The sequence below is a fragment of the Pseudomonas sp. NPDC087346 genome, from assembly GCF_044744235.1.
Classification (GTDB): Bacteria; Pseudomonadota; Gammaproteobacteria; order Pseudomonadales; family Pseudomonadaceae; genus Aquipseudomonas.
In genome coordinates, this window is record NZ_JBIUXX010000009.1 from 21,221 (window position 1) to 78,891 (window position 57,671).

49 protein-coding genes and 1 pseudogene (1 of these 50 cut by a window edge) are annotated in these 57,671 nt (G+C 57.3%); 27 read left to right on the plus strand and 23 right to left on the minus strand.

Going from position 1 to position 57,671, the window contains the following annotated elements; translation table 11 throughout:
- From lysS to ACIOZM_RS07680, 9 genes are all read right to left on the minus strand, one after another.
- Positions 1-1,281: lysine--tRNA ligase (gene lysS / locus ACIOZM_RS07640; protein ID WP_401211479.1), on the minus strand; the 1,281-nt coding region annotated here is incomplete at its 3' end.
- A 114-nt stretch (positions 1,282-1,395) separates the two neighbouring features.
- A protein-coding gene (prfB, locus tag ACIOZM_RS07645) for a peptide chain release factor 2 (protein ID WP_401211482.1) occupies positions 1,396-2,491 on the minus strand; the annotation gives its coding sequence in 2 pieces (ribosomal slippage) (positions 1,396-2,418 and positions 2,420-2,491; 1,095 coding nt in all).
- 217 nt (positions 2,492-2,708) lie between these two features.
- Positions 2,709-3,710 (minus strand): diguanylate cyclase domain-containing protein, encoded by a 1,002-nt coding sequence (locus tag ACIOZM_RS07650; protein ID WP_401211485.1) that lies wholly within the window; start codon positions 3,708-3,710, stop codon positions 2,709-2,711.
- Between the two features lie 48 nt (positions 3,711-3,758).
- The gene (locus ACIOZM_RS07655; RefSeq protein ID WP_401211488.1) at positions 3,759-4,769 is read right to left on the minus strand and encodes a chemotaxis response regulator protein-glutamate methylesterase; all 1,011 of its coding nucleotides are present in this window, start codon (positions 4,767-4,769) and stop codon (positions 3,759-3,761) included.
- Positions 4,766-7,054, minus strand: coding sequence for a hybrid sensor histidine kinase/response regulator (locus ACIOZM_RS07660; protein WP_401211491.1), 2,289 nt, complete (start codon positions 7,052-7,054; stop codon positions 4,766-4,768). Before ACIOZM_RS07660 ends, ACIOZM_RS07655 begins: the two co-directional genes overlap by 4 nt.
- The gene (locus ACIOZM_RS07665; protein ID WP_401211494.1) at positions 7,051-7,734 is read right to left on the minus strand and encodes a chemotaxis protein CheW; all 684 of its coding nucleotides are present in this window, start codon (positions 7,732-7,734) and stop codon (positions 7,051-7,053) included. The genes ACIOZM_RS07660 and ACIOZM_RS07665 overlap by 4 nt, the downstream gene beginning before the upstream one ends.
- A complete protein-coding gene (locus ACIOZM_RS07670; RefSeq protein WP_401211497.1) occupies positions 7,731-9,002 on the minus strand; it encodes a CheR family methyltransferase in 1,272 nt (423 codons plus the stop codon). The genes ACIOZM_RS07665 and ACIOZM_RS07670 overlap by 4 nt, the downstream gene beginning before the upstream one ends.
- Positions 8,999-9,535 carry a chemotaxis protein CheW gene (locus ACIOZM_RS07675; RefSeq protein ID WP_401211499.1) on the minus strand — a complete coding sequence of 179 codons (537 nt, stop codon included), beginning with the start codon at positions 9,533-9,535 and terminating at the stop codon, positions 8,999-9,001. Before ACIOZM_RS07675 ends, ACIOZM_RS07670 begins: the two co-directional genes overlap by 4 nt.
- The gene (locus tag ACIOZM_RS07680; protein ID WP_401211916.1) at positions 9,535-11,097 is read right to left on the minus strand and encodes a methyl-accepting chemotaxis protein; all 1,563 of its coding nucleotides are present in this window, start codon (positions 11,095-11,097) and stop codon (positions 9,535-9,537) included. The genes ACIOZM_RS07675 and ACIOZM_RS07680 overlap by 1 nt, the downstream gene beginning before the upstream one ends.
- A gap of 584 nt (positions 11,098-11,681) precedes the next feature.
- On the opposite strand from ACIOZM_RS07680, the gene ACIOZM_RS07685 reads away from it, so the two are divergent.
- The 15 genes from ACIOZM_RS07685 to ACIOZM_RS07755 all read left to right on the plus strand — a co-directional run bounded on the left by ACIOZM_RS07685 (position 11,682) and on the right by ACIOZM_RS07755 (position 27,277).
- Positions 11,682-12,197 (plus strand): Hcp family type VI secretion system effector, encoded by a 516-nt coding sequence (locus ACIOZM_RS07685; RefSeq protein ID WP_401211501.1) that lies wholly within the window; start codon positions 11,682-11,684, stop codon positions 12,195-12,197.
- A 91-nt stretch (positions 12,198-12,288) separates the two neighbouring features.
- A complete protein-coding gene (tssI, locus tag ACIOZM_RS07690) occupies positions 12,289-14,577 on the plus strand; it encodes a type VI secretion system tip protein TssI/VgrG (RefSeq protein WP_401211504.1) in 2,289 nt (762 codons plus the stop codon).
- A gap of 557 nt (positions 14,578-15,134) precedes the next feature.
- Entirely contained in the window at positions 15,135-15,497 is a 363-nt protein-coding gene (locus ACIOZM_RS07695; protein WP_401211507.1) for a hypothetical protein, read from the plus strand.
- A gap of 24 nt (positions 15,498-15,521) precedes the next feature.
- Entirely contained in the window at positions 15,522-16,262 is a 741-nt protein-coding gene (locus ACIOZM_RS07700; protein WP_401211513.1) for a DUF4123 domain-containing protein, read from the plus strand.
- Positions 16,259-21,208 (plus strand): RHS repeat-associated core domain-containing protein, encoded by a 4,950-nt coding sequence (locus tag ACIOZM_RS07705; RefSeq protein WP_401211516.1) that lies wholly within the window; start codon positions 16,259-16,261, stop codon positions 21,206-21,208. The genes ACIOZM_RS07700 and ACIOZM_RS07705 overlap by 4 nt, the downstream gene beginning before the upstream one ends.
- 9 nt (positions 21,209-21,217) lie before the next feature.
- On the plus strand, positions 21,218-21,481 hold the full coding sequence (locus tag ACIOZM_RS07710) for a hypothetical protein (protein ID WP_401211519.1): 264 nt from the start codon (positions 21,218-21,220) through the stop codon (positions 21,479-21,481).
- Positions 21,482-21,549: 68 nt separating this feature from the next.
- Entirely contained in the window at positions 21,550-22,215 is a 666-nt protein-coding gene (locus ACIOZM_RS07715; RefSeq protein ID WP_401211522.1) for a hypothetical protein, read from the plus strand.
- Positions 22,216-23,037: 822 nt separating this feature from the next.
- The gene (locus tag ACIOZM_RS07720) at positions 23,038-23,508 is read left to right on the plus strand and encodes a hypothetical protein (RefSeq protein WP_401211525.1); all 471 of its coding nucleotides are present in this window, start codon (positions 23,038-23,040) and stop codon (positions 23,506-23,508) included.
- Between the two features lie 159 nt (positions 23,509-23,667).
- Positions 23,668-24,159 (plus strand): SMI1/KNR4 family protein, encoded by a 492-nt coding sequence (locus tag ACIOZM_RS07725; RefSeq protein WP_401211527.1) that lies wholly within the window; start codon positions 23,668-23,670, stop codon positions 24,157-24,159.
- Between the two features lie 155 nt (positions 24,160-24,314).
- A complete protein-coding gene (locus ACIOZM_RS07730) occupies positions 24,315-24,728 on the plus strand; it encodes an SMI1/KNR4 family protein (RefSeq protein WP_401211919.1) in 414 nt (137 codons plus the stop codon).
- A gap of 51 nt (positions 24,729-24,779) precedes the next feature.
- Positions 24,780-25,154 carry a hypothetical protein gene (locus ACIOZM_RS07735; protein ID WP_401211530.1) on the plus strand — a complete coding sequence of 125 codons (375 nt, stop codon included), beginning with the start codon at positions 24,780-24,782 and terminating at the stop codon, positions 25,152-25,154.
- 206 nt (positions 25,155-25,360) lie between these two features.
- Positions 25,361-25,657, plus strand: coding sequence for a hypothetical protein (locus ACIOZM_RS07740; protein WP_401211532.1), 297 nt, complete (start codon positions 25,361-25,363; stop codon positions 25,655-25,657).
- Between the two features lie 28 nt (positions 25,658-25,685).
- Entirely contained in the window at positions 25,686-26,150 is a 465-nt protein-coding gene (locus ACIOZM_RS07745; RefSeq protein WP_401211534.1) for an SMI1/KNR4 family protein, read from the plus strand.
- 116 nt (positions 26,151-26,266) lie between these two features.
- Positions 26,267-26,617: a hypothetical protein gene (locus tag ACIOZM_RS07750; protein WP_401211922.1), complete on the plus strand. Its 351-nt coding sequence runs from the start codon at positions 26,267-26,269 to the stop codon at positions 26,615-26,617.
- 162 nt (positions 26,618-26,779) lie between these two features.
- Positions 26,780-27,277 (plus strand): hypothetical protein, encoded by a 498-nt coding sequence (locus ACIOZM_RS07755; protein WP_401211537.1) that lies wholly within the window; start codon positions 26,780-26,782, stop codon positions 27,275-27,277.
- Positions 27,278-27,353: 76 nt separating this feature from the next.
- On the opposite strand, the pseudogene ACIOZM_RS07760 reads toward ACIOZM_RS07755, so the two are convergent.
- Positions 27,354-28,042 (minus strand): annotated as a pseudogene (locus ACIOZM_RS07760) (VanW family protein); the annotation flags it as partial.
- Positions 28,043-28,250: 208 nt separating this feature from the next.
- Here ACIOZM_RS07760 and ACIOZM_RS07765 point away from each other — a divergent pair.
- Positions 28,251-29,075, plus strand: coding sequence for a glycosyltransferase (locus ACIOZM_RS07765; RefSeq protein WP_401211925.1), 825 nt, complete (start codon positions 28,251-28,253; stop codon positions 29,073-29,075).
- Between the two features lie 341 nt (positions 29,076-29,416).
- On the opposite strand, the gene ACIOZM_RS07770 is transcribed toward ACIOZM_RS07765, so the two are convergent.
- The 6 genes from ACIOZM_RS07770 to ACIOZM_RS07795 form a co-directional block, all read right to left on the minus strand.
- On the minus strand, positions 29,417-30,001 hold the full coding sequence (locus ACIOZM_RS07770; RefSeq protein ID WP_401211540.1) for a hypothetical protein: 585 nt from the start codon (positions 29,999-30,001) through the stop codon (positions 29,417-29,419).
- Positions 30,002-30,085: 84 nt separating this feature from the next.
- Positions 30,086-30,268: a hypothetical protein gene (locus ACIOZM_RS07775; RefSeq protein WP_401211542.1), complete on the minus strand. Its 183-nt coding sequence runs from the start codon at positions 30,266-30,268 to the stop codon at positions 30,086-30,088.
- A gap of 11 nt (positions 30,269-30,279) precedes the next feature.
- Entirely contained in the window at positions 30,280-30,522 is a 243-nt protein-coding gene (locus ACIOZM_RS07780; RefSeq protein ID WP_401211544.1) for a hypothetical protein, read from the minus strand.
- Positions 30,523-30,669: 147 nt separating this feature from the next.
- Positions 30,670-31,737: a lipocalin-like domain-containing protein gene (locus ACIOZM_RS07785; RefSeq protein ID WP_401211547.1), complete on the minus strand. Its 1,068-nt coding sequence runs from the start codon at positions 31,735-31,737 to the stop codon at positions 30,670-30,672.
- The gene (locus tag ACIOZM_RS07790) at positions 31,727-34,198 is read right to left on the minus strand and encodes an ABC transporter permease (RefSeq protein ID WP_401211550.1); all 2,472 of its coding nucleotides are present in this window, start codon (positions 34,196-34,198) and stop codon (positions 31,727-31,729) included. Before ACIOZM_RS07790 ends, ACIOZM_RS07785 begins: the two co-directional genes overlap by 11 nt.
- The gene (locus ACIOZM_RS07795) at positions 34,195-34,848 is read right to left on the minus strand and encodes an ABC transporter ATP-binding protein (RefSeq protein ID WP_401211553.1); all 654 of its coding nucleotides are present in this window, start codon (positions 34,846-34,848) and stop codon (positions 34,195-34,197) included. Before ACIOZM_RS07795 ends, ACIOZM_RS07790 begins: the two co-directional genes overlap by 4 nt.
- A 139-nt stretch (positions 34,849-34,987) precedes the next feature.
- Here ACIOZM_RS07795 and ACIOZM_RS07800 point away from each other — a divergent pair, with 139 nt between their 5' ends.
- Positions 34,988-36,961 (plus strand): alkyl/aryl-sulfatase, encoded by a 1,974-nt coding sequence (locus tag ACIOZM_RS07800; protein ID WP_401211555.1) that lies wholly within the window; start codon positions 34,988-34,990, stop codon positions 36,959-36,961.
- A gap of 109 nt (positions 36,962-37,070) precedes the next feature.
- On the opposite strand, the gene ACIOZM_RS07805 is transcribed toward ACIOZM_RS07800, so the two are convergent.
- From ACIOZM_RS07805 to ACIOZM_RS07825, 5 genes are all read right to left on the minus strand, one after another.
- The gene (locus ACIOZM_RS07805) at positions 37,071-38,459 is read right to left on the minus strand and encodes a DUF1254 domain-containing protein (RefSeq protein ID WP_401211556.1); all 1,389 of its coding nucleotides are present in this window, start codon (positions 38,457-38,459) and stop codon (positions 37,071-37,073) included.
- Positions 38,456-39,805, minus strand: a complete 1,350-nt coding sequence (locus ACIOZM_RS07810) for a DUF1254 domain-containing protein (RefSeq protein ID WP_401211559.1) — start codon at positions 39,803-39,805, stop codon at positions 38,456-38,458. The genes ACIOZM_RS07805 and ACIOZM_RS07810 overlap by 4 nt, the downstream gene beginning before the upstream one ends.
- A gap of 162 nt (positions 39,806-39,967) precedes the next feature.
- The gene (locus tag ACIOZM_RS07815; protein WP_401211561.1) at positions 39,968-41,305 is read right to left on the minus strand and encodes a DUF1329 domain-containing protein; all 1,338 of its coding nucleotides are present in this window, start codon (positions 41,303-41,305) and stop codon (positions 39,968-39,970) included.
- 11 nt (positions 41,306-41,316) lie between these two features.
- Complete coding sequence (locus ACIOZM_RS07820; protein ID WP_401211564.1) at positions 41,317-43,143, minus strand: DUF1302 domain-containing protein; 1,827 nt, start codon at positions 43,141-43,143, stop codon at positions 41,317-41,319.
- Positions 43,144-43,241: 98 nt separating this feature from the next.
- Positions 43,242-44,084 (minus strand): AraC family transcriptional regulator ligand-binding domain-containing protein, encoded by an 843-nt coding sequence (locus tag ACIOZM_RS07825; protein WP_401211566.1) that lies wholly within the window; start codon positions 44,082-44,084, stop codon positions 43,242-43,244.
- Positions 44,085-44,180: 96 nt separating this feature from the next.
- Here ACIOZM_RS07825 and ACIOZM_RS07830 point away from each other — a divergent pair, with 96 nt between their 5' ends.
- Entirely contained in the window at positions 44,181-45,098 is a 918-nt protein-coding gene (locus ACIOZM_RS07830; protein WP_401211569.1) for a LysR family transcriptional regulator, read from the plus strand.
- Positions 45,099-45,227: 129 nt separating this feature from the next.
- Here the strand turns inward: ACIOZM_RS07830 and ACIOZM_RS07835 are convergent, their stop codons facing one another.
- The gene (locus ACIOZM_RS07835) at positions 45,228-46,160 is read right to left on the minus strand and encodes a LysR family transcriptional regulator (RefSeq protein WP_401211571.1); all 933 of its coding nucleotides are present in this window, start codon (positions 46,158-46,160) and stop codon (positions 45,228-45,230) included.
- Between the two features lie 71 nt (positions 46,161-46,231).
- On the opposite strand from ACIOZM_RS07835, the gene ACIOZM_RS07840 reads away from it, so the two are divergent.
- Positions 46,232-47,251 (plus strand): helix-turn-helix domain-containing protein, encoded by a 1,020-nt coding sequence (locus ACIOZM_RS07840; RefSeq protein ID WP_401211573.1) that lies wholly within the window; start codon positions 46,232-46,234, stop codon positions 47,249-47,251.
- Between the two features lie 124 nt (positions 47,252-47,375).
- Here ACIOZM_RS07840 and ACIOZM_RS07845 read toward each other — a convergent pair whose 3' ends face one another.
- The gene (locus tag ACIOZM_RS07845) at positions 47,376-49,073 is read right to left on the minus strand and encodes a sulfatase-like hydrolase/transferase (protein ID WP_401211576.1); all 1,698 of its coding nucleotides are present in this window, start codon (positions 49,071-49,073) and stop codon (positions 47,376-47,378) included.
- Positions 49,074-49,464: 391 nt separating this feature from the next.
- Here ACIOZM_RS07845 and ACIOZM_RS07850 point away from each other — a divergent pair, with 391 nt between their 5' ends.
- The 8 genes in view from ACIOZM_RS07850 to ACIOZM_RS07885 are tightly spaced (at most 21 nt apart) and all read left to right on the plus strand, a layout consistent with a single transcriptional unit that may run on beyond the window.
- Positions 49,465-50,817, plus strand: coding sequence for a UDP-glucose dehydrogenase family protein (locus tag ACIOZM_RS07850; protein ID WP_401211578.1), 1,353 nt, complete (start codon positions 49,465-49,467; stop codon positions 50,815-50,817).
- Entirely contained in the window at positions 50,814-51,851 is a 1,038-nt protein-coding gene (locus ACIOZM_RS07855; RefSeq protein WP_401211581.1) for an NAD-dependent epimerase, read from the plus strand. Before ACIOZM_RS07850 ends, ACIOZM_RS07855 begins: the two co-directional genes overlap by 4 nt.
- Positions 51,852-51,869: 18 nt before the next feature.
- The gene (locus ACIOZM_RS07860; RefSeq protein ID WP_401211583.1) at positions 51,870-52,616 is read left to right on the plus strand and encodes a sugar transferase; all 747 of its coding nucleotides are present in this window, start codon (positions 51,870-51,872) and stop codon (positions 52,614-52,616) included.
- Positions 52,616-53,263, plus strand: a complete 648-nt coding sequence (locus ACIOZM_RS07865) for a CpsD/CapB family tyrosine-protein kinase (protein WP_401211586.1) — start codon at positions 52,616-52,618, stop codon at positions 53,261-53,263. The genes ACIOZM_RS07860 and ACIOZM_RS07865 overlap by 1 nt, the downstream gene beginning before the upstream one ends.
- Before the next feature lie 21 nt (positions 53,264-53,284).
- Positions 53,285-54,313 (plus strand): polysaccharide biosynthesis/export family protein, encoded by a 1,029-nt coding sequence (locus tag ACIOZM_RS07870; RefSeq protein ID WP_401211589.1) that lies wholly within the window; start codon positions 53,285-53,287, stop codon positions 54,311-54,313.
- A gap of 21 nt (positions 54,314-54,334) precedes the next feature.
- A complete protein-coding gene (locus ACIOZM_RS07875) occupies positions 54,335-55,927 on the plus strand; it encodes a GumC family protein (protein ID WP_401211592.1) in 1,593 nt (530 codons plus the stop codon).
- A complete protein-coding gene (locus ACIOZM_RS07880) occupies positions 55,924-57,015 on the plus strand; it encodes a glycosyltransferase family 4 protein (RefSeq protein ID WP_401211595.1) in 1,092 nt (363 codons plus the stop codon). Before ACIOZM_RS07875 ends, ACIOZM_RS07880 begins: the two co-directional genes overlap by 4 nt.
- On the plus strand, positions 57,012-57,671 hold the beginning of the coding sequence (locus tag ACIOZM_RS07885; RefSeq protein ID WP_401211597.1) for an O-antigen ligase family protein. Its footprint extends 711 nt past the window's final position; only the first 660 of its 1,371 coding nucleotides appear in the window; its start codon is at positions 57,012-57,014; the stop codon falls past the right edge of the window. Before ACIOZM_RS07880 ends, ACIOZM_RS07885 begins: the two co-directional genes overlap by 4 nt.

Below are 57,671 nucleotides of genomic sequence, written 5' to 3' on the forward strand. Positions count from 1 at the left end.
GTCGTTCAACTCGGAGTAGGCGTTGGCGATTTCACGACCACCGATGAACAGCTCGAAACGGTCGGTGACGTTCGGGTTGTCGTCGTTGCGACGGGCCAGCGGCGACACTTCGAACGGGTACTGAGTGATGAAGTGCGGCTGCTCGAGTTTGTGCTCGACCAGTTCTTCGAAAATCATCACCTGCAGCTTGCCCAGACCTTCGAAGCCCAGCACCTTGGCGCCGGCCTTCTTGGCGATGGCGCGAGCCTTGTCGATGTCGTTCAGATCATCGGCGGTCAGCTCAGGGTTGTACTTGAGGATCGAGTCGAACACCGACAGGCGCACGAATGGCTCGCCGAAGTGGAAGACTTTTTCGCCGTACGGTACGTCAGTGCTGCCCAGAACCAGCTGCGCCAGTTCACGGAACAGTTCTTCGGTCAGGTCCATGTTGTCTTCGTAGTCGGCGTAAGCCTGGTAGAACTCCAACATGGTGAATTCAGGGTTGTGACGAGTCGAAACGCCTTCGTTACGGAAGTTGCGGTTGATCTCGAACACTTTCTCGAAGCCGCCGACAACCAGACGCTTGAGGTACAGCTCAGGCGCGATACGCAGGAACATTTCCATGTCCAGCGCGTTGTGGTGGGTTTCGAATGGCTTGGCTGCGGCGCCGCCCGGAATGGTCTGCAGCATCGGCGTTTCGACTTCGAGGAAGTCACGTGCCATCAGGAAGCTGCGGATGTGCGCGATCACTTGCGAACGCACGCGGAAGGTCTGGCGCACTTCTTCGTTGACGATCAGGTCAACGTAACGCTGACGGTAGCGCTGTTCGGTGTCGGTCAGGCCGTGGTGCTTGTCCGGCAGCGGACGCAGCGACTTGGTCAACAGACGCACGTTGGTCATTTCAACGTACAGGTCGCCCTTGCCGGAACGCGCCAGGGTACCTTCCGCGGCAATGATGTCGCCCATGTCCCAGGTTTTCACCGCGGCCAGGGTGTCTTCGGACAGGGTTTTACGGTTGACGTAAACCTGAATGCGGCCGGTCATGTCCTGGATCACCATGAACGAGCCACGGTTGAGCATGATGCGACCGGCAACCTTGACCGGGATTGCAGCCTCTGCCAGCTCTTCCTTGGTCTTGTCGGCGTACTTCTTCTGCAGATCTTCGCAGTAGTTTTCGCGACGGAAGTCGTTCGGGAAGGCATTGCCCTTGGCGCGCTCGGCAGCAAGCTTTTCCTTGCGCAGGGCGATCAGGGAGTTTTCTTCCTGTTGCAGGGCTTGCGGGTCGAGTTGTTGGTCGCTCATGTCTTTAGATATTCCATCAGGTTCGTTGCCCCCGGGCCTTGCGGCCCGGGGATCGCCAGCAGGCTGGCTCCTACAGGGATCGAGTTGAATCAGTCGATCCTGTGTTGCGTCTTTTTACAGCCCCGATTTCAGGCTTGCTTCCAGGTATTCGTCGATGTCGCCATCGAGCACCTTGTCGCAGTCGCTGCGTTCGATGTTAGTGCGCAGATCCTTGATCCGCGACGCATCGAGCACGTAAGAGCGGATCTGGTGACCCCAGCCGATGTCGGACTTGGTGTCTTCCAGCGCTTGCGACGCGGCGTTGCGCTTCTGCATTTCCTGCTCGTACAACTTGGCCCGCAGCATTTTCATGGCGGTGTCTTTGTTGGCGTGCTGGGAACGTTCGTTCTGGCAACTGACCACGGTGTTGGTCGGTACGTGGGTGATACGTACGGCCGAGTCGGTGGTGTTTACGTGCTGACCACCGGCACCGGAGGAACGATATGTGTCGATCCGCAGGTCTGCCGGGTTGATTTCGATTTCCACCTTGTCATCGATCTCGGGCGAGACGAAAACCGCGGAGAACGAGGTGTGGCGACGGTTGCCGGAGTCGAACGGGCTCTTGCGCACCAGACGGTGGACGCCGATTTCGGTACGCAGCCAGCCAAAGGCGTATTCGCCCTTGATGTGCACGGTAGCGCCCTTGATGCCAGCGACTTCACCAGCCGACAGCTCCATGATGGTCGCTTCGAATCCGCGTTTGTCAGCCCAGCGCAGGTACATGCGCAGCAGGATGTTGGCCCAGTCCTGGGCTTCGGTGCCGCCGGAACCGGCCTGGATGTCCAGGTAGGCGTTGTTCGGGTCCATTTCATGGCTGAACATGCGGCGGAATTCGAGCTTGGCCAGATTGGCCTCGAGACGGGCCAGCTCGGCGACGACATCGCCCACTGCGCCTTCGTCGTTCTCTTCGACGGCCATGTCCAGCAGGTCACGGCAATCGGCCAGACCAGCGTTCAACTCGTCGAGCGTATCGACGATCAGCGCCAGCGCAGAGCGCTCGCGGCCCAGTTCTTGGGCGTATTCAGGTTTGTTCCAGACGCTCGGATCTTCAAGCTCGCGATTGACTTCGGTCAGACGCTCATGCTTTTGATCGTAGTCAAAGATACCCCCGAATAGTTTCGGAGCGCTCGGACAGGTCCTTGATGGTGTTCAGGATCGGGTTGATTTCCATGACGGGCAGCACTCGTTGGCGAACTTTTGAAAGCCGGCGAGTATAACGTAATCAAGCTGTCACGGCAGCCCGTCTGGCGGCTGTCGGGGTTAATCGCTTGACACAGACCTGCACCATTCAACTGTAGGAGTGAGCCTGCTCGCGATTAGGGTGTGTCAGACAACAAAGATGTTGAATGTCAGATCGAATCGCGAGCAGGCTCACTCCTACAGGGTGTCTACTCGATACCCACCTGGTTGCGACCATTGTTTTTGGCCAGATACAGGCCTCGATCCGCCGCCGAAATCAGCAAGCGGCAATCGCTGCCCGTCTGCGGCACCATGGTCGCCAGGCCGATGCTGATGGTCAGACTCGCCCCGTCACCCGGTGAATTGTGCGGAATCTTCAGCGCCGCCACGGTCTGGCGCAGTTTCTCCGCCACCAGCCGAGCGCCGCCCGGCGAGGTGTTCGGCAGCACCAGCGCGAATTCCTCACCGCCGTAACGGGCAGGCAAGTCCGATGGCCGGGCACTGGCGTCGCGGATTGCGGTAGCGACCTTGCGCAGCGCCTCATCACCTTCGACGTGGCCGAAGGTATCGTTGTAGGACTTGAAGTAATCGACGTCGATCATCAGCAGTGACAATTGGCTCTGATCACGCAACGAACGGCGCCACTCCAGCTCCAGGTACTCGTCGAAGTGACGGCGGTTTGACAGCCCGGTCAGGCCATCGGAGTTCATCAACCGTTGCAGCACCAGATTGGTGTCGAGCAACTGCTGCTGACTGACGCGCAGCGCGCGATAAGCCGCATCGCGTTGCAGCAAGGTCATGTAGGAGCGCGAGTGATAACGGATGCGCGCCACCAGTTCGATGGTGTCCGGCAGTTTCACCAAATAATCATTGGCCCCCGCAGAAAACGCCGCGCTCTTGATCAGCGGGTCTTCCTTGGTCGACAGCACGATGATCGGAATGTCCTTGGTCGCCGGATGATTGCGATATTCGCGCACCAGACTCAGGCCATCGAGACCGGGCATCACCAGATCCTGCAGGATCACCGTCGGCTTGATCCGCACCGCGTGAGCCACAGCCTGATGCGGGTCGGAGCAGAAATGGAAGTCGATGTTTTCTTCATTCGACAGCCCACGGCGCACGGCTTCGCCAATCATCGCCTGATCGTCCACCAACAACACCATAGCGGCGTTTTCGTCGGTTTTAATGTCGTCGATCTGTAAGTCATTCATGGGCGGTCACCTGAGTACTGCGGGGGCCAGGATTGCGGATAAAACTGTTCATTTGGGGAAAATCTCCAGCAATCGTGGCGCTATCTTTTCCAGTGGGCGAATTTCTACGGCTGCATCAATCGCCGCTGCGGCTTTGGGCATGCCATACACCGCACTGCTTTGCTGATCCTGCGCGATGGTCAGATAACCCTGTTGGCGCATGAGCTTAAGCCCTTGCGCCCCGTCGCGTCCCATCCCGGTCAATAAAACCCCTACCGCGTCACCATTCCAGTAATTGGCGACACTCTCGAAAAACACATCAATCGAGGGTCGGTAGATCTCGTTGACCGGTTCGGCGGTGTAGGCCAGCGTGCCGTTCTTCAGTAATCGAATGTGGTGATTGGTCCCGGCCAGCAGCACCTTGCCGCTTTGCGGCGGCTCACCTTCGCAGGCCAGACGCACATCGAGGCCGCTGGCGCTGGCCAGCCATTCGGCCATGCCGGCGGCGAACACCTGATCCACATGCTGCACCAGCACAATCGCCGGGGAAAAATCCCGTGGCAAGCCCTTGAGCAGCACTTCAAGCGCCGCCGGGCCGCCAGCGGACGAGCCGATGGCCACCAGCCGCTGACACGAACCCGAACTGCGCGGCGACGCCGGCGCGGCACGCGAACGGCTGGGTTTCTCGCCGATCAGCCAGCCGATATTAAGAATCTTGCGCAGCAACGGCGCCGCCGCTTCCTGAGCATTGCCAGCGCCAATGGCCGGAGTATCAACCACATCCAGCGCGCCATGGCCCATCGCTTCGAAGACCCGATGCACGTTCTGCTGGCGGTCGACCGTAACGATGACGATGGCGCACGGGCTCTCGGCCATGATCCGTCGCGTGGCTTCGACGCCGTCCATCACCGGCATGATCAGGTCCATCAGGATCAGATCCGGGGTGTTCTCTGCGCACATGCGCACCGCTTCGGCACCGTTGCCGGCGACCCAGACCACTTGATGCGCCGGCTCGAATGCCAGCGCCCGGCGCAGGGCTTCCACCGCCATGGGCATATCATTGACGATAGCAATCTTCATGCCCGCGCTCCTCCGATGAGCTCGACCACAGCATCGAGCAGGGCGTCGTCATGAAAACTGGCCTTGGCTAAATAATAGTCGGCGCCAGCGTCCAGTCCACGACGCCGATCCTCTTCGCGATCCTTGTACGAAACGACCATTACCGGCAGCGATTGCAGACGGTTGTCGCGGCGCAACAGCGTGACCAGTTCAATGCCATCCATACGCGGCATATCGATGTCGGTGATCAGCAAGTCGAAGTTCTCCGAACGCAAGGCGTTCCAGCCATCCATACCGTCCACCGCGACGGCCACGTCATAACCGCGATTGAGCAACAGTTTGCGTTGCAACTCGCGCACGGTCAGCGAGTCATCAACCACCAGAATCCGCTTGCGCACAGCTTCCACAGCCGTATGACCGTTGCGGGCAATCCGTTCAAGACGTCCGGTATTGAGCAGTTTATCCACCGAGCGCAGCATGTCTTCGACATCGACAATCAGCACCACCGAACCATCGTCGAGCAAGGCTCCGGCGGAAATGTCCTGCACTTTGCCCAGACGCTCGTCCAACGGCAATACCACTAAAGTTCGCTCGCCAATGAAGCGCTCGACCGCCACACCGTAGATCGCATCGCGCTCACGGATCACCACGACTTTCAGGGTCTCACCGCTGTTCTGGCTCGCCGGACGCAGCAACAACTGACTGGCCGCGACCAGCCCGACATGCCGGCCCTCGTGCCAGAAATGCTGACGCCCCTCGACTTGCACGATGTCCTGCGGCTCCAGATCGCACATGCGCTCGATGTGCGCCAACGGAAACGCGTAAGCCTCGTCGCCGACTTCCACCACCAGACTGCGCACCACCGACAGGGTCAGCGGCACTTCCAAATGGAAGCGGCTGCCCTCGCCCGCTGCTTGCTCCAGCACCACTGCACCACGTAACTGGCGGACCATGTGCTGCACCGCGTCGAGCCCGACGCCACGGCCGGAGACTTCGGTGACTGTGTCGCGCAGGCTGAAACCGGGCAGAAACAGGAACGTCAGCAGCTCTTCTTCGCTCAACTGCGACGCCGTTTCGGCTGGGGATAACTGGCGTTCGACGATGCTGCGGCGGACCTTTTCCAGATCGACGCCGTTGCCGTCATCGCTCAGTTCCAGCACCAGCAGACCGGCCTGATGCGAGGCTCGCAGACGGATCAGACCTTCTTCGGGCTTGCCCTGGAGCAAGCGTTGCTCCGGGGTTTCGATACCGTGATCGACCGCGTTGCGCAGCAGATGGGTCAGCGGCGCTTCGAGTTTTTCCAGAACGTCGCGATCGACCTGAGTCTTTTCGCCTTCAATCTCCAGTCGTACCTGTTTGCCGAGACTGCGGCCGAGGTCGCGGACCATGCGTACCTGTCCGGTCAGCACATCGGCAAATGGCCGCATGCGACAGGCCAGCGCGGTGTCGTACAGCACCTGCGCACGCTGGCTCGCTTGCCAGGCAAACTCATCGAGTTCGGCGGTTTTCTCCGTGAGCATCTGCTGCGATTCGGAGAGCAAACGCCGCGCATCCTCCAGTGCCTCCAGCGCTTCGAGGCCGAGTGCGTGCTCCTTGAGATGGACGTTGAGACTTTCCAGCGCCCGCAGGCCGTTGTTCTGCATGCGCTTGAGGCGCTGCATGGTCGCCAGATGCGGTTTGAGGCGCTGGGTTTCGACCAGTGATTTGCTCGACAGATCGAGCAGACTGTTCAAGCGTTCGGCGGTGACGCGCAGTACCCGCTCGCCCCCCTCGGTGGTGCGTTTGTTCTTGCGCGAGGCGGGATCGGCGATCTCCACCGGCAGCTCGACTGGCGCCACTGGCGGGGTCAGTTCGACCATGGGCGGCGCTTCGAGCTGCAACTCAGCCATCGGCGCTGACACCGAAACTGGCGCCGCCGAAGGATCAAGCAGCCGCGCCATCAATTGCACATAGGCTTCGATGTCCGCCGGTTGCGGGCCGTTGGCCGGCGTGGCGATGCGCATCAGCAGATCGGTGCCCTGCAACAACGCATCGATGTGCTCGGGACGCAGAAACAACCGGCCTTCCTGCGCACTGACCAGACAATCTTCCATCACGTGCGCGACGCTGACGCCACTGTCGATCCCGACGATCCGCGCCGCACCTTTGAGGGAGTGCGCGGCGCGCATGCACGACTCAAGGTAATCGGCCTGGGTCGGATTGCGCTCCAGCGCCAGCAGCCCGGTGCTGAGCACTTGGGTCTGGGCCTCAGCTTCAAGGCTGAACAGCTCAAGCAGGGACGCGTCGCGCATTTGCTCGGGGGTCATGTGAGGCTCCGGGTCACGGCGGACAGCAACTGTTCTTCATCCAGCCAACGCAGGCTGCGGCCGCGAAATGGCAACACGCCTCGGGTGTATTTGGCGCTGGCCTGCGCGCCGGAGCGCGATGCGGCGTCGAGGATTCGCTCATCAATGGCATGAATCCCGTCAACTTCATCCACCGGCACCACCACCGGGCCACCGTGGGCGGCGATGATCAGCATGCGCGGCATGATCCGCGCGCCCGTGGCCGGCGCAACATTGCCGTCCAGATCGAGCAGCTCGACCAGTGACAGGCACGCCACCAGCGCCCCGCGCACATTGGCCACGCCGAGCAAGGCGCGCGAACGCTGATGCGGCAGCGAGTGAATCGCCTGCAACGGCGCCACCTCCACCAGACTGCGCGTCGCCAGCCCCAGCCACTCTTCGCCGAGACGGAACATCAGCAATGAACGGGTTTTGACGTCGGTTTCAATCGCCGTGGCGACTGGATCGCGCTCGTCCTGCTGCAACGCATAACGGTCGAGCAGGCGCGTGGCGGCGGCGGAATACACCGAACAATTACGGCAATGAATATGGTCTTCGAGCAGCGGACAAGACTTGTCGCCGTGGATGCCGATGCGGTTCCAGCAATCGTCGATGGCCTGTGCGTCGTCATGGGTGACGTTCAAGGTGTCGGACGGGATCATCGTTTACGCTCACTGTCGGCGGTGCGTGTGCTGCGGGCGGCACGCTCCTGCAATCGTCTGGCACCGGCGCTGTCACCCTGGGCTTGCAGCAACGCAGCCAGATGCATCAGCGCTTCGGGGTGTTGCGGTTCGAGGTACAAGGCTTTGCGGTAATGACTTTGCGCTTCGAGGGTCAGGCCGGCGACATCGCTGAGCAGGCCGAGCCAGTAAAACACCTGCGCCACCGGTTCATGGCTGCGCAAATACTGTTCACACGCAACGCGGGCCTCGGCACTTTTTCCTTCGTTGGCCAGCGCCGCGATATTCGCCAGCAAGGTCGTGGCATCCGGGTTCGGGCTTTTGCTGGTCACCGGCATTGGCGTCACGCCAGCAAACGGTCGATTGCGCAGCACTGGCGGCGGTGTGACGCGCACCGGTTGGCGCACGGGCAGCGGCACTGGTGCCGGCGTCGGTAACGGCTCGGGATGCGGTTCGCTGTGGCGACTGAAGGCGAATGACTGCGGAATACCAATCGAACGCATGCCCAGACGCCCGAGCAGACTGCCCTCGGCCGGGCCGATAAACAGCACGCCGTCTTCATGGGTCAGGCGTTTGAGCACTTCGAAAACCTGCTTCTGGGTCGGCTGGTCGAAATAGATCAGCAGGTTGCGACAGAACACGAAATCAAACGCTGGCTCACTGGCCAACAGTGCTGGATCGAGCACGTTGCCGACCTGCAAGCGCACCTGTTCGCGCACGTTGTCGTTGACCCGATGACCATCCTGCTCGGCGATGAAATGCCGCTCGCGATAGTCCAGTTCCTGCCCGCGAAACGAATTCTTGCCGTACAAACCGCGTCGGGCTTTTTCCACCGACAGCGGGCTGACGTCCATGCCATCAACCTTGAACTGATGGGGCTTGAGCCCGGCATCGAGCAGTGCCATGGCGATCGAATAAGGTTCTTCACCGGTGGAGCACGGCAGGCTGAGGATGCGCAGCGCACGCATGTTGTTCAGCTCGCCCAAGCGCTTGCGCGCCAGTTTGCCGAGCGTGGCAAAGGATTCCGGATAACGGAAAAACCAGGTTTCCGGGACGATCACCGCTTCGATCAGCGCCTGTTGCTCGTCCCGCGAGCCCTGCAGCAAATACCAATATTCGTCAGCATGCGCCGCTTGCGAAAGCGTCGTGCGTTGGCGCACTGCGCGCTCGATGATCGCCGGCCCCACCGACGTGACATCGAGGCCGATGCGTTCTTTGAGGAAGTCGAAAAATCGTTGGTCGCCGCTCATGGCAGCTCCTCAAGCCGCGCCGGGTCCAGTACTGGCGTCGGGAACAGCAAGACCCGCACCGACTCATCGAGCAAGTCGTTGACCCGCACCCATTGCACCAGCCCCTGTGCATCTTCGCGCACCGGACCGAGGTAAGGCGTCTGGCGGTTGTCGAGCCCGTACGGTTTGAAATCCAGCGGATCGCAACGCAGGGTATCGGTCGCCTGTTCAAGGATCAGTCCGAGCCATTGCGCCGCCTGGCTCTCGTCCGGCTGGTAATGCACCAGCACCAGTCGCGTGCTGGTGCGCGCCTGAGCCGGTACGCCGAAGGTCAGCGCACTGAGGTCAATCACCGGCACCACTTTGCCGCGATAGGCAAACACCCCGGCGACCCATTCCGGCGCCCGGGCAATCGGCTTCAACGGCAGACGCGGCAGCACCTCGGCGACTTCGGTCGCACGCAAGGCGTAACGCTCGTTGCCGATGCGAAACAGCAGGAACAACGCCTGCTTCACCACCGGAGCAGCGCCGCGTTTGGCGGTGATTTCGCTCATCAGACTTTGAATCGCGAAACGCCGCTGCGCAGCCCGACGGCCACCTGGCTCAGTTCATCGATGGCGAAACTGGCCTGACGCAACGACTCGACGGTCTGGCTGCTGGCGTCGCCCAATTGCACCAGTGCGTGATTGATCTGCTCGGCGCCCGTGGCCTGGGCCTGCATGCCTTCGTTGACCATCAACACCCGTGGTGCCAGCGCCTGCACCTGATGGATGATCTGCGACAGCTGCTCACCGACCTGCTGCACTTCAGTCATGCCACGGCGCACTTCTTCGGAGAACTTGTCCATGCCCATCACCCCGGCAGACACCGCCGACTGGATCTCTCGGACCATTTGCTCGATGTCATAAGTGGCGACCGCAGTCTGATCCGCCAGACGCCGCACTTCAGTGGCAACCACCGCAAAACCGCGACCGTATTCGCCGGCCTTCTCCGCTTCAATCGCGGCGTTCAGCGACAGCAGGTTGGTCTGGTCGGCAACCTTGACGATGGTCACCACCACCTGGTTGATGTTGCCGGCCTTCTCATTGAGGATCGCCAGTTTGGCGTTGACCAGATCCGCCGCGCCCATCACCGAATGCATGGTGTCTTCCATGCGCGCCAGGCCTTGCTGGCCGGAGCCGGCGAGTACCGAAGCCTGATCGGCAGCGGTGGAGACTTCGGTCATGGTGCGCACCAGATCCCGCGAAGTCGCGGCGATCTCGCGGGAGGTCGCGCCGATTTCAGTGGTGGTGGCGGCGGTTTCGGTGGCGGTGGCTTGCTGCTGTTTGGAAGTCGCGGCGATCTCGGTCACCGAGGTGGTCACCTGCACCGAGGAGCGTTGGGCCTGCGAGACCAGCGAGGTCAGCTCGGCCATCATGTCGTTGAAGCCGGTTTCCACGGCGCCGAATTCGTCCTTGCGATCAAGGTTGAGACGCGAACTGAGGTCGCCGGTGCGCATGGTTTCGAGGATCTGCACGATGCGGTTCATCGGCGCCATGATTGCGCGCATCAACAGCAGACCGCAGGCGCCGGCTGCCAGAATGGCTATAAGCAGGGAAATACCCATGCTGACTTTCGCCGCCGCCACCGCATCGTCGATGTTGTTCATGGCTTCGTCGGCAACGGCTTTGTTTTCACGAATGATGTCGTTGAGTTTCATCCGGCCAGCGGTCCACGCCGGGGTCAGCTTGTCGTTGAACAGCTGAGCGGCCTGCTCGTCCTGATCGCGCTGATGCAGGTCCAGCACAGCCGCCTGAACCTTGTTGTAGTCCAGCACGTCCTGCTGAAACAGAGCGAATTCGCTCTTGTCCTGATCCGTGGTCACTGTCGCGAGATAGTTGCCCATCTGCTCTTTCAGGCGCGCCTCGAACGACTTGAAGTCCGCCGCGTCTTCGGCGCTGATTCCCTGCCCGCGTTTCAGGCCAAGCAACTCTTGCGTCTGCAAATAACTGTCGACCCAGGCACTGCGGATCATCGAGCTGTAATACACGCCGGGCACCGCGTCTTGCCGCACGCTTTGCTCACCGGCCTCGATCTTCAACAACCGCGAATACGAGACGACGACCATCAGCAACATGATGGCGATAATCACCGCAAAGCTCGCCAAAATGCGTTGGCGCAACGTCCAGTTCTTCACAGTGAGTCCTCGTGCCTAGTCGAAATGCGGGGAGTATAGCCGAGGGCGGTGTTTCATTTATAAGACGCTTTACCGCCCCCTCGCCTTCCAGTGTCAAACCCGGATCGGCTCTGGCTAGGGACTTTCCAGCAAGCACGGTGCCACTGACCAGTGACGGATCAGCAGAAAAGGGCGATGGATCGGTCATTTCGCAGCTGACCAATTCTAACCAGTGATGGCCATGCGCCTTAGTGCGCAACTTCTTGCGCACTTGTTTTCGAAATTTCACTAACGACTTGGCTACAGCCCTTGGCTACCTTGGGCTGTAGCCGAGTGCGCAACTTCTTGCGCAGTACTGCGCAAGAAGTTGCGCACTTTCCGCTTTAAATCGCGGTGAATTTTCCTGCAAGCAGCGATCCAGAGCAATCTGCTCCCCGGCTCACGGGGACTTGAGAAAACCTGGCACGCTCCTTGATAACTGTCTGGCCCCCACCGGGCGATTTCGCCTCCGGGCCCTTAAATTATTCCGCAAGGAGAGCACCCTCATGGCAACACCAGCGTACATGTCCGTTACTGGCGAGAAACAAGGCCTGATCACTGCCGGCGCATTCACCGCCGACTCCGTTGGCAACACTTACCAGGAAGGCCACGAAGACCAGGTTATGGTTCAGGCTTTCAGCCACGACGTGATCATCCCGCGTGACCCACAATCGGGTCAGCCAACCGGTCAGCGCGTTCACAAACCAGTTGTGATCACCAAGGTCTACGACAAGGCTTCGCCTCTGCTGCAAGCTGCTCTGACTTCGGGCGAGCGCATGAGCGAAATCGTTATCCAGTGGTACCGTACTTCTGCTCAAGGTACTCAAGAGCACTACTACACCACCAAACTGGAAGACGCGATCATCGTCGCCATCAACAACAAAATGCACAACTGCCAGGACCCGGGCAACTCGCACTTCACTCACCTGGAAGAAGTGCAGTTCACCTACCGCAAAATCACCTGGACCCACGAAGTATCCGGCACTTCAGGTTCCGATGACTGGCGTCTTCCAGTCGCTTGATTGCGGCTGATCGTTACAAGCATCGGCCAGCTCTGCTGGTCGATGTTGTTTTCGCAATTACGGATATTTGTGACAGCACGAGGAACAACGGATGTTCGCGCCGGCCAATGAAACCCACTTTGCCCTGACCATCGAAGGTCTTTCCGCTGACTTTCAGGTTTTCACCCTGACCGGTCGGGAAGCCATCAGCCAGCCTTTTGTATTCGAGGTAGAGCTGGTCAGTGAACAGCCGTCGCTGGACCTCGAAACCCTGCTGCACAAACCGGCCTTCCTGCAACTGTCGCCCGACGGCAGCGGCATTCATGGCCAGATCTATCGCGCCGCGCAAGGCGATTCCGGCAAACGCCTGACGTGCTACTCCGTGACCCTGCGCCCGCAACTGGCGTATCTGGCGCACCGCTTCAACCAGCGCATTTTCCAGAACCTCACGGTGCCAAAAATCATCGGCATGGTTCTCGAAGAGCACGGTATCCAGAGCAACGCCTACCAATTCAAGACCGGTTCGATCTATCCCGAGCGCGTTTATTGCGTGCAATACGATGAATCGGACCTGCATTTCATCCAGCGTTTGTGCGAGGAAGAAGGTATCCATTACCACTTCCAGCACAGCGCTACTGGTCACCTGTTGCTGTTCGGCGATGACCAGACCGTCTTCCCGAAACTCGCTCCCGTGGCCTATCAACAAGACTCCGGCATGGTCGCCAGCGACCCGGTGATCAAGCGCTTCGACCTGCGCCTGGAAACCCGCACCAGCCGCACCACGCGCCGCGATTACGATTTCGAAAAACCGCGCATCACCCTCGAAAGCGAAAACCGTGGCGATGCCCTGCCCGACCTCGAGGACTACGATTATCCGGGCCGTTTCATCGACCGTGAACGCGGCAAACATCTGGCCAAACGCGCCCTCGAACGTCACCGCAGCGACTTCCAGCTCGCCGAAGGCAAGAGCGATCAGCCGTTGCTGGTCAGCGGCCATTTCCTCGCCCTGACCCAACACCCGAAAGCCAAGTGGAACGACCTCTGGCTGCTCACCGAAGTCCTGCACGAAGGCAAACAGCCGCAAGTGCTCGAAGAGTCGGTCACCAGCGACACCACCGCGCTCAAAGACGATTTCCATCAGGGCTACCGCAACCGCTTTCAGGCCACCCCGTGGGACGTGCCGAACCGCCCACCGCTGCGCCATCCGAAATCACGCATCCTCGGCAGCCAGAGCGCCGTGGTCACCGGCCCGAAAGGCGAAGAAATCCACTGCGACCAGTACGGCCGCGTCAAAGTCCAGTTCCACTGGGACCGCGAAGGCCAGGCCGACGACAAAACCAGCTGCTGGCTACGCGTTTCCAGTGCCTGGGCCGGAGCCCAATACGGCGGCATCGCCATCCCGCGCATCGGCATGGAAGTGCTGGTGACCTTCCTTGAAGGCGACCCCGACCAACCGCTGATCAGCGGCTGCCTGTACCACAAGGAAAACACCGTTCCGTACGCGCTGCCGGCGAACAAGACCCGCACCACGTTCAAGACCCTCAGTTCCATGGGTGGCGGCGGTTTCAACGAACTGCGCATTGAAGACAAGAAAGGTCAGGAGCAGATTTTTCTGCATGCGCAGCGGGATTGGGACGAGAACATCGAGCATGACCAGAAGATTCGGGTCGGTAATGAACGTCACGATACGGTCGAGAAGAACAGCTACAGCGAATTCAAGGCTGAAGAGCACCACACGGTTTACGAGGATCGTAAGGTTGAGGCGCAGGCCAACGATCACCTGACGGTAGGCGTCAACCAGCACATCAAAATCGGCACCGGCCAGTTCATCGATGCAGGCCAGGAAATCCACCTGAGCAGCGGCATGAAAGTGGTGATGGAAGCCGGCGCCGAACTGACGCTGGTGGGGGGCGGCAGCTTCATCAAAATCGATGCCGGCGGCGTGACCATGAGCGGGCCGGCGATCAAGATGAACTCCGGCGGAGGCCCCGGCAGCGGCACACCTGCTGCCCCGCTGATGCCTGGCGTACTGAAACAGGCCGACGCCGACAACGCCGGCGCAGTGCTCACGCCAGCACAGATCAACACCCTGAAACGCAATGCGCCGTTCTGTGAGGAATGCGAGAGGTGTAAGGGAGGTGTATGCGGCATAGCGGAAACCAACACCCATGATTTGGTTTTTGTTCTTAACGACGACGTCACCGGCAAACCCAAATCAGGAATTCCCTATCAGATAAAGCTGGAATCTGGAGGTATTTTCAATGGCGTCACCGACAGTAAAGGTATGACCCAGAAAGTAGCGTCCAACAAACCGGAAAAAGCCACCATCGAGGCCCCCTATTATGGCGACAGTTCAAGCGACACTAACTCCGACTGCGGATCAGACGCCTGTAGCTGTTAGCGTTTCAGCTGATGAGCCCAGCGGCGCACAATGGGTAGGAAGATTCCTTGGTAGCGCCAGTCTTACCGCCCTTGCATCTCCTTTTCGCGAAGCAGTTACCAGTTTTCTAGACGCGCTAAGAGTCGCTGGTTCGACGGTACATATTTCTGCCACCTACCGACCTCCTGAGCGAGCCTATCTAATGCATTGGTCGTGGAAAATCGTTAAGCAAAGCTTCGATCCACGACAAGTTCCCAGTTACCCGGGAGGCGTAATAAACATCAAATGGGCACACACTTCCGAATCCGGAGCCTTTGATCAACAAGCCTCCACGCAGGGAGCACGGGCGATGGTAAATGGTTATGGAATCAGCGGACTCAATGTCGCTCCAGCACTTGCCTCTAGACACACACAAAAATTGGCAATTGACATGAACATCAGTTGGACAGGGACACTCGCGGTCAATAATGCCTCTGGAACATCCGTTTCAATAAGTTCAGCACCTAAAACCGGTATGAACAGCGACCTTCATGCCGTAGGCGCTACGTATGGCGTGATCAAATTTGTAGGCGGAAATAGTGACAAACCTCACTGGTCAAATGACGGGCACTAAAATGAACACAGTCTCGCCCTATCTTTTTCTTCTCGCGCTGATGTTTCCGCTTGTCTCCTGTTCGGCGGAAAACAAAAGTACCGTTCCTGACGACGTCTCAACGTACGTAAAAAACAGGGATAACTGCGACTCACTGCGCGGAGATATTCCCGAGCCCGATCCTGCGGACCCTGAAAACCTCAATCGGGTAGTCAGCGATATCAACAAATACTGCAAAGGCACCGATCAGCAGCTAAAGCAGTTGAAAGAGAAGTACTCGGGTAACGAGAGTGTTCTACAAAAGCTCTCGAATTACGAAGAAGGCATTGAAGCAGATATGAGTTTTTAGATTCACTCATCAAGGACGACTGTTGTGACATCTGAAAAAATCACTGCTCAAACCTGGCTATCCGAACGTCCCTTGAAGGCTGATGAACGTCTCTATCTGGTCATCAGCGCAGCAAGCGATGCCGAGCCGCTGAAACCGTTCTACCAGCAAGATAACGCAGCACAACTGCTGCCGATCTGGGGCGGAACACCGTATGCCGACTGGCAGCCGGTCATGCCCTACCTTGCCGAGATCAAACCTCAGGCCGGATTTCTGCAATGGGTTGCCGAAACCGATGCGCAGGACTGGGGCTGGCTGGCGGTATCCCGATCCGAACCGAACGAAGTGTTCGAGCATCTGCGCAGCCTGACGCAGGTGAAAATGCCGGATGGGACGGAGGTGTTTTTCCGCTTCTGGGATGGGCGGCATATCTATCCGATCCTTGAAGGGCTGGGCGCCACGGCCGGGGAAATCCTGCCTGTGTTTGAGCGATATCTTATCAATGGCCAAACGCTGGAGGTTGGGCCAAGGGTCGTGCCGAAGGCGAAGGATTGGCCGTGGTGGGAAATCCCCCAGAAGCTGTTGGACGAACTCGCCAAAAAAGACCACACCACCGTCGTCGACAACCTGCTGCAGTGGCTGGAAGAAGACTGTCCAGAACTGTATTTCGAATTTCCCGAAGCCAACTTGCGCAGAAAGGTTGAGCGCTTCGTACGTCAAAACGCCAATACCGAAGATATGGCAGAGCGCCTTGCCGCCCAGCTGACAAAGGAAGTCACGTCATGAATACCCCGATTGGTACCTTGGTTCTGCGCGTGCTGGACGCCAAAACGCCTGACGTGAGCCTGATCCTCAAAGACTTCAAAAACTGTCTGAGCGATTACAAGGACTGGGCCGATGGTTTCTGGACTGGCTGGGCGCTGGATGTCGATCAGACTTTCAAGGTCGGCAACGAAGTCAGCGTGACCAAACGCAAGACCAAAACCGGTGCCGTCGAGACCTATGCGACTTGCCCACTGGTGGGTGATTTCACGCTGATTCACATGTTCGAATCGGCGCGCTTCGTGCCCATCGGTAACACCCCGGTGAAGCTGGAGCTGGTCACCAAAGGGACGTTCTACGACGACGTCACCGGCCCGGTCATCGAAACGATGATTGGCCCCAGCGGCATCAAAGTGATCGACGGCTGCAAGAAAGGTCAGACCTATCGGATCACCTTTTTCCCTAATGTCTCCCAAAGCGACGTCAAGGCGTTGTATGACTCCTACCAAGGGCTGATCGGCAAACTCGACGGTTGGCTGCAAAGCGAATGGTCGAGCAAGTTCCAGCCGCAATGGGCCAGTTACTCGGCGGCGGATCGTGCCGGGCGTTCGGTCATCTTGCTCAAGCGCGCCCTCGACGGTTTCGAAGCGGCGCTGCTGCGGCTATGGGACGACATCAAAAGCCTGTTCGACCTGCTTGCCAATCCAAAGAAAAACTACGAAAAACTCAGCAAGTTTCTTTCGGATATCGAGATCGACAAACTCTATGCCGCCTCCAAGGAGTCGATCGCTTCGGGGTTGTTGATTCTCAGCGACGAGCCGCTGATGTTCATCTACGTCTCGGCGATTGTGGCGTGGGTCGGCATGCTGCCACCGCAGGTGGTTGTCGATGTCATGACGGCCATCGCGTCGGAGTTCCTGATCAACGTGGTCGTGGGTATCTGCCTCACGGGCGGTGCCGGGATCGCGGTCAGGGCGGGCACGAAAGTCCTGTCGACGGTCAAGTCCGGTGAGGCGATCAAGTACCTTGACGACCTGGCCTCAACCCTCATGACCCTGAGCGGCAAGCACAGCCTGCCCGCACATGCGGAAATATCGAAACCGGTGATCGCCAGCGCGAAAAACGTTCCGATGAAAGCGACTAAAACAGCAGCGATAAAAATCGATGAAGCTGTTGCAGAAGCTCCAAAACCTAAGGTGGTCAAACCTGACTCACGCAGCCAAGTGCCCCAGCAACCAGCGAAGAGTCAGTTGCCGAAAACTGCGGACACGCCAAAACAAGAGGTCAAGGACGCCTCTTCGTTTCCTCGGAGCAAGAAGCACAATCAAGGCAAGCTTGAGCCCAAGGAAAAAGTCGACAACGCACCCGCGCAGTCAAAGAACCCCGACGACAAGAGCGCCAGTTGCGCGAAAAAAACCTGCACCAACGGCTGCCCGGTGTCGATGGTCACTGGCGAAGAGTTGTTGACAATCACCGATGGCGAGCTGGCCGGGGTGTTGCCGTTCAGCTGGACTCGCCTCTACCGCACCAGCGCCGCCGAAATCGACTGTGGTCTCGGTTACGGCTGGAGCCACGCACTCGCCCAGCGAGTGGAAATCAATGGCGAAGAAGTCGTCTGGACTGACCACGAAAACCGGGTTACCACCTTTCCATTACCCAGTGTGCAGCGCCCGGCCATCACCAATAGCCTCTCGGAAGCGGCGATCTTTCTGGGTGACGATCCATCCGAACTGATCCTGACGCAGGCTGGTGAACGCAAGCAGTTCTACCACTTCCGATTTGACCGTAAAGGCGCGACGCTGATCGCCATCAGCGACAACTACGACAATCGTCTGCACATCACTCGCGATATTCATGGCCGGATCAAACGCGTGGACAACGGCGCTGGCCGCGCCCTTCTCGTGCGTTACGACCGTAAACACATCGTCTCTATCGACTATCAACAGTTCATCCCGGCAGACAACCTCGAAGATGCCTGGAGCACCATCCAGACGCTGGTCAGCTACGAATACGACACGCAGAGACGCCTGATCAAAGCGACTAACGCGGCAGGCGAAGCGGAGCGTTACGCCTACAACGAGCAGAACGTCATTCTCGAACGGCAACTGGCCGGTGGCGCGAGTTTCTATTGGGAATGGGAAAAGGAAGGCAAGTCCGCACGCTGCATCCACCACTGGGCCAGCTTCTCGCAGATGGATGCGCACTACGCGTGGGATGACAAAGGCAGTGTCACCGTCACCAACGCTGATGGCAGCGAAGAAATCTACACCCACGATGACAAGGCTCGGCTGGTCGCCAAAGTCGATCCGGATGGCGCAGAACATCTAAAAGCCTACGACGACAACGGCCGATTGGTCGCCGAAAAAGACCCAATGGGCGCGGTGACGGAATACCAGTACAACGAAGCTGGCCGATTGGTCGCCGTGTTGCCACCGGAGGATGAACCGACCACCTACGAATACCGCCACGGCTACGTCCGCGTGGTGAACCGTGGCCAGGCCAAATGGATTTACTGGCGCAACGATCAGGGCGATATCACCGAGCAAGTCGACCCGGACGGCAACTCGACCTTCTACAACTACGACCGTCAGGGCCGGCTGATGGAAATCAGCCACCCCGACGGCAGCCGCCATCAACTGAGCTGGAACAACCTCGGCCAATTGCTGGAAGAACGCCTGCCCGACGGTGGTCAGCGCAAATACCGCTACGACGCACTTGGTCGGCAAATCACCCGTCAGGCGGAAACTGGCGCCATCACTCAATACCAGTGGGATGCGGCCAATCGTCTGGCGCAGATCACCCTGCCCGGCGGCGCCACTCGCGCATTTACTTACAATCCGTACGGCCGCGTCACTGCCGAGCGCGACGAACTCGGACGCATCACCCGATACGAGTACGCCGACAACCTGCACCTGGTCAGCCGTCGTATCAACCCCGACGGCAGTCAACTGCGCTATCGCTACGACAATGCACGCCTGCTGCTCACCGAGATCGAAAACGAACGTGGCGAGCATTACCACCTCGACTATTACTCCAACGGTCTGATCCAACAGGAAACCGGCTTCGATGGCCGGCGCACCGCGTACGAATACGACCTCAACGGCAAATTGCTGAAGAAAACCGAGTTCGGCGACGATGCCAGCGAACTGATCACCGAATACCAGCGCGACGCCGCTGGTCGTTTGCTGGTGAAAACCCTGCCCGATGGCGAGGAAGTTCACTTCAGCTACGACGCCCTCGGCCGACTGGTCAATGTCGACGACGGCCACTGGCCGCTCGCTTACGAATACGACCTGCAAGACCGCCTCGTCACCGAACACCAAGGCTGGGGCACCACGCGTTACGAATACGACAACGTCGGCCAACTCATGCACTGCCGCCTCCCGGACGGCAGCACGCTCGACTATCGCCATCAACCCGGTGGCCAACTCAGCAGCATCGACCTCAACGGTTCGCGCCTGACCAGCCACCAGTTCAGCGCCGGTCGTGAACAACAGCGCCAGCAAGGCCTGCTGCTCAGCCAATACCAGTACGACGAACAAGGTCGGCTGCAAGCGCACAGCGTTGGTCAACGCGAGAAAAACCTGTTCCAGCGCCGCTACAACTACGACGCCAATGGCAACCTCGCCGGCATCGACGACAGTCGCAAAGGCAATCGCAGCTATCACTACGACCCACTCGATCGCCTGATCAGCGTGCGCGGCGCAACACCAGAGAGCTTCGCCCACGACCCCGCTGGCAACCTGCTCGGACAAGGCAACGCCCCTGCCGCCAACCTTGCCAACGTCAAAGGCAACCGTTTGTTGATGCAGGGCGACCGGCATTACGACTACGACGCCTACGGCAACCAGATCCGCGAAAGCCGTGGCACCGGGCAGAAACTGATCACAGAGTACCGCTACGACTGCCAACATCGCCTGATCGGCGCCAGCCTGCCGGGTGGCAGCACCGCAAGCTACAAATACGACGCCTTCGGTCGGCGCATCGAAAAAACCGTCGACGGCCAGACCACAGAATTCCTCTGGCAAGGCGAACGCCTGATCGCCGAAAGCGCAGACAACCGCTATCGCACCTACATCTACGAACCCGGCACCTTCCGCCCACTGGCCATGCTCGACGGCGAAGGCCCGCTGAAAGCGACACCGTTCTACTACCAACTCGACCACCTCGGCACCCCGCAGGAACTCACCGACTACAGCGGCGACATCATGTGGTCCGCCAAATACCGGGCCTACGGCAACCTTGCAGCGCTGGACGTCGCCGAGATCGACAACCCGCTGCGCTTTCAGGGCCAGTATTTCGATGCCGAGACAGGGTTACATTACAACCGGCACCGCTACTACAATCCGGGTACCGGACGGTTTTTGACCCCGGACCCGATCAAGCTTGCGGGTGGGTTGAATAACTACCAGTACGTGCCTAACCCTACGGGGTGGGTTGATCCACTTGGTCTAATGTGTGTAAAAGGGGATTGCCCTGACAGCTCATCTCCTTTAACACAGACGCAAATTGACGAAATTATTGCGACACCGAAAGGAATTCGGCCCGAACCTAGCAGCTATCTATCTGCCGACTACATCTCAGACCACTTGACTCAATTTGATGGTGGTGCCACCCGATTTATGACCCAAAACAACTTTGACAGATTTGGTATAGGACAACGAGATGGCACCTCTTTCGTGATGCCGAAAAGCGAAGCAGATAAATTAATTGCCTCTGCCAATGGAAATAGTTCCGTTTTAGAGAACACCCTTGGACTTGAACCGGGCTTTTTGGGCAATAATTCGCTGCTACGAATCGATATCACAAACCCAAAAGAGCTAAATTTACGAATTCCATCAGGAAACGAAGCTGGTGCCAACGACTTGTGGCTCCCAGGTGGCAAACTACCAAATGGAAATAGTGAAGCGATAATCGATGCCAAAGGATCGGTAGCGCCAACACTTGAAATATCAGCACTCAGCCTCTGAGGTATAAGAATGAAATTCTGCGACACTGTCATTAATACAGATGAACGCTTTACCGTAGGCATAGAAGAAACGACTGGAAAGTACTACGTATCCATCCCTGTTAGTAATCGTATGGTTGACTACGATGAATATTATGAAATAAGCCAAGAATCCTATGAAATATTCCTCAAAAATTCATCAGCGGCATTGACTTTTGTGGAGCGCTGCCGAGCCAGAGAGGAAGATGGCAAATTAATGTTCAAACCCGGAGCAGACCGTGGCACCCCGACTTAAGGTTTAAATCACACAACTATAAAAGTACTGATAAACATTACGAAAGAGGATGGCAACATGAGCCCGCCATGTTCATTGTAAAAACAGAATTACCAAGCTCATCTTACATAGGTGGATGCCCCGTTCTTCCACCGGGCTTACAGATACCTAAAGGTGAAAATGGTATTCCATTAACTTTCTTTTTCACAATTCAATTCCCAGCCTCGCATGAGTTCACTGGCTACACATTAAGCTTTTTCAGTGCCACCTCTGAATTCAACGAAAAATTTACAATACCTGAAATGTTGAATACAGATTTAAAAAATGCAGCAATACCAAGCGGCTTCCTTAGAACGTACCAAAAATACTTTAAAGCTTATCTATTCAAAACAGATACTGCAGAAAAATCAAATACGCAAATTTCACCTATCAAGCTTCAGTACTTGGATTTTTCCAGACAGGAGCATGGAGAAGTGTTCGGTTGGGCTGGACGTCCTCCAGAATGGGTGCTTGAAGATGAAGCACCATCCACATACGAAGGAAAAGATCTGAGTTTCTTATTGCAAGTGAGAGGTGAGCAAGCTTTTGAAATTATTGACTCTGCGCCAGCTCAGAAAGAAATGAATATTTTTGGAGGAGAGAAAGACAGAAAAAAACGAGACTATTTCTTTTTCAACCAAAACGAAGTCTATTTCTTTGGTACGACGTCGTTGAAGTATGACAACAACATCTACATCATTACTCAGTGCGAGTAATATAAAAAATAATTATATTTGGTTGAACAGCATATAACTTAACATTTAAAAAATCATCCAGCAAAATGCATACATATAAAGATTTGATAAAACTCTAGAAGATTCCGATAACAAAATATTTTGGTATGGCCTATCCAAACATCTCTGAGGTTGCTGCGCCTCCACCACCATATGTGGCCAAAAAGCCCCTGAAATTTTTAGGAAACTGAAGAAATATGTTGGGTAATTGACTGCTCTCCTTTTTGGGGGTGGGAAATTCTAAGACACGACCTGTTCAAAAAGAAATTATCTAGAACGAACTCAAACTTTAGTGCCTAGACGGAGCTTTGAAAAACGACAAGTAACAACCAATCGAGAAATACAAATGAGTCAATCGGAGATATATACTGGCTAAGAATCAAGGCTTTACAGTAGTTTCTTTTTCGGAGCATCCGGAATTTTTCTCTTCATGGTCACTTAACTTGAAGAAAGATGAGCGTAAATACATGATAGAAAACGAAGAAAGAGATGGGCGGATGATTCTTTACAAAAAAAACGAACCAGGGAAATTTGAAGAGTTGGAAAAAGCAACCTCTCACACTTTTTACCGACAATAAAAAAAACAATGCGAAGTTTGGCTGAGAAACATCTGACTAAAATCAAAAAAAAGCATATGGCTGTGGGAATTACACATAAATATGCAGCCTTCAAAAAATCCTAGAACATTCCAGTATTGATAGCTTCGGGGTTGATCCAACAGATATACATCCAATTTTTTACTCCCTTTACCCCACAATGGCAGCGGAGAGTTATTAGAACATTCAATAACATGGAAAAGCTATAATGACAACAACATTTGAAACAGCTTTAAATCAGCACGAAATCCCTGATTTTTTCAAAGGAAATGGAATTTATTTCGCCAGAGGATCCGACTGGGGCGACCATCTTTATATAAGCAATTGGCAAGAGATGTGCAGCATACTAAAAAATGCAAAAGCCGCACAAAACTTGCTGACAACCATATTTGAAGAGTACGCAAAATTCCTCAAAGAAACCTACACAGATGCGGCCGGACTACTTTCAAATATAAGCTCCTATTATATTCTAAAGAAAAAAATCCCATTTCTATCATTGGGAAATTATGACCTAATTGAGAGTCTTGACGAAAAAACCAAAAAAAATATAGGTATGCTGTTCAGACTACTGCGAACAACCTATGACAAAAAGAACGCAAACCTATCAAAATATTCATTTCAAGAGGAATTGAACAGAATAAAAAATAACGGATGCCCATTCGACTTAGAGCAGCTTTAAATAACACCCCATATAAAAACGTTACCATCCGACAAATTTACCAACAAACAAAAATTAAATATATTTCGGAGTTTTCGAGCAACATCAAATAAAAAAATTAGAAATACACTTATAAAAACAAAAATCGAATACATCGACCATACTTCGGAAAAAATAAATATGCTACATAATAAATTAATTGATGCGCTTGGTGCCAAAGCAAGGATTTTCATAGACATAAGCATAAAAAGAACAACATCTAAAGACCTAAAAATCCCAGCAGACCTTGCCGAATTATTGAGCCACTTTAAAGGCTCCATCATTTTCACTCGAGGTGCAAAATTTAAAACCCAAAGCAAAATCCCAGTTCGAGACAAAGAAGACTACATTGATCTCGATATAATTTACGGCCTCGCCTCCGACTCAAATAATATCTTTCTGAAAAATCAAGTATACGCAAACCAGATAGACCAAAACCTCTATGTTTTTGGAGAATCGGAAAGTGGCGATCAATTTTGCCTGAGCAAAGCTACCGGAGAAGTTTACTACTGGTACCATGAAGCAAAACACGAAAACGAAACAACTTTCTTGATTGCTAAAAACTTTAAAGACTTTATTATGGGGCTGCGACCTGACGAAGAATTGCCCGCAACAGAAAAAAAGAAAAAATAATAAGTGCTAAATTTGACTTTTAAATTACGTCGCCTAGAGACCAAATAGAAAGTACGATTAATGCTGGCCTCTCCATTGAAAAAAGAGAAAGCGTGAATAAAACAGTCCTGTAGGATCTCTGTTATCCAAACAATGAATATCATCCATTTCGAAAAATTCGTAGAAGAAAAAAATCAGCTAATCCAGTTTGGTTTGGGCTAGACCCAGCCCCGCTTGCAAGCGAAGACGATATAACATCCGTCCAAAAAGAACTAAACGTTATTCTTCCCATTGAATACATTCAATTCGTGACACGACATGGAGGAGGATATTTCGCATTCAGTATTGTTTACCCCCCAGACTGTAGTAGCGACTTTAGCCTTTTGAATATAAACAAAAGAGAACTAACACTACGGGGGAATTATATTTTATTTTCAGAAAATGGCAGCGGTGATTATTATGGATTCAAAATCACAGAAGGCCACTGTTCATCCGAGGTGTATTTTTTCGACCATGAAAACGGTGAGTGGGTACCAACCAAATACGAAAATCTGTTTAGCTTTCTCAGTGAAATCGCACTTTCTAATTAGACAAAGGGAATTTATTTTCTGAAAACCAAAAAAACAACCGTTGGCGACATAGTGCTCATACCTCTCACCGAAGGTTTCAAACCAGCAAAGGTTTTGTATGTATCAGAGCGATACAAAAATACCATCCTGCTTGGAATATATAAAAATTCGATCGAAACCCAACAGATGCCTGATAACCTTCACGATACATTTGAGCTTCTACTTTACACGTCGAAAGTTCCCATCCAAAAACAACGCTGGCACTTAGTGGGGCATGAGAATTTAAAGCCTTCTCAATCCAATCTTGATCTAAGAATTGTGGCAGAAGAGCTTTGGCAGGGTGATAGGCATCTGGGCAAGGCGTCTGAGGAAGACAGAAAAGAGCTGCCTGAAATGTTAGTAATGGGTGCCGGACTTGTAGAAAAAAAAGCGGAAGCCATAAACTGACCAGGTTTTCAAAAACGAAACGCGGGTAGATTTAATTAATCTCCACGAAAAAATCCGCTCCCTTTCCAGATGAAATTTCTGAAGCTGAGATCGATAAAAAGTGAAAAAAATAAAACTCTCTTTTTTCTTGCTGATGCAGAAAACCTGGACTGGTCATCCAAGAGGCGCTCACGTTTCTGGAGCCTCAAAAGGAGTTTTCGAAAAACATGCCGAAATTCAATAAAAATGGAATGCACAAATCAGATTTATGCTTATTAGCAAAAATTTACGGATTTACAGTGGTTATCTTTTCGGATCATTCAGAGTTTTGTTCTTCATGGACCCTGAGTTTGAAAAAACACGAGAATAAATTCATGATAGAAAATGACGGGAGAGATGGATGGATGATTTTTTACAAAGAAGACGAACCTGACAAATTCAAAGAACTAGATAAAGTGATCTCTCACACCTTTAGCGACAATGAGAAAGTAAAACAGTGCGAAATTTGGCTGAGCAGCATTTAACTTAACATTCAAAAACCTCAGTAAGAAAATGCATAAATATAAAGACCTGATAAAAGCCTTAGAACATTCGAGCAACGATACCTTTTGGAATGGCCCATCCAGCGCCGATCAAATCGAAAAGCTCGAAACCATTTTGGATCTTCAGTTCCCTAAAGACTTCAGGGACTTCTTGGCGGCATGTGGCGGCGGAGGCGCAGTAGATTCAGAGATCTGTGGAATTGAAAATAACGATGCGATCTTAGATTCCGGAGGAACAATAAACTATAGCACCCACTACTGCCGATCGAACTTCTGCCTTCCCAAACCAATGGCTGTGATTTATTTTAAGGACGATGAAGTATGCTGGGTCATTGACTGCTCTCCTTGTGGCGGCGGAAAAATTCTAACATACGATCTTTTCAAAAATAAATTATCCAAAATCATCGCTGATAACTTCCATTCATTCTTCAAGGAATATGTAGAGCTACGCTCTCACAACACTACACCAAACTAGAAACAATAAGTTTACTCACCACAAATCCATGACAACGAAAAACCCTGGTAAAAAATAGAATATATTTATTTAGTCACCATTCGCTTTAACCCGTTAACCACTGAGAAAACTTGACTATGACTAAAATAATAATTACGGTGGCATCACCGACTACAGACGTTGAAGCGGCGAAATTTTTACACCAGCGTTTCAAAATGTCACTAATAGGTTCTCAGAACAAACTTGCCATGGGTGACAAAGGGATTTTTTATACCTGCAAGCTGTTCGGCAATGACCACGTTCAACGTGAAAAAGAAATTCGCGAACTGCTTGATTTCTTTAAACAGAAAGCCATAGACCTTCTTTTGTTGCAAATTGATGACGATCAGGACGAGGCGAATTTGGACATGAACAATCTAAGCCAATACTTGGTTCCTTCAAATGAGCTGCTTAATGTTTTGGACTCTTCCGCCGGGCTTTACCATTAACCGCATAAAGAAGCGGATAGATATATTTTTTTCGCTGCTGCTGCAGAGATTCGAAAACAAGAAAACACGAAAACACGAAAACACGAAAACACGAAAACACGAAAACACGAAAGTGCTTGAACCTCGACGTGTTTTATGTCACACAGCTAAAAGGTAAACACCATGAATAAACATGTAGTCACTCTTTCAAATGGTTGGACTGCCACATTCGAAAATAATGGTGAGTTCCGCATGGGGGCTGAAGGCTGGGGTTTACTTTTACAAGGCCCCGACAACAAAACAATCCAATATTTTACAGATCAGATTATATTGGTAAATGATGACGACGGAACTCGCGCCAATGCCTGTATCCATCTATCAACCGACGGTAACTACGGTTATTTTTGCACAGCGGTTGATAGCTGCTGGGTGATTGATTTTAAATGCGCCATGATCGCTCCCCATCGAGTAAGCATCCATCACTACCATGAAGTCTACGACGAGAGTATCGCACTTTACGAGCAACCAGCATTCAAACGTGTGCGCCAGTATATCAGTGTTATAGGAAAACACATTTATCTAACGTTCCCTTTCACCAAAGATGAGGATTTTCCTAAAGTATGGAATGAGTATGTATCAATACGTAGACGCCAACTGGACGAACTCTATTTTAGAAATTGATCGGGAGAAGCATCCAACATGTGCTCCAGGACCAGGCTAATTGACAACATACGTCTTGTTGGGTATACCTGTATTCGATCACCTCCTCCCCAACCTCATACTTAACCACCACCCGACTCCGATAAAGTCTCTCCCGCCTTACCAACTCCCCAACCTGCCCCTTCTCCCTCACCTCCCGCCAAATCTCATTCTCCCGATACACCCGCCCCTGCTCCCGTACAAACCGATGCCCCAACTGAAATACGTGATACCGAAAATCCCGCACCCGCTCACACAACAATTCCCCTTCCAGCTGCGTTTCCCCCACATTCAACTTCAGCTGAAAGCTCCGGTCCGTCGGGTTATGCAGCACCAGATCAATGTAGTTGTAGAAAATCGCCGCACCGGACCCAAACGGCAGCACGCGTCCCTCATCCGGAAACGGGTCGAAGCTGTGGTTGGAGCGTTCGACTACCACCAGTGGCGAGTGAATGGCCATCCCATCCAGTGGATCAGGTTGCTCAGTTGGCAAATACCACCGCCGACACCACGTCGGGCTTCGCCGAAGGACAGTTCCATGCCTTCGACATAGCCGCGTTTGCGTGTTGGCCGGCCGACGAGGCGGCAGAAGGAGAAGTATTCGCCGGGGCCGATGATGACGCCGTCGATGGCGGCGACCGCGAGTTTGAGGTTGATGACTTTGTTGTGTTGCAGGGCGAGGTCGGAGTCGCCGAGTTTGCGGATCAGTTTCGAGGTGTGTTTGAGGTAGCGGAACGGCAGCCGGCTGGCGGCTTCCTTGATTCGCAAAATGGCGCGCATTTAGCCTGTTACCAGCGGCGATGCGCGCCCCCTCCTGCCGCGCCACCTCGGTTGCACCTGGACACAATCTATCCGCTCACCCACCTGAAAATTAAGCTTCAGCTAAGGTTGCCTCGCTACCCTCCGCAGACAGAGACACCCGTCACCCTTCAATCTGCGGATGAGCCTTCAGAACATGAGAGAGTTTGATTTACCAGCCAAACGACAAGCTGAGTTCAGTCTTGTATTGGTAAATTACAAAACCCCGGACATTACGAAGATGTGCCTGGAGCTGTTGCGCCAGCATGTGAAGGATCATCGCATTCCGGTTTGGGTTGTCGACAATGACTCGGCGGATGAAAGCACCGATTACTTGCGTTCGCTCGACTGGATCAATCTGATCGAACGCCCCGCCCCGAGCAAAGAAGCTGGTCATATTGCCCACGGCAAAGCACTGGATCTGGCTCTGGAAAAGGTTGAAACCGATTATCTGTTTCTGTTGCACACCGATACTTTTGTCTACGACAAGAACATCTTCGAGTTAATGATGCGTGAATGCACGAAGAGTCCGGATATTGCGGCGGTCGGTTGTGTCGAGCAACTTGATCGTGGTCTTTTTCGCGATACATGGCGATTGAGTTCGCGCTTCTGCAAACACTATTTCCGCCGCGCTAAAAAAATCGTCGGGCTGGGCGGCAAAGAGCCGAAACCGTATCGCGAAACTCACCTCAAGAGCTTCTGCACGCTGTGGAATTCCCGGCTGATTAAAGCCCAGGGCATGCACTTCTGCATGGACGACCGGGTTCCCGGCTACACCTTGCAGGACCGCATGCTCAGCCTCGGCTTTGCCGTGAAGTTCCTCTCGCACCGGACGATTTTCCGCTACCTGGATCATATCCAGTCGGGCACGGTGGCCGCTGCCGGCAGCTATGGAACACATCACCGACGCACGAAGATGTATCAGGAAACGCTCAAGCGTTTTAAGGCGCAGCAAGGCATCGGTCAGGCAAGCAATAATTAATAGGCGAGTTAAATCTGCGCAATAAAAATGGCGACCATTTGGTCGCCATTTTTTGTATACAAAACGTGTGAATCCTCCCGACGGAGGTGTTCGCCCAGTGTAATGGCCTGGCAATCCATGCACCGGTAAAGAGCCCTGACACTGGGCGAACGGGAAGGATTTTAATAGAAGTTGGCGGTTATGTCCTCATACGGAAACATAAAAATTATGTACGAATGAGTTAATAGATATTTATCGAAGAATTCTTTCGCCAAACTTTCAAAATCAACAGAACGACCTCTTAGTATGATTGTTCTCATACATCAAGCTGTACAAGAACAATCATTCTGTAGAGTTAATACTCAGCTCTCATGCTGACTGGTCACTTTTAATACATCGGTGTAAGTGACCACTACGCTCTGACCAATTTTAAGATCTTTCAGTTTGGCCTGAATTTCAGGCTTCTTGACGTCGAGGGTCTTCGATACGCCAGCCGGGTTTTCCAGGGTCACCTGGTTTTTCGCCAAATCAATTTTGGTGATTTTCAGTTGCACCTGTACCTGACGGAAAGCTTCGCCGCCCGGGTTTTCGCTGCCTGGAGCGTTGCGCAATTCGCCAGTGCGCTCGGTGGAGCCTGGCAGACCTTTATCCACATCGGTGTCGAGGTAAGCGGCGACGGAATGCTGCACTTCGACGTTGACCTGGTCGCCGACTTTCAGATTTTGCAGGTTTTTCGCCTTGTCGCTGAGCTGGACGTGCACCTGACGGCCTTCGGCGCCTTCGAGCACGACCTGGTGTTTGGCGGCATCGACAGCCAGTACTTTGGTGGTGACTTGATCCGCTTCGATGGCAGCGGACAGCGGGATATCAGCGGCAAACGCAGCGAGGCTGGTGGCGGACAGAACGGTAGCGAGGGTGATGGCCTGAGCCAGTGCGTGGAGCTTCATAAGTACTTTCCCTGTGATGAAAATGGCAGCACTCATCGCCAAAGCGTCTTCGGCGATGAATGTGCCACTGAGCATAGACGCTGTTCAGGGCTTGGCCTTGGTTTCTTGCGCGGCAGTGTCCTGGGCGGTGGATTCACCACTGGCGGTGCCTTTGCCGCTGTTCTTGCGTTGTTTGGGATCGGTGGGGCGCAGCGCGTCGTTGTCGCGCTCGGTCTCTCCCGGTGGCCGTGGCTCGTCAGGATGTTCGTTGGTGGAAACAGGTTTCATGGCGATGCTCCTCAGGCTTCAGGGTCGTCGAGTTCGCGGGTGACGTTCACAGCGGGCGAATCCTTGTGCAGATCAGCGGCCTTGGCGCGCAGGATCTGCCATTGTTCGAGGTCGATGGCACCCTGCCCCAGCAAATCGTCGGCGATGCGCTGCAGGTCCAGGTAATGCGAGTCGGGGGATTGCTGCCAGTAGGTCTCGTCATCGAACAGGCGTTGCCAGGAGGCAAGGTCGGGTGGTTGCAGGTCGTCGCTCATGGAGAAATCCTCGACAAGGTTCCTTGGTAGAGGATGACTACGGCAGCAGAGTTCCAACACGATCCGAGGCTGCGAACTTTTGATTTTTATAAAACAAGATCAAAAGATCGCAGCCTTCGGCAGCTCCTACAGGGGTTTGTGGGGGGCTCAGTAGCCGGTCATCTCCAGATAGCCCCGCCCGCCTTGGCTGCCGCTGATGCGTACCGGGCCTTCCCAGTAGGGAATGCGCAGGTTCATCCAGGCATTCGGATTCAGCGCTGAAAGGCTGATGTCGAGGTGTTTGTCGGCAATGCTGATCGACCAGCGCACCGGTATCTTGCGCCCGGCGACCGTGGTTTCATCCTGCGGCACGAGTTTGATCTGTTCGGCGTGCAACGTTTCGGTCTGGCCATCGGCGTTGATCCATGTGCCTGTCAGGTACGGCGCACCGTCCTTCTGGCGCATGCGATAGAGCATCAGATGCGCGCCGCTGTCCAGATGCAGGGAGAACCAGTCCCAGCCGGTCTGGTTGGCGGTCAACGGCTGACTGCTCCATTCGCGGTCGAGCCAGGCCGGGCCGCTGACGGTGTAGGTCTGGCCGTCGATCTGCAAGGTGCCGTTGGCCTGAAAAAACGGCTGACTGTAGTAATACGAGGCCTGGCCCTGCTCGGATTTCTGGCTGAAACCTTTGTCACCCTGCAACACCAGTGGGCGGCTAGAAGTCAGGTGCAATTGATAGCTGAAGGATTTGTCCGTGGCACTCAGTTGCAGATCGGTCAGCGGGTCGCTGGCCTGACTGCTGAATCGCCAGTCATCGATCCACGCGTCGAACGGCGCCAGCCGCACACCGGCCTGCCCGACGCCGCCCCGGGCATAACGCTCGGCAGCGTGATGGACGCTGGCCGAAGTCACTGCCGCATGGCCAAGCCAGATGGTCTGATTGCCCCAACCCGCTTGCTCCGGCACCGCTTTGAGGGCGCTGCGAAACAGTGTCCATTGCACACCGAAATCGTTGCCCTGTTGATCCTTGAGATTGGCGGTGACGTACCACCATTCGATGCGGAAACCATCGTGCGCGCCGTGATCCGCCGGGAAGCTGAACACCCGCCCCGGCACCACCGGCGTGAACGATTGCGCCTGATTGCCCAGACCGGCGAAACCCTTCTGCTGCGGCGCAGACTGATCGCAAGCGCTGAGCAAGATCACCAGCAGCACCACAACGAGGTTAATCCTCATGGGCAAACGTCCTCAGCAAATCCGCCGGTTGCGTGCGGTACAGCGAATACAGCGGCCACGCCGATGCGAGTAACGTCGCCAACAGCGACAGACCGAGCAGTTGCAACACCTGCCACGGAAACACCCGCAATGGCAGACGCCAGCCGAACGCCTGCACATTGATCACCGTGTCCAGACACCACGCCAGCGCGATCCCCAGCGGCAACGCCAACACCAAGGTCAGCACCGCCAACAACCAGGTCTGGCCGAGGTTCAGCAACATCAACTGACGTCGCGTCACCCCCAATGCCCACAGCGGTGCGAGTTGACCGAGACGGCTCTGACTCTGGGTCAGCAGACTGATGAACAACGCCACACCGGCCACGCCAAGCGTCAGGCTGTTCAGCGCTGCCGTCGCGGCAAACGTGCGCTCGAACACTTGAACCGACCAGCCCTTGAGCCGCGTCTGATCGACGATACGACTGTCATCAAGCTGAAAACGTGCCTGCAATGCGTTCAGCAGCGGCGGGATATTCTGCGGATCGATGCGCAGGTTAAAACGGTTCGGGGTCAGTTGCGGCCAGACTCGCAGCAGATGATTGCTGTTGACCAGCACATGGCCCTTGGGATTGCCGTAATCGGCGTAGATACCGACGATGCGCGGCGTCCACGGGCCGCTCGGCGTGGGGATTGTCAGGTGATCGCCGGCCTGCACCTTCAGGCGCCGGGCGAGTTGTTCGCTGAGCATCACCGCGTCATCCGCTGCCAGATGAGCCCACGGATCGCCGCCACTCGCATCGAGCAGCGGCCAGTGCTGGCGATAGTACGAATGATCGATCACCCCGAACACATCCGCCGGCCAGCCCTGCAACGTCACCGCTACCTGCCAGTTGGGCAGCACCGCCGTCACGTTCAGCTGCTGCTTGAGCCAGCTGTACATTTCGCGCGCCTGCGCCGGATTACTCGGATTGAGGTACAACTCGGCACTCAGGCGCTGTTCGAGCCAGTCATTGAAGGTCTGGCGAAACCCGGCGGTCATGCTGCCCGCACCGATGTTGGCGGCCAGCGCCAGCAACAGCGCCATCAGGGCCAGGCTCAACGCAGGCAGTTGCTGGCGACAGTCCGCCAGAAACCATTGGCCAAGCACCGAGCGGCTGCGCCCGAGCAATTGATTCAGCACCGCGCTGAGCAGCACCGGCAGCGCCAACGCGGCGCCGAGCAACAACCCGGCCATCAACACAAAACCGCTGGCCAGACTGTCGCCGAACACCCACGCCGCCAAGGCAATCACCGCCAACGCAGCGGCCAGCCAGCCCTGACGACGCAACCAGTGCGCAAATTGCTGATGCCAGGCCTGTGGATCAGCCACTGCGAGTAACGGCAAACGCGCCGCCCGCAACAGACTGGTGGCGCCGGCCAGTAAAGCGCCGAACAGGCTCAGGCCGATGCCGCTAAACCACCACCACGGACTCAAACGCAGCTGCCCCGCCACTTCCGCGCCATACAAACCACGCAGACTGGCGGCGACATCCGGCAGTAACACACTCGCCAGCCAGTAACCGCTGAGCACACCAAACAGTCCGCCAACCAACGCCAGCGCGCCGAGTTCGACGATCAGACAAGCGATCAACATTCGCGCGCTGACACCGCAGGCGCGTAGCGTACGCAGCAGACCACGGCGTTGCTCCAGCGCCAGACCAATCGCCGCGTGGACGATGAACAGCCCGACCACGAACGAGAGAAATCCGAGAGCGTCGAGATTGAGATGAAAGCTCTCGGTCAGCCGCGCCAGATTGTTTTCTTCGGCACCACTCTTGAGCTGCAACTGCCCTCTGAGCGCGTCCGGCAATTCGCGGTGAAAGTCCTTGGGCAGCAACAGCCGCGAGAGTTGCCCGGGCTGTTCAAGCAGGGTTTGCGCGACACCGATGTCCACCAGCAACACGCCCGGCGCCATGTCCTTTTGCGCCACCAGCGGCGGTAAGGCCAAACCATTCGCGGCCAGCGGCGTGGCGCCTTGTTGCAGGTTCAGCGCTTGCAGGGTCTCGGGGGAAATCCAGGTGCTGCCCGGTGGCGAGAAGAATTCAACCACTCGCTCGATTGGCAGCGTTTGCCCGGCCACGGCAGAGTCGGCGGGCAATGACACCGGCTCGATGCCCATCAGTTGCAAACGCTGGTTTTCGTGATCCTTGAGAATCAGTCGGCCCTGCAACAACGGTGATACCGGCCAGCCCTGACGGCGCAAATCAATGAACCACTGCTGCGTGAATGTCGCGCCGCTCGGCGAACCGAGGCTGGCCTGCGGTTCGCCGCCGATCAACTGACTGGCCCGGGCGTAACTGTCGCGCGCCTGACTGTTCAGGGCCTCGACCCCGGTCAGCAAACTGGTGGCCAGCCACAGCCCGGTCAGCACACTGAAAAACTGCACCGGGTGGCGCCGCCAATGGCTGAACAGCGCGATCAGGGTTTGCCAGAAAACGATCACGTCAGCCGCCCGCTCGACAACACCACCCGTTCTGCAAGTCGCGCGGCGACTCGCGGACTGTGCGTTACCATCAGCAGTGTCGTCGGGGTGTCGTCGAGCAGTTCCAGCAACAGGCGCAGCACTTCATCGCTGGTGGCTTCATCGAGGCTGCCGGTGGGTTCGTCGGCCAACAGTAATTTCGGTTGCGAGGCCAGCGCCCGACCCAGCGCAACCCGTTGTTGCTGGCCGCCTGAAAGTTGCTCGGGATAACGATTGAGCAATTCGCTCAGCCCCAGACGCTGCACCAGATGCCGCAACCATCGCGCATCATGCCGCCCCGCCAGCCGTGCCTGAAACGCCAGATTGTCCTCGACGCGCAGGCTGCCGATCAGGTTGAACTGCTGAAACACCAGACCGATTTCCGTGCGCCGCCAGTTCGCCAGTTGCCCTTCGTTCATCTGCTCCAGCCGATGTTCGCCACTGTGAATGCTGCCGCGATCGACCTTGTCCAGCCCGGCGATCAGGTGCAGCAACGTGCTTTTGCCACTGCCCGATTCGCCCATCAGCGCCAGGCTGCTGCCGGGGGCCAGCGTCAGATCGACGCCTTGCAGCACCGGCAACGGGCCTTGGGGAGTGGCGTAGCTTTTGAAGACGCTGCGAACCTCAAGCATGGGCAAACCTGATCAATGAACGTGAGCCAAGGATAGCGGCCCTGAATGAATTTTGTCCGTTGACGATCATCGCCCGATCCGAACGCCGCCCTACCCTCCGAGACTGGTCCCACCCATAACGATAAAAACCGGAGACACCATGCCCAGTTTCATTTTGAGCCCTCGCGGCCTGCTGGCCTGCCTGATCACTGCATGTCTGAGTCAGGCGGTCATCGCCGCCGACGCACCGGTCGCCCCCAGCGCGCAAACTTCCGCCAATAACAGCGCAGTACTGAAGCAACTGCCGTTCACCGACCGCACCGATTTCGAGTCCGTCAGCAAAGGCCTGATCGCGCCGTTCAAGGGTCAGATCAAGGACGCGGCCGGCAACGTCATCTGGGACGTGCAGGCCTACGATTTCCTCGCCAACGATAAGTCTCCGGATTCGGTCAACCCGAGTCTGTGGCGACTCGCCCAGCTCAGCGCGCATGCCGGTCTGTTCGAAGTCAGCCCGAAGCTGTATCAAGTGCGCGGCCTCGATCTAGCCAACATGACCATCATCGAAGGCGACGACGGGCTGATCATCATCGACCCGCTGACCATGGCCGAAACCGCCAAGGCTGCGCTGGATCTGTACTACCAGAATCGTCCGCACAAACCGGTGGTCGCGGTGATTTACAGCCACACCCACGTCGACCATTTCGGCGGGGTGCGCGGGGTGATCGACGAAGCCGACGTCAAGGCCGGCAAGGTCAAGGTGTTCGCGCCGGCAGGCTTCATGGAACACGTGATGAGCGAGAACGTGTTCGCCGGCAACGCCATGAGCCGCCGGGCGCAGTACCAGTTCGGCAGCCTGTTGCCACGCGGCGAGAAAGGCCAGATCGACGCCGGTCTGGGCAAGAGCACGCCGACTGGCGGCACCATCACGCTGATCCCGCCCACCGACCTGATCAGCAAGGAACTGGAGACCCGGACCATCGCCGGTGTGCAAGTGGAGTTTCAACTGACGCCGGGCACCGAAGCGCCGGCTGAAATGAATATGTACCTGCCCGAATTGAAAGCCCTGTGCATGGCGGAAAACGCCACACAGATGATGCACAACGTGCTGACGCCGCGTGGCGCGCAAGTGCGTGACGCCAAGGCCTGGTCGCAATATCTGGACGACAGCCTGGCGCGCTACGGCAACAAGGTTGATGTGTTGTTCGCTCAGCACAACTGGCCGACGTGGGGTGGCGAGCGCATCCGCACCTTCCTCGCCGATCAGCGCGACATGTACGCCTTCCTCAACGACCGCACCCTGCACCTGCTGAACCAGGGCCTGACGCCACTGGAAATCGCCGATGCGATGAAGAAGCTGCCCGGCGACCTCGATCAGAAGTGGTATACCCGTGGCTACTACGGTTCGTTGAGTTTCAACAGCCGCGCTGTGTATCAGCGTTACATGGGTTTCTATGACGGCAACCCGGCCAACCTCAACCCGCTGCCACCGGTAGACAGCGCCAAACGCACCGTCGAAGCCATGGGCGGCGGCGCGGCGGTGCTGGAGAAAATGCGCGCAGCGATGGCCAGCGGCGACTATCGCTGGGCGGCGCAACTGGGCAACAACCTGCTGTTCGCCGAGCCGGACAACGCCGATGCGCACAAGGCCCAGGCCGAGACGCTGGAGCAGTTGGGTTATCAAAGCGAAAACGCCACCTGGCGCAATATGTACCTGACCGGCGCCATGGAACTGCGCAATGGTGTGCCTGCGCATGCCGGCACTTCGGTGTCGATCGACATGGTGCGGGCGATGAGCCCGGAGATGTTCTTTGATTATCTGGCGGTGCGTCTGGACAGTGACAAGGCTGTCGGCCACGACCTGACACTGAACTGGACGTTCGACGATCAGAACAAGGACTTCAACCTGACCTTGCGCAACGGCGTGCTGACCCATCGGGCCGGTCTCAATCCAGCGGCGGATGCGGGGGTGAGTCTGAGCAAGGACACGCAGGAGAAGATCAGCCTCAAGCAACTGGATTTCCCGACAGCGATGCAGAAGGGTTTGATCAAGATTCAGGGCAATGGCAAGAAGCTTGGGGAGTTGATGGGCAGCCTCGATACGTTTGGGCCGCAGTTCAATATCGTTACCCCTTGAACGGATGACGCGGGAAAACCGCGTCGCTTTCATCGCCAGCAGGCTGGCTCCCACAGGGATTACGCTAAACCTGTGGGAGCCAGCCTGCTGGCGATGGCGGCGGTAAGAGCTACGCCGAAACCACCTCGACCAGCGGCATTTTCCATCTCTGTTCAACCACCTCACGCCCCGGTCCGTACAGCCGCAGAATCACGGTAAACACGCCGCTCTGTGGTGTTGGCAGCCAGTTGCTTTGCTCGCCTTGCGGAGCTGTCGTCTGTATCAACAACGTCAAACCGCCATCGGCATCCACCTGCAATTTGTCGCGGCTACTCAAGCGATACCGGTCAATTGCATTAGCCACCAACTGCCGATCCGGCAAGTCATACAGCGTCAGCGACCAGAACTCACTGGCCGGCGGTAATTGCCCCGGTGCAAAACGCAGACGGTAGCTTCGACCGCCCTGCAACGGCTGGCCCTGATTGTCGAGACGCGCGCCGGTGTAAAACGCCTCCTCGACACTGTTGCCATAGATCCCCATCAGCGCAGCGACCGCCCGATTCAGGTAATTGCCATGCATCGCTTGACGATTGCCGAACAAGCCGAGAGTAGTCCTGGTCTGGCCCACCGCTGCTTGCAATTGCGCTTGCGCCTGTTGAATCCCGGCGATCAGCGACTGACGCTGTTCAGCCGTCAGCGCTGCAACCTCGAACGCCTGCCCCGGCACGATGCCTATTCGCGCAAACCGCTCACGCAACGCCTGCTCTGCTGGTTGCGTCGGGCACAACGCCAGAATCTGATTGAGCACACTAATGAACGCAGGCCCCAACCCGGTCTTGCTATCCCACGTCGGCCAGGCAATCGTTGCCGCAGCGGCTGGCGCGGCACTGGCGGTGTATTCATGCAAACCCTGCAAACGGTATTGCGCCTGCAATGCGCGTACTGCCGGCATGTCATCCGGGCCTTTCAAACCGGTACGGCCGAGGATCATGACGATCTCGGTTTCACTGCGCAGCACCGCTTTGATGCCGCTCGGCACGGTGCCCTGCCAGTGCGGCCCGGCAATCAGATAATCCCCCGCCTCGCGCCCGGTGCTGAGCACACCGACGTAGCCAAAATTGTGCGTGTATTGATCGACCAGTTGATGCACGTAATATCGATCAGCATCCACCGCCGGAACGCTCAACACCTGCGGTTCGCTGCGCAGATCGAGCCATGCCCAGGAGTACGGTGTGTCGTTGTTTGGCGTGACGATTTCGCGGTTGGCCGGGGTGTAGAGCTGGCTGTAATGACGGAAGCGATTGAAGCCGCCGACGTACTCCGGCGCGGCGGGATTGAGCACCTGCTTTTCCATGGTCTGGTAGTGCATGAGCATCGGGTAGGCATAGATCCACGCCTCCTGCGCAATGGCCTGAAACTCATCGGCATCGCCCGCCAGCAACCAGCGCGGAAACATCAGACTGCCGCCCACTACTCCCATGCCGCCTAATACCCGGCGGCGACTGAACGTCAGGTTCATGGCTCGACCCTCGCAATAGTCGGCATCGAATAACTGCCATCCAGCGCTGCCGCTTTCGGCATATACATGCGCAGAAGCAGGTTGAACGAACCTTGTGGCGTCGGCAGCCAGTTGCCTTGTTGCGCCTGGGCCGGTGCGTCCGGTTGCAACAGCAGGGTCAAACCACCATCGGCGTCGTAACTCAGGTTGGCGCTGCGATCACCCAGGGCGTAGCGCTGGATCGGATTGCTCGCCAGCAACTGGGTCTTGCCGTCGTACAGCGTCAGCGACCAGAACGCGTTGACCGGTGGCAATTGCCCGGCCGGGAAATGCAGGCGATAAGCCTGGCGGCCATCGAGCACTTGCCCTTCGACATCGTGCAGGGCCAACGGATACACCGCTTCGGCCGGATCGTTGACGTAGATATAGCGCCAGGCTGCGGCGGCACGGGTCAGGTCATCGTCGCCGTATTTGCCGAGATTACCCGGTGACTTGAACCATCCCCCCTGCTCCACCGATAAATGACTGGATGCAGCGCGCACTTGTTCGCGCCCGGCCTCGGCACCCGCCGCAACCGCCTCACGCAAAGGTTCGGCAGGTGCGAATGGTGCGCCGGGTTTGACGCCAATGGCGGCGAATCGGGCGAGTTTCTCCTGTTCGCTGGCTGTCCACTGATGCAGCGGCGCCAAGGCATTGAAGGTGCTGAACAGCGCCTGCGCCGAACCCTGTTTGGTATCCAGATAGGCCGGCAGTTGCAGCGCTGGCAGCGCGACCGGGGCCGGACTGTTGATTACTCGTGACAGCGGTTGCAAGGCGTAGCCCATCAAGACTCGCGCAGCTTCTTTCTGATCGCTCTCACCTTTGACTTCGGTACGGCCGAGCAGAAACACCAGGCGACTTGGCGAGCGGATCACACCGTTGAACCCGGACGGCACCTCGCCCTTCCAGTCCGGCCCGGCGATCAGATAACGCCCGGCCTGATTGCCGGTGGCGCGGGTGCCGATGTAGTCGAGGTTGTCGGTGCGCAGGTCGACCAACTGGAAGCTGTAATAGCGTTCATCGACGGCGGGCACGTCGAGCACCATCGGCTCCGCGCGCAAATCGAGCAAGGCGCGGGAATAGAAGGTGTCGTTGTTTGGCGAGACCACTTTGTTGTCTTGCGGGCCGAGCAGTCGCGGTTCGCTATAGAGCCGGTTGAACGGCAGTTTCGCGGCGATTGCAGTCAGCACTTTGTCGTGTTCGACAGTGGCGTAAGCGAAGACGTATGCCTCTTGCGCCAGGGCTTTGGCCTGGGTCGGGTCGAGGTCGGCGGCGTGTACGGTGCCCAGGCTGACGCCCAGAGCAATAGCGGAAATCCAGTGGCGCATGGCAGTTCTCCTGCAATAAAAAACTTTGCATCCACCACAGAACCTGTGGAAGCGGGCTTGCCCGCGAAGAGGACGGCACATTCAGCATCCTTGTCGCCTGACACGCCGCCTTCGCGGGCAAGCCCGCTCCCACAGGGTTCTGCAGTGATGCTCAAAACTGCGTTATTTGGCCCAGCGGCGCAGGTCCGACGGGGTGTAGTCATCGGTCTTCGCCGCGAATCCGACGCGCATCGGCTGGGTTTCTTCGTTGGCCAGGCCACCGGCGTAATAACGTCCGGCGATCAGGTCGTACGAGGTTTCCAGCACGTTGTAGGTGAAGCCATGATCGTATTGCTGAATCGCGTGCAACTCGCCGCTGCGCCACAGTTCGCCACGGCTGTCGTACTGGTCTGACTGAGCGATCTGCCAGCTGTCCTCGTCCACATAGAACCGGCGCTTGGCGTAGATGTGCCGGGCGTTAGGCTTGAGCGTGGCTTCGACCACCCACACCCGGTGCTTCTCGTAGCGCGCCAGGTCCTGATTGATGTGGTTCGGCTTGATCACCTCGTCGTACTTCAGCGCGTGGCTGCCGATCTTGTAGCTGTTGTAGGGAATGAACAGCTCCTGCTTGCCGATCAGTTTCCAGTCGAAGCGATCCGGCGCACCGTTGTAGCCGTCGATGTTGTCGGCGGTGATCAAACCGTTGCTGTAACGCGCACTGTTGTCATAAGCGATCATCGGCGCCCGCCGCACTCGGCGTTGCCCCGGCAGGTACTGCCAGGCCGAACGCGGTTCAGCCACCTGATCAATCGGCTCATGCACCAGCACCGCTTCGCCGGACAAGCGCGCCGGTTCAAGCACTCGGCTCTTGAACAGGAACAAGATATTGGCGTTCGGTTCGAGGCCCGACACGGTGTCGGCGAAGTTGATCAGCGACTGGTTGCGCACATAGCTGGTCGCACCGTTTTCCCGCACTAGTGCCGAACTGCTGATGCGCTCGTAACTGCCGCCGCGATAGCGGGTCATGTGGTTCCACATCACCTCAAGGCCTTCGGTCGGCAGTGGAAACGGAATCCCTCGCACGTAGTCGTGCATACCGTTGCCGCCGTCGGCCATCGTGGTCTTGGCGACGTTGGCGCGGCTCTGCTCGAGCACGTCCTTGGGCAGATTGGCGCTGCGGTGCGTCGGGTAGATGTTCATCTTGTAGCTGTCCGGATAGCGCTTGAACAAAGCGATCTGGCCGGGGCTGAGAAACTTCTGATACTGCTCGACGTTCTTCGCGGTGACAGTGAACAGCGGCTTCTCCGCCGCGTACGGATCGCTGTAACTGCCCTTGCTGTCGACCGTGCCGGCGCTGCTCGTCAGTCCGCCGCTCCACGCCGGGATACTGCCATCGGCGTTGGCCGCCATTTCCGAGCCCATCGGCGTCAGGGTTTTGCCCAGCGGTGCCGGATCGTTACCTTTGGCCTGAGCCAGACCGACGCTGCAAGCCAGCGCGAGCACACACAGTTGCATACGCATGATGGTTCTCCTTAGAAGTCTGCCTTGAAGCTGACGGACGCAAAATCGCGGTCGTCGAGCGTGCTGTAATCGTTGGAACCGAAGAACGCGTTGTAAGCCAGTTCCACGCTGTAATCGTTCATGTAGACGCCGGTCAGGCTCAGGCCGAGGGCTTGCTGGCCTTCCTGGAACGGACCTTGCGGATCGTAGGAATAACCCGAGACGTCGTGCCGCCAGTTGACCGCCGGAATCAGGTTGATCCCCGGCAGCACATCGCTGTATTCGAGGCTGGCGCGCAGGCGATAACCCCACGACCAATCGGTGGCGAACCCCTTGTCGGTGCAGTACTGATTGGTGATCCCGGAGGCGACGGTGTTGCACGCCGTGCCATTGCTTGGCGCACTGCGACCGAACGCGGCGTTGCGGCCGAGACGCTCGTCGCCAAGGTCGTCGATGTGCACCACCCCGGCCTCGCCGAACAGACTCAAACGGGTGGCCCCGAGGATGTTGTCGAAGGCCTGAGTGGCCGAGCCGGTCATCTGCCACACGCCCTTGCGCACCCAGCCGTCATAGCGGCTGCCGCCATTGGTGTTGAAGCCCGGTGGTAGATCGACCCACGAACTGCCGCCCGCGCCGGAAATCACCGCGACGTTGATGTCCGGCGCGTTGATCGCCAGCGGCATGTTCGGTCGATAGCTCAACTCGCCCGCCAGCGAGATCCCACTGATCGGCTCGACACCGTTGAGGCTGATCCCGTAAAGGTGAATGTTTTCCGGAAACGCCGCCGCATAAGTCGGCGCCTGAATGCCACCGGGGAAGGTCCCGGGCAGTGAGGCATTCCTCGCGTCGAGGGTGAAATACGGCAACCGCGAGTGATAGTTGATGTAGTAGATCGCCGCCTCGGCATCGTTGAGGGCCGGGATCATGTTGCGCAGGGCGAAACCGAACTGGCCGTTATCCGACGGCGACTCATTGCCCCTTGGCGACGCATACAGTCCGGCAGCCTGCATCTGCTGATCGGTCTGCACCTGGCTCAGGTACAACGGCCCGCAACCTTTCTGGATCGCATCGCTGCTGGCGAAAAAGGTGCCGCAACCATCGAGCACGCTCGGGCGCCAGTTGTACTGATAGAAACCTTCAAGGTTCAGCGTGTCGGAAATCCCGAAACTGAACGAGACCATTTCCACCGGCAACTGCCCTTCCTTGATCTCCACACCAGGACGGTTGAACGCGGAGATATCCAGCGGGTTGATCACGTTGATGCCGTTCTGGATCAGCAACGATTCGCCCCACGACAACACCTGATTGCCGACCTTGACGTTGAGCGGATGATCGTCGATCTGGAAGTCCTTCCAGACATAGGCGTCGAGCATCTTGAAGCCCTTGAATTTCGACAGGTCATCCCAGCCCGAATCGTCGAATTTCTTGAAGCGTCCGTTACCGTCTTCATAGGCGGCGTCGTACCAGTATTTGAAGCGCATGAACGCGCCCTGGCCCTGGCCGTCGAGACTGAAATCGGTGAGGCCCTTGAAGTTCTGCGAGATCGGATCGCCCTTCTCGAAATTCAGCCGGTTGTCATCGGCGCTGACGCTGCTGCCGTTGGCGTGCACGCCCTGGGCTTGCAAGGCGTTGGCGCGGGTCATCAGGCTTTTGTCGGGGTTTTGCGTCGACCAACTGCTACCCAGCGTCAGGGTGGTTTTGGTCGACAGGCTCCAGTCTTCGTTGAGATCGAAACTGGTGGCATAGCCGGGGCTCGACAGTGCGGCGAGAATCGCCAGAGTCAGGGGTTGCGTACGGGTGTGGCCACGCCGGTTCAGTCTCTTGAGGACTGTGGGCGCGACCGAGCTTTTTTTTATCATTATTGGGCTCCGGTCAGGTTTGCTCAGCACTGACACGGTGCCCAACCTGCGACCGGCACACACAAGCGATGACCGACAAAAAACAATCATCAGCGTACTTACAGCGGATTGAGCCTGAACTGCTTCGGGGTGATGCCGAACTGCTTGCGGAACGCGCGGATGAAGTTGCTCGGCTGGCGATAACCGAGGCGCTCGGCGATGCGTTCGATCGGCTGATCGCCAGCGGTCAGCCAGTGCCGCGCCAACTCCAGACTGTCGCTGCGATTGGCCGGCGAAACCTCCGTCTGCCAATGGCGCAACATGCTCTGGTGCAGAAACGGATTGGCGCCGAGCAGCACTTCGTCAAGGCTAGAGCGATGCAGTGTCAGACGTGGATGTGCGCCCTCCTCGACGTCGATGCCGACGCCGCGCAGCCAGTCTCCAGCGGCTTGCGGCGGGCACAAACTGACGCTGGCAAAGACTTCGCCGGGGCTTTTGCCAAGCCGTCGGGCAATGTTACGCACCAAGGTGATTGTCCCGGCATCGAGGCCGAAATGATGCGGCTGGCCTTGCACTGGACGAAGGTGCAAGTGCGCAACCTCTCCGACCTCCTGAAGCTCGGCGACCACGTAATTGGTCACCCTCGGTACAAAGTTGACGAAGCATTCGAGGCTGGCACGCAGGGTCGGTGCCGAATCCAGCAAAATGTTCAGGCCTTGCAGGCAGGTGGTCGCCAGACTGTTCACCAACTCACAGCCGAAGGTTGGCGCAGCGCCGGCCTGTTCGCATTCACGCCACAATTGTTCGACCTGATGCGCAGGGATCTGCCGATCCTGATCGATCAGCGCTGCCGGGCTGATTCCGGCCAGCGCCAGCAGGTTTTGCGGGCACAAACCGGATTGCTCGGCGTGGCTGAGAATCGTCCGGGTGAAAGCGCTGGAGGCGAATGTGGGGGTGGACATGGCGGCGACTACTGGAAGACAGGCGTGTACTTATGCCAGTCGACGTGATATCGATCAAATGCATTAAAAGTATCCGCAGAATGCAGGAGACGCATGATGGATTTGCGACAGCTTCGCCACTTAGTGGCCCTCGCCGATTACCGCAGCTTTGGCCGCGCTGCCGAGGCGATCAATCTCAGCCAACCGGCGTTCAGCCGCAGCATCCAGACGCTGGAGCGTGACCTGGATTGCGCGTTGGTCGAACGCAGCAGCCGCGAGTTCCGCCTGACCGGCCAGGGCGAGCTGGTGCTGCAACACGCCCGACGCCTGCTCGCCGGCAGTCAGGCGCTGCATAACGAACTTACGCAGTACAACGGCTTGACCGGTGGCGAATTGCAATTCGGCAGCGGCCCGTATCCGGCGCAACTGCTGGTGCCGGAAGCGCTGGCCGAGTTTATTCAGGCGCACCCGGCGATTCGTACCCGATTCCATCTTGGTGACTGGGAACAACTGGCGCTGTGGTTGCGTGAGCAGCAGATTGAATTTCTGGTGGCCGATGCGCGCTACTTCACCGGTGATCCGCAGTATCAGGTGCAACTGCTGCGCCCGCGTCAGGGGCGGTTTTTCTGTCGTATCGATCATCCGCTGGCCGGACGTGAGGATCTGCCTCTGCGCGCCCTGCTCGATTACGCCGTGGTCGGCACGCGGATTCCGCCGATGATCCGCAAAATCCTCGCCGATGTGCAGGGTGAAGCGGACTTCAACCCCAGCGTCGAATGCGCACAATTCGACGCGATCCGTCGGGTGGTGATGAACTCCGATGCGGTGGGAATCGCCACGCTGGAAGCCGTGACCGAGCTGGTCGAACTGGGGCTGATCCGCCTGCTCGACTTCATCGACGTCCCGCGCAACGACCCCGGCCTGCAACTGCATTACGGCATCGTCAGCCGCGCCGGCTACTCCATGACTCCGGCGGCATTGGCGATGGTTGAGGCGATCCTGAAAGTCGACCAACGCCTGCTGGCCAACACATAACACCCTGTAGGAGTGAGCCTGCTCGCGATGGCGGCGGACCAGTCAACTATGTTGGTGACTGACAAACCGCTATCGCGAGCAGGCTCACTCCTACAGGTTTTGCGCTCGAACCAGGAAAGTCTGTTGCACCTATCGCGAGGCAGTTCGCTCCCACAGCGCGGGTGTAGCGGCTGGAATTTGCGGGTCACCAAGGGCGCGCAGCAGGCAGTGCATTGCTTCTTCGCGGCTGCGTTCGAAGCGATAACGGGCCTCGATATACAGCGCCAGTTTCAGTTCAACCGCGTCCTCCAATGGCAACGGTGCCTGGCGCATACCCAGCGCACTGGCGACCCGGCTCGGCAGGCTCAGACCAAGCGGCTGGCGGTCGGCGATCAATTTTGCCGCCAGCGTGCTTTGCGTGCTCACCGCAATCGTCCGGCGCAAGCCTTTCAGACCGAGGTGCAGATCCACCGGGCTCAAACCGTCACGCCGGCTCGACACCTGAATCTGCGGCTGCTGCAAATACGCCTGCAACGTACGCGGTGGTTCCTGCAACGCTTCGCCATAGGCGAACACATAGTGATCCGCCGGCAGACTGCGTTTGTGCAAACCATTGAGTCCGGCCAAGGGCTGATCAATGTCGATGAGGATGTCGAGTTTGCCACTGGCCAGATCCTGCAAGGCGTCGCGCCGACGTGGCTGAAAGTAGCGCACCTGCCAGTCGGCATGCGGCGACTCCAGCAGTGCGTCGAGCAGCACCGGTTGCAGGCAATCCAGACAACTGATGCGCAACAACGGATTACTCTGCCGCGCCGCCGGGATCATGCGCAAACCCTCACGCAACGACTCCAGCGCGTTGCGCACATAGTCGGCCAGCCGATGCGCCACCAGCGTCGGCGTCACTCCGAGCCGACTCTTGATAAACAACGGATCGCCGCACAAATCGCGCAGCCGTCGCAGCGCATTGCTCATCGCCGGTTGCGACAGGCTCATCACCTGCGCGGCACGGGTGACGCTGCGTTGCTGGTAGATCGCATCGAAGGCAAGCAACAGGTTCAGGTCGAGCTGGCGTAAATCAAGCATGGTCTTGCTCCGGCAAATCGCTTAACGTCGGCCAGCCTAACCAGTGTCCCGGAACAAGCGGTGAGCCCCAAATGACAAAAAGCGATCAGCCACCCGCCAACGCCTTTTACGCGCCGACCCTGCTGCCGGCCATCGAAGAACTGCTCGCCCGAGGTATCAGCCGCGAAGCCATCGAAGCGCAATTCCATCGCAGTCTGTTCGACTTGCGCACGCCGTTCATGCGCATTCCACTGGTGCTGTCGCGGCGCTTCTGGGTGTTTGCTCTGGAACAGACCGACGACCCGTTTATCGGCCTCGCGGCGGGCCGGCGCTTCGTTTCCACCGCCACCAATGGCTTGACCTATCTGTTCGACGTCGCGGTCTCGCTGGAAAGCGCCTGCGATTATTTCGTGCGTTTTTTCCCGTTCTTCAACGGCCATTACCGCGCGCAGATCGTGCGTGACGGTGATGCTATCGAACTGCGTCTGCTCGACGCCGGCAGCTTGCAAGCATGCGCGCCGATTGCCGATTACATCCTCGTCAGCCTGTGCAGCATGCTCCGGCGCAAGTTGCTCGCCAGTGGTCTGGAGCGTGATCCGGTGTTGGCGGTGACGCTGGTTTCGCCGAGCAGTGAAGAACATGAAAAGGCCTTTCGTGCGCCAGTGCACGGTTCGCGGGAGTACCCGGCGATTCAACTTGATCCGCAGTTGTTCACAGCACCGCTGACTCCGGGCAATCAGGGGCTGGAGCAAACCTTGGTCGAGTTGCTGGAACAGACCCGCAGCCACTGCGAATCGACATTACTTGAGCAACTCAGCGATTACTTGATCGAGGATCTGGCGAGTGCCGACTGGAAGCAGTTTTGCGCTGATCGACATCTGGTGGAACGCACGGCAGCGCGGCGGCTTAAAGCGCAGGGCTGGAGTTTTTCAGAGTTGCTGGATGAGTATCGGCGCTATCGGGCCGAGGATCTGTTGCAGGCGGGGGGACTGGAACTGGTGCAGATTTCTGATCGGCTGGGTTATAGCGATGTGCAGAGTTTCAACCGGGCGTGTCTGCGGTGGCTGGGGTGTGCGCCGGGGGTTTATCGGGCTCGGTGGATCAAGGTTTAGAAGTTGCGGTGATTGAGCGGGCCTCATCGCTTGCAGGCAAGCTCCCACAGGGATTGGCATCGTACCCGCTTCAACTGTGGGAGCTTGCCTGCAAGCGATAAGGCCAGTGAGCCCACTACAAACCTCACTCCCCCACCGCCACATTGGACCCCGCCTCACCCGGCGTAACGATGGTATTCAAATCAATATGCTTCCACTCGGGCTTGGCCCCCAGCCGTGCATTGAAGCGGTAATTGAAGGTGAAATCATCAGCCGTCGGCACCGTCAACGGTTTGCCATACACCGCCTCGATCCCCGTCAGGTCATACCCCATCAACTGCAACAGCGTCGGGAAGATGTTGTAGTGGCTGGAGCGGTTCTTGTTGGTCGCCAGTTGCGCCTGCCAGTCCAGGGTTTTCAGCTCACTGCCGGAAATCACCACCAGCGGCACCAGCCCCTCTTCTTCCACCGGGTCACCGCCGCAATGCGTATTGAGCCCGGGATTACCGCGTTCATGCAGATCCTGGCCATGGTCGGAGGTGTAGATCAGCAGCGCATTGTTCAGATTGGCCTGGGCAAACACCCGCGCAAAGAACTCGCCGACATTCCATAACACCGTGTTCTTGTAGGCGTTGCGGTACAGCACCCATTCATCCGGCTGCCCGTTGAAACCGTCGCGCTTGCCGGTATCCGCCACTTCGGTGAACTGCCCGCGTGGCAGGGTCGGACGGTAGGCCATGAAGGCATCGGGGTATTTGTCGTGTACCGGAAAATGCGCGCCGACCTTGTTGATCACCACCAGCTCCGGTTTATCGTCGTTGAGCAGCTCAATCAACTTCGCCGCTGCTGCCATGTCGCGGTCGCGGACGCTGGTCTGGTCAAACTGGACGAACTCGTCGATGTCCTTTTTCTCGGTATCGGTCATCAGGTTCTGCAGATTGCCGCCGGTGCGCTGCGCGTCGATATACACCGTGCGCAACCCGGCCTGTTTCGCGTACTGCCAGATCGACGGTAGCGTGCTGTTGATGCGCATGTAGTCAGTGCGGGTGCCGCCGTAGCGCAGGGTGACGTTGGTGTCGGCGCTGCAATTGGCGACCGACGCGGCATAGCCGTAATTGAAAATATCGACGCCGGGGTGCGCCTCTTTGAGATTGCTGTGCACACCGAACGGCGCGTTGATGTCCAGGTAATTGCCGGAAATGCTTTCATCGATGATCAGCACGATGTCATGGCCGACCGCTTGCCCGTTGCGCGCCAGCGTCACCGGCTCACGCGGGCCGACGGTGTTGTGCAGCGCTTCATAGGCGAACAGGTTCAGATAAGCCAGCGGCGTGTACATGATCGGCAAGCCCCGCGCACCCTCACCCGCCCGCAAAAACAACACCGCGCTAAGCAACAATACGCCACACAGCGGCGCCGCCACACGCAGCGCATTCGGCACGACAAGCGCATGACGCGGTTTCAGACCGATGCCGAACAACAGCAACAGGCCCGTGAGCGCTCCGTGAATGATCGCGTCGCGGTACTGATACGCGGCTTCCTGAATAAAGCCGCCGGAATACACCAGCGAAACAAAACTGCTGTAACTCAGGTAATCGGCAGTGACGCGGGTATATACATCGAAAAACACCGCAGAAACAAACATCGCCAATGCGAATAAATGCCGAATGAGTGTCTGGCGGATATAGGCCGTTAGATATAACGCTATCGTCAGCGCCAAAAACATCGCGCCAAAAAGAAGTACAGCCGGGCCCATGCCGATAGCATTTAACCGATCTACGTAATATTCGGAATAAAGCAGCAGATAAATAACTAAAAGCAGTTCTTTCGAATATCGAAACATGGCAATTCCGGTCGCTCGAAACGGCATTGGGGTCAATCATTTGTCGGTAAAAATCTGACACTAGCACCCGGCCATCAAAGCGCAAGAAATGGCTGGTTTTTATCGAAAGCGTCAAAAAACCGTTGACTCAAATCTGACACACTCCAATCGCTACAAGCCTTTAATTTCGCGGCGTTCGACCGTTTATCGCTTTCTTCTGAATGTGAAAAAAGCGTCAAGCACGGGACAAATTGAGCCGTAGCAAGCACTTGATGGCCAATCGCCCGAAAAATTCGAGGTGTTATACAGGTGCAACATGTCATTTTGCTGACACGCTTTTCTCACCCTGCGCTATACCCCTTTTGACAGTTCGATTTTAATTCTTTTTCACCGTCTTACGAGGCACGCCAATATGGACGTGAGCGTATTTGGTACGGGCTATGTTGGCCTGATACAAGCAGCGGCGCTTGCCGATGTCGGACACCGTGTCTTATGTATCGATATTGATTCGAACAAGATTAAACAACTACAACAAGCTGTACCGCCTATCAGCGAACCCGGCTTGTCCGCCACTTTGGAAGAAAACATCAAGGCCGGCCGCTTGTTGTTCAGCACCCAGGCCAGCGATGCGGTAGAGCACGCCGAACTGATCTTCATCGCCGTGGGCACACCCGCCGATGAGGACGGCTCCGCTGACCTCAGCCACGTGTTGAATGTGGCGCGGCAAATCGCCTCGCACATGGAGGCAGATCGCACGCTGATCATCAAGTCCACCGTACCGGTCGGCACCGCCGATCAAGTCGCCGCCACCGCCAATGAAGAACTGCAACGGCGTGGCAAAAGCGCGCTCAAGGTGCGGATGGTCTCCAACCCGGAATTTCTCAAGGAGGGCAGCGCCCTCGCCGACTGCATGCGCCCGGACCGAATCATCGTCGGCACCCTAGACGACGAGGCCCGCGAGCAGATGAGTGAGCTTTACGCGCCGTTTTGCCGCAATCATGAAAAGCTGATGTTCATGGACAACCGCAGCGCCGAACTGACCAAGTACGCCGCCAATGCGATGCTCGCCACGCGCATCAGCTTCATGAACGAACTGGCCAACCTTACCGAATTGCTCGGCGCCGACATCGAAGCGGTGCGTAAAGGCATCGGCTCCGATCCGCGCATCGGTTATCACTTTATCTATCCCGGTTGCGGCTTTGGTGGTTCGTGCTTCCCCAAGGATCTGCGTGCCCTACTGCACACCGCCGAACACAACGGCATGCCGTTGAAATTGCTGCGCAGCGTCACCGAGGTCAACGACACGCAGCGCCACATTCTGTTCAGCAAACTCAAAGCGCAATTCCCCAAGGGCCTGGCTGGCAAGTCGATTGCCGTGTGGGGTCTGGCGTTCAAACCCAACACCGACGACATGCGCGAAGCCCCTAGCCGTTATTTGATGGATGCGCTGTGGGCCGAAGGCGCCAGCGTCCAGGCTTACGACCCGGAAGCGATGTCCGAATGCCGGCGTATTTATGGCTACCGCAACGACCTGCACCTGTGCGCGACCCGCGATGACACGCTGGAAGACGCCGACGCGCTGGTGATCTGCACCGAATGGAAAAACTTCCGCGTGGTGGATTTCGAGTTACTGGCGAGCAAGCTGCGCTCGAAGGTGATCGTCGACGGCCGCAACCTCTACAACCCTGAACACGTGGCTGCCGCCGGCCTGCATTACACCGGTATCGGTCTGCGTCATATTGCTCCTGAAGGGTTGCGGCCATGAAAATCCTGGTCACCGGCGCGGCCGGATTCATTGGCGCACATTGCGTGTTGCGACTGATGCGTGACGGACACACGGTGGTCGGTCTGGATAATTTCAACGCCTACTACGACCCGCAGCTCAAACGTGATCGCGTGGACTGGGTACGTGATCAGGTCGGTGACTTTCACCTCGCCAACATCGATCTGGCCGACGCGCCGGCCATCGACGCACTGTTTGTCCGCGAACAACCAGAGGTGGTTATCCACCTTGCGGCGCAGGCCGGGGTGCGTTATTCGCTGGAAAATCCACGGGCCTATCTGGACAGCAATCTCAGCGGTTTCCTGAACATTCTTGAAAGCTGCCGGCATCACCCGGTCGAGCACTTGATCTACGCCTCGTCGAGTTCGGTGTACGGCGCCAACCAGCACATACCGTACTCGGTACATGACGGGGTAAATCATCCGCTGTCGCTGTACGCCGCAACCAAAAAAGCCAACGAGCTGATGGCCCACAGCTACAGCCATCTGTTCGGCATTCCCAGCACTGGCCTGCGTTTTTTTACCGTGTACGGACCATGGGGCCGGCCGGACATGTCGCCGATCCAGTTCGCCCGGGCGATCACCGATGGCACGCCGTTGAAGCTGTTCAACTATGGCGAACACCAGCGTGATTTCACCTACATCGACGACATCGTCGAGAGCATCGCGCGTCTCACCGACCATCCGCCGCACGCGCACCCGGAATGGGATCGCGAACATCCCGACGCGGGCAGCAGCATGGCCCCGTGGTGCCTGTTCAACATTGGCGGTCACCATCCGGTGGAGCTGAAAGCCTATCTGGCGCTGATGGAAAAACACCTCGGCCAGAAAGCCATTGTCGAGCTGCTGCCGATGCAACCGGGCGATGTACTCAATACCTGTGCCGAGACCGACGATCTGGCCCAGGCCACCGGATTCGAACCGCGAATCGAACTGGACGAGGGACTCGGGCGCTTTATTGCCTGGTTCCGCGACTACTACCCCACTGCCTATCGCCCACGCGCCGCTCGCGGCTGAACATCAGCGGAGGACTCCATGACTGGACATGAGAAAGGTGTACCGATCCAACACCTGCAGCGCGACAAGCGCATGGACCCGGAGCAGCGCATGCGTCTGGACGCAGCGATCCATCGTCAGGGTCGTGGCTGGTTCACTGGTCGCGATGGTGGCCGGCCATGGACACTGTCGCGCACCAACCGGGTCGTGGCCTGCATCGGCGCACTGCTGATTCTGCTGGTGTTCTCGCCGCTGTTGCTGGGCTTGGCACTGGCGATCAAGTTCACCAGCCAGGGCCCGGTGATGTTCGTGCAGAAACGCACCGGCTATCGCGGCCGCAAGTTCGGCATGTTCAAGTTCCGCACCATGGTCAGCAACGCCGAAGAACTCAAAGAGTCGCTGCGTCACCTCAACAAGCACGGGGCCGATGCCATCGACTTCAAAATCGACAAGGACCCGCGCATCACCGGTATCGGTGGTTTTCTGCGGCGTACCAGCCTCGATGAATTGCCCAATCTGTTCAACGTAGTGACCGGCGACATGCGCCTGGTCGGCCCGCGTCCGACCTCGTTCAACGCCTATCGCTACAAGGACAACCACCTTGCACGTCTGAGTATCTACCCCGGCATGACCGGCCTCTGGCAGATATCCGGGCGCAGCAATATCGACTTCGACCAGCGCGTTGAGTTGGACCTCAGCTACATCGCCGAGCAAAGCCTTTTGCTTGATCTGAAGATCCTGTTGAAAACCCCCTTCAAAGTATTCAGCGGCCACGGAGCAAGCTAATGGACGGTTCAACCAACAAAAGCCTGAGCATCGCTAGCCCCAGCGAGTCGAACCTGACCTCGACCGTGCTGGATCTGGATCTGCGGATTCTGTTTCTGACCGCCGCCAACCCTGGCGCCGGCACCACCACCAGCGCTCTGGCGCTGGCCAGCCAACTGGCGCAAATGAGCAGCGGCCAAGTGCTGCTGGTGGACGCCAGCCAGTCGGCGAACAACCTCACCCAGCAGTTGAACCTGAGCAAGGAGCGCGGCCTGCGTGACCTGCTGTTCAACCCGGACAGCCCACCGCTGTTGCAGGACTGCGTGGTGCAGGTGTCGAGCCTGCCGTTCCACGTACTGCCCAATGGCCGGCCGATTCGCACCACCGAACACCTGACTGCCGAGCGCCTGAGCCCGTTGCTCGACCAGTTGGGTAGCCAGTATCGCTTTGTGGTGATCGACGGCGACGCGGTGTATTCCGCCGCCGACACGCTGGTGCTGAGCACCCAGGTCGATGGCGTGGTGTTCGTGGTTCGCGCCGAAGACACCCGCTGGGAAGTCGCCCAGGCCGCCGTGCAACGGCTGACTCAGGCCGGGGCAAAAGTGGTCGGCAGCGTGTTCAACCGGCGCATGTACTACATGCCGAAATGGCTCTACAAAAACCTGTAAGCAAACGCGAGGGACGACGCCATGAACGCCAAGATACTGGTTCTGCTGATGCTGCCGCTTGCAGGTTGCTCCAGCACTTCTGAAACTCAAAACATGCCGGTGAATATCCTCACCGCCGCTCCGGCCAACGCTCAAGCCACCGACATGCCGAAGATCGAGCAGACCCTGCGCCCGCAGGATGTGCTGGACGTGATCTTCCACATCAGCACCAGCGGTTCGGATGCTTATCGCGTGCAGTCGGGTGACCAGATCGGCCTGAACTTCACCGCCGCCAGCCAGCTCAACGGCAATCAACTGGTGTTGCCGGACGGCACCATCAATCTGCCGGGCGCCAACACCTCGGTGAAAATCGCCGGGCTGACCAGTGACGAGGCACGCGACGAAATCCAGCGGGCCTATCAGCGCAAGCAACTGTTTCAGCCCAACCGCAATCAGTTGACGGTGCAGATCATCAGCCCGCTGACCAATGAACAGAACCTGAAAAGCGCGCTGAACCACCCGGCCACCGGCATGAGCCGCGAGATCACCGTCGGCACCGACGGCTATGCGAGTTTCCCGGAAATCGGCGCCGTGCCGCTGCAAGGCATGACCGTCAATCAACTCGAAACCTTCCTCAACAAGAAATACGCGGCCCTGCCGGGGCGGATGAGCGTCGATGTGCTGCTCAAATCCACCGCCGGCAACGAAATCTACGTGCTGGGCGAAGTCGGCCAGCCAGGTTCCTACCCGATCCGCCGCCCGGTCTCGGTGCTTGAAGCGCTGACCCTGGCCCGTGGCACCAACATCAAGGCACGCCTCGATTCGGTGGTGATCATGCGCCGCAACGGCAATCAGGTGCAGGCCGTGCACTACGACGTCGAAAAAGCGCTGGCCGGCGACGCGTCGCAAATCGCCTACCTGCAACCGGACGACATGCTCTACGTGCCGAAAACCAAACTGGCCAGCGCCGGCGAACTCGCCCGGCAATTGGCCGACGTGGTGCTGTTTCAGGGCGTGGGCATGAGTTTCAGCTACCGCCTCGACAACAAAAGCGACAACAACAGCAACTAACCGACTCTCAGGTGACCGACCATGAATCCAAAGGAAAACTACCTGCATGAGTTCTTCAGGATCTTCTTCGCCAACAAGCAACTGGTGAAGCGTGTCTTCCTGATCTTTGCAGTCATCGCACTGTTGCTCCCATTGGTGCTGAAACAGAGCTTCGATATCACCGCGCAGGTGATCGTGCAGTCGAAAAAACTCTCCCAGGGTGACGCCACCACGTCACTGACGGTCGATAACGCCACGTTCATTCCGCCGTCACTGGCGGACATGGAAACCGAGAGCAATATCCTCCGCTCGCCGGCACTGATCCGCCAGACCATCAGCGAACTGCGCGACAAGGGCGAGTACACCCCGCCCGCCGGGATGTTCGCCCGACTGGTCGGCGATCCGTTCAAGCGCTACGTCACTTCGCCGCTGCGCCAATACGTGATCAATCCAGTGCGTAATGCCTTGGGGCTGCAAACCGATCCGGTGCGCGACACCGCGCTCGACGCCCTGACCCAACAGGCCATCGACAGCCTGAAAATCGAGACCCTGCCCGGCTCCAACGTGATCTCGATCGTCTACAGCTTCCCTGACCCGCATCAAGGCACGACGTTTGTCGCCGCCCTGCTGCAAAACTATCTGTTCAGCCGTCAGGCGCTGCAATCGATCGACCTGCCGCAATCGTTCTACGAATCGAAAAAACACCTGTATCAGGTGCGCCTCGATGGTCTGGAAGGTAACCGCCAGGCGTTGCTGGAAAGTGTCGCGTCGTCCGATCCGAAGGAGGAAATCACCTTCCGCCTGAACGCGATCAACACCGAAGAACAAGCACTGAACCTGTATCAGGATCGCCTGTTGCAGAGCCAGCGCTGGCTCGAATACCTGAAAACCAGTCTCGCTGCCGCGAGCAGTAACAAGCTCAACGACTACACCTTCCCCTACACCTTCACCACCACCGTCGACAACGTGGCGTTCGAAGATCGGGAGATCAAACAGCTCGGCGAGCAACTGACCACACAGGTCAGCCGCTACATGAACGACCTGGCGGTGTTCCAGCCCGGCAGTGAGCCGATGCTGTTGACCCGCGAGCAAATCGCTCGCACCCGTCAGCAATTCCTCAAAGTGGTGGCCAACCGCATTCAGGAACGCACCAACGACCTGGCCGTGGTGCAACAGGTGATCGATCAGAAAACCGCACGCATCACCGACTTCAAAAACCGCATCCACACCTTGCAGCAAACCCAAAGCAAGCTGCGGCAGATGGACACCGAGATCGATGCGATGCATGCAGCGTTCTCGACCTACGCCCAGCGTTTCGCCGAAAGCAGCACCACTGGCGCGCTGAACGACGACCTGTCGAACGCCCGGGTGCTCAGCCCGCCGTTCGAACCGACCGAGCCTGCGTTCCCGAAACCGATGTTGATCATTCCGTTCGGCTTGTTCACCGGTCTGTTGTTGGCGATTGCCTTTGTCTACGTGCGTGAGTTCTTCGATCACCGTTTCAAACATCCGGCGCAAATCACCCATGAACTGGGCTTGCCGGTGTTGCTGGTGATCAACGATCAGAACGCGCAACCGGGTAATCCGCACAAAAACTGGACCGTGCCGAGCTTCGTGCACTGGGTGCGCAATTGAACACCGCGTCCTCCCCGAACGCCGCGCTGCCGATCATTCATTTGCTCAGCAGCGGCGGCTTCTATGGGGCCGAGCGGATGTTGCTGGATCATTGTCTGGCGACGCCGGGACAGCATCAGGTGCTGTTTCTCGACGCGCCAGCCGAACTGATCGCGCGCTTTCGCGACGCCGGGGTGGACGCTCACGGTTGTGCAGGTCTGGGGGGCTTGCTGCGGCACTTGCGTCAACGCCGCAGCGAGCATCCGCTGATCAACACCCACAATTTCAAAGGGCTGCTGTTCGGCTGGGTTGGCGCGACGTTGTTGCGCCTGCCGCTGGTCATCACCCAACACGGTTTCACCCCGCGTAGCCGCAAGCAGAAGTTCTACACCTGGCTCAGCCTGCAACTGTGCCGCACCGCTTCGGTGGATCGGGTGGTGTGCGTGGCCGAGAGTATTGCCGTGCTGCACCGTCAGGCCAGTGTGCGGGCGGAAAAGCTGCAAGTGATTCCCAACGGTTTACCGGCTGCCGCAGCGATGATTCCTGATCTTGACCGGCAACGCTGGCTCGCCGGTTACGTCGGACGCCTGAGCAGCGAAAAAGGCCCGGATCTGTTTCTCGATGCACTGATCCCGCTGTGTCATCAGCACCCGCAACTGGATGCGGTGATGCTCGGCGATGGCCCTGAACACGAGGCATTGCAGGCGCGGATCAACGCCGCAGGTCTGCAACAACGGATTCGTCTGCCGGGTTATCAGACCGACATGCAACCGTGGTGGCGGCAACTGGATGCGCTGGTGATCAGCTCGCGCACCGAAGGCACACCGATGATTTTGCTCGAAGCAATGCAGGCCGGCGTTCCGGTCGTGGCGTTTGGTGTCGGCGGGATTCCCGATGTGCTGCAACACCGGCAAAGCGGTCTGCTCGCGACACCGGCCGACAGCGCCGCCCTCGCCCGCCAACTGACGACTCTGCTGACCGAGCCGAACCTGGCCCGGCAGCTGCGCGACAACGCAAAACGCACGCAACTGGATCGCTACGACCTCAAGGCCCTCGCCGAACGCTGGTCGCAGCTGTACATCCGCACGGCACGGGAGGCACGCGCATGATTTTCCCGCTCTCGATCGTCAGTCTGCTCGCTCTGGTCTGCGTCGGTTTACTGGCCAGCCCTTACCCGTATCTGGCGCCGGGCGCGGTGCTCGGGCTGGTGGGTGTCGCGGTGCTTTACCGCAAACCGACCTGGGGCCTGCTCGGGATTGCTGCGCTGGTGCCGTTCGAGGGGTTTTTCAAAGACAGTTCGCTGTCGGGCAGCAAACTGCTCGGCGCCTCGCTGGCGGTGATCCTGATGCTGCAACTGGCGCTGCATCAGATTCCGTCCGAACGTCTGCGCAGCAACCTCTGGCGTTATCTGATCGTTTTCATGACCCTGTACTTTCTCAGCCTGCTGAACACCGATGACATGGGCATGTCGCTAGGGCATTTGCGTGAACTCAGCGTCGGCCTGATCCTGTTCGTCATCACGCTGTTGATCGGCCGCGATCTCAACCTTGATCTATTCACCCGACTGGTGACCCTGAGCGTCAGCGCCACCTGCGCCATGGCGATGTTCTCGACCAAATTCCAGGATCAGGGGCGCGCCGCCGGCCTGCTCGAAGACCCTAACGCCTTCGCCCTGCTGATCGCTTTTGCGGTGCCGATGGGCCTGCTGCTGGTGATTCGCAGCCCGAACCTGCTGCACCGGTTGTTCTGGGGCGGTTGCTGCCTG

Coding starts and splice junctions, on each gene's coding strand:
- ACIOZM_RS07650 (WP_401211485.1), bottom strand. CDS start 3,710: ATGAATGACTTACAGATCGACGACATTAAAACCGACGAAAACGCCGCT.
- ACIOZM_RS07655 (WP_401211488.1), bottom strand. CDS start 4,769: ATGAAGATTGCTATCGTCAATGATATGCCCATGGCGGTGGAAGCCCTG.
- ACIOZM_RS07660 (WP_401211491.1), bottom strand. CDS start 7,054: ATGACCCCCGAGCAAATGCGCGACGCGTCCCTGCTTGAGCTGTTCAGC.
- ACIOZM_RS07665 (WP_401211494.1), bottom strand. CDS start 7,734: ATGATCCCGTCCGACACCTTGAACGTCACCCATGACGACGCACAGGCC.
- ACIOZM_RS07670 (WP_401211497.1), bottom strand. CDS start 9,002: ATGAGCGGCGACCAACGATTTTTCGACTTCCTCAAAGAACGCATCGGC.
- ACIOZM_RS07675 (WP_401211499.1), bottom strand. CDS start 9,535: ATGAGCGAAATCACCGCCAAACGCGGCGCTGCTCCGGTGGTGAAGCAG.
- ACIOZM_RS07680 (WP_401211916.1), bottom strand. CDS start 11,097: ATGTTGCTGATGGTCGTCGTCTCGTATTCGCGGTTGTTGAAGATCGAG.
- ACIOZM_RS07685 (WP_401211501.1), top strand. CDS start 11,682: ATGGCAACACCAGCGTACATGTCCGTTACTGGCGAGAAACAAGGCCTG.
- tssI (WP_401211504.1), top strand. CDS start 12,289: ATGTTCGCGCCGGCCAATGAAACCCACTTTGCCCTGACCATCGAAGGT.
- ACIOZM_RS07705 (WP_401211516.1), top strand. CDS start 16,259: ATGAATACCCCGATTGGTACCTTGGTTCTGCGCGTGCTGGACGCCAAA.
- ACIOZM_RS07710 (WP_401211519.1), top strand. CDS start 21,218: ATGAAATTCTGCGACACTGTCATTAATACAGATGAACGCTTTACCGTA.
- ACIOZM_RS07715 (WP_401211522.1), top strand. CDS start 21,550: ATGTTCATTGTAAAAACAGAATTACCAAGCTCATCTTACATAGGTGGA.
- ACIOZM_RS07720 (WP_401211525.1), top strand. CDS start 23,038: ATGACAACAACATTTGAAACAGCTTTAAATCAGCACGAAATCCCTGAT.
- ACIOZM_RS07725 (WP_401211527.1), top strand. CDS start 23,668: ATGCTACATAATAAATTAATTGATGCGCTTGGTGCCAAAGCAAGGATT.
- ACIOZM_RS07740 (WP_401211532.1), top strand. CDS start 25,361: ATGCCGAAATTCAATAAAAATGGAATGCACAAATCAGATTTATGCTTA.
- ACIOZM_RS07745 (WP_401211534.1), top strand. CDS start 25,686: ATGCATAAATATAAAGACCTGATAAAAGCCTTAGAACATTCGAGCAAC.
- ACIOZM_RS07750 (WP_401211922.1), top strand. CDS start 26,267: ATGACTAAAATAATAATTACGGTGGCATCACCGACTACAGACGTTGAA.
- ACIOZM_RS07755 (WP_401211537.1), top strand. CDS start 26,780: ATGAATAAACATGTAGTCACTCTTTCAAATGGTTGGACTGCCACATTC.
- ACIOZM_RS07765 (WP_401211925.1), top strand. CDS start 28,251: ATGAGAGAGTTTGATTTACCAGCCAAACGACAAGCTGAGTTCAGTCTT.
- ACIOZM_RS07770 (WP_401211540.1), bottom strand. CDS start 30,001: ATGAAGCTCCACGCACTGGCTCAGGCCATCACCCTCGCTACCGTTCTG.
- ACIOZM_RS07775 (WP_401211542.1), bottom strand. CDS start 30,268: ATGAAACCTGTTTCCACCAACGAACATCCTGACGAGCCACGGCCACCG.
- ACIOZM_RS07780 (WP_401211544.1), bottom strand. CDS start 30,522: ATGAGCGACGACCTGCAACCACCCGACCTTGCCTCCTGGCAACGCCTG.
- ACIOZM_RS07785 (WP_401211547.1), bottom strand. CDS start 31,737: ATGAGGATTAACCTCGTTGTGGTGCTGCTGGTGATCTTGCTCAGCGCT.
- ACIOZM_RS07795 (WP_401211553.1), bottom strand. CDS start 34,848: ATGCTTGAGGTTCGCAGCGTCTTCAAAAGCTACGCCACTCCCCAAGGC.
- ACIOZM_RS07800 (WP_401211555.1), top strand. CDS start 34,988: ATGCCCAGTTTCATTTTGAGCCCTCGCGGCCTGCTGGCCTGCCTGATC.
- ACIOZM_RS07805 (WP_401211556.1), bottom strand. CDS start 38,459: ATGAACCTGACGTTCAGTCGCCGCCGGGTATTAGGCGGCATGGGAGTA.
- ACIOZM_RS07810 (WP_401211559.1), bottom strand. CDS start 39,805: ATGCGCCACTGGATTTCCGCTATTGCTCTGGGCGTCAGCCTGGGCACC.
- ACIOZM_RS07815 (WP_401211561.1), bottom strand. CDS start 41,305: ATGCGTATGCAACTGTGTGTGCTCGCGCTGGCTTGCAGCGTCGGTCTG.
- ACIOZM_RS07820 (WP_401211564.1), bottom strand. CDS start 43,143: ATGATAAAAAAAAGCTCGGTCGCGCCCACAGTCCTCAAGAGACTGAAC.
- ACIOZM_RS07825 (WP_401211566.1), bottom strand. CDS start 44,084: ATGTCCACCCCCACATTCGCCTCCAGCGCTTTCACCCGGACGATTCTC.
- ACIOZM_RS07830 (WP_401211569.1), top strand. CDS start 44,181: ATGGATTTGCGACAGCTTCGCCACTTAGTGGCCCTCGCCGATTACCGC.
- ACIOZM_RS07835 (WP_401211571.1), bottom strand. CDS start 46,160: ATGCTTGATTTACGCCAGCTCGACCTGAACCTGTTGCTTGCCTTCGAT.
- ACIOZM_RS07840 (WP_401211573.1), top strand. CDS start 46,232: ATGACAAAAAGCGATCAGCCACCCGCCAACGCCTTTTACGCGCCGACC.
- ACIOZM_RS07845 (WP_401211576.1), bottom strand. CDS start 49,073: ATGTTTCGATATTCGAAAGAACTGCTTTTAGTTATTTATCTGCTGCTT.
- ACIOZM_RS07850 (WP_401211578.1), top strand. CDS start 49,465: ATGGACGTGAGCGTATTTGGTACGGGCTATGTTGGCCTGATACAAGCA.
- ACIOZM_RS07855 (WP_401211581.1), top strand. CDS start 50,814: ATGAAAATCCTGGTCACCGGCGCGGCCGGATTCATTGGCGCACATTGC.
- ACIOZM_RS07860 (WP_401211583.1), top strand. CDS start 51,870: ATGACTGGACATGAGAAAGGTGTACCGATCCAACACCTGCAGCGCGAC.
- ACIOZM_RS07865 (WP_401211586.1), top strand. CDS start 52,616: ATGGACGGTTCAACCAACAAAAGCCTGAGCATCGCTAGCCCCAGCGAG.
- ACIOZM_RS07870 (WP_401211589.1), top strand. CDS start 53,285: ATGAACGCCAAGATACTGGTTCTGCTGATGCTGCCGCTTGCAGGTTGC.
- ACIOZM_RS07875 (WP_401211592.1), top strand. CDS start 54,335: ATGAATCCAAAGGAAAACTACCTGCATGAGTTCTTCAGGATCTTCTTC.